This window comes from Anaerocolumna xylanovorans DSM 12503 (genome assembly GCF_900143645.1).
Taxonomy (GTDB): domain Bacteria; phylum Bacillota; class Clostridia; order Lachnospirales; family Lachnospiraceae; genus Anaerocolumna; species Anaerocolumna xylanovorans.
The window spans coordinates 288,357-346,027 of record NZ_FRFD01000005.1; the positions used below are offsets into that span (position 1 = coordinate 288,357).

Genomic DNA, 57,671 nt, shown 5'->3' on the forward strand with positions numbered 1-57,671 from the left:
TGATACATTTTCCTATATTCCTGAGGAGATATATTGGTAGTTCTTTTAAATGCCTGAGAAAAGTAACTGGGAGAAGAAAAGCCCACAATCTGAGATATCGAGGATAAAGAATAATTGGTATTTGCAAGCAGATGCTTACTTTCATCAATCCGCCTCTTGATTAAATAATTGATTGGTGAAGTTCCGAACTGCTTGGCAAAATTATGTGCAAAATAGTATTTATTTAAGTGCACAAGAGAACTTAAGGTTTCAATAGTTATATTCTCACTATAGTGATCTTCGATATATTTTTTCGCGATACTGCATTCTCTTGTCAGGCGCGGTCCGGTGAGGATGGAGACCTTAAAGGCATCATTTCGGAGAATGATGGTAAAGATGATATTTAATAAGTTCTGGCATACAAAGTCACGGTATGGCTGGTCGCGCTTCATCTCATGTGCAAGGGTATTAAAGTAAAGATGCAAATCAGATTTATGAGCAGAACTGTTTAAGAGGATACAGCCCCGGTTTTCTGTCTGAAACTGAATTCCTTCCACTCCCAGCACGATATATTCCATTGGCTTTGAAGGATTTGAAATTTCGGTATGTACAATGGTGGGATTTAAGATGATGAGATCATTGGATTTCACATCAAAAGTTTCTGATTCCACAGAGAATTTCCCGGTTCCATTGGTGATGTAAAAGAACTCTGTGAAGTTATGGGAATGGGGAAGGCTTATCCAGTCATTTCCGTATTTTGCCAGTGCCACATAGAGCAAAGTAACATGAATTGCCTGATTCCCCTGCTTGCCGTCAGGGTTAAAAGTATAGGTAAGAGTGGAGTCCTCCTGATGTATCATGGACGCTTCGCATTCATTCTCTGTCTTAAAATTATAACGGCTGTTGCTCATAACTTTCCCCTTCCTGTCATGTAAATATTGTACAAAAATATTAAAAATATAATTGCAAATTGTTTATTATGTCTATTATACAGCAATATTTATAAAGAAGAAAGCAAAAATTCCATTGTTTATAAAATTAAAAATGGTATTGTACAAGTATAACATGAAAGGAAGGATAATCTCAATGAAATGTAGGAAGCTCAAGTTATTCGTATCAATTTTGTTAGTGGTAACATTAATACCGTCCCAGATAAATGTGATTCCGGCAAAAGCATCTGATACAGCACCAACGGTATCGGTAAATGCAGGCAGTCCCGAAATAATATCTGTGGACAATGCACTACAGCAGGATACATGGCAATTAATTGATAGCCATGGTTCTTTTGAAACAATGAAGGAAAATCAAACTCCATCGATTCGTTTGGTATCGGGTCCCCAAAACAATAACGGTAATAACCCGGCGTTATTGGGGAATGATAGCCTAAAGGCAGTATCCGGCGGAGCAATCGAATTTACCGTTGTACCAAACAGCAGTAAAGCAGATTCCAGATTTGGTATCTTTCTCAACTATAAAGACACAAACAACTGTATCTTTATAGGCTACGATTCCTCCAGCAACTGGTTCTATGAATATAAAATAAATGGCGCCGGAGATTGGCCTTCGTTAAATCAAACAGCACCTAATGCGGGGGAAGAAGTAAAAGTAAAAATTGAATTTGGCACCAACAATGAAATGAAGGTTACCTTAAACGGTGCTGAAAAAGTAATTGATACCTCTCCCTTTTCCAGCCTGTCCGAAGGCGAAATCTTATTTAAAGCCGGTACCTATGGTACAGCCGTAACGGATGTGACCCTAAAAGACATCAAGTTCAATGGTATAGCAGCCGGTGTGAATGATTGGAAATTAAAATCCAGCGCAAGCGGCGAAACGGCAGCCGTAACTGCGAACGATAAGGTAAGCGGAATTAGATTAACCGCCAATGCCGGTGATGATAATACTTATGAATCCAGTGCAAAATTAATGGATATCACTGCCGGAGATTTTAAGAACGGATCTTTTGAAGCGGTCCTTACTCCGGGCGCAGCCTATGGTGGAGCAACTACCGGTATGTATTTAAGATATATTGATCCGACACATTTTGTATTCGTTGGCTTTGATGAAGTATCCGGCTGGTTCTGGGAATATAAGGACGGCGGAGCAAATGATAGTTACGGATATTTTAGTGATGCGGCCGGTGCACTTCCACAGGTAGGTCAGGACATTAAATTAAAAATAACTGCATCCGATGAAAAACTATATCTTTGGATCAATGATGGAACGAACATTGACTTAAGTGCCGAAGCCGGATTTGATCAGACTGTATTCAAAAACCTGCCTGCCGGAAAGATCGGATTTAAAGCAGGAAAATATGGTGATGAGCAGGTCGATGTAACCATCAAATCCGTTAGTTATATCAAGATGCTGGAAACGGAAGAAGAAACCCCTTCTGAACCCTATTCCTATAGCAATGATTTTGAAACCGGTCATGAAGATATCTCTGCTTTTGCCAATATCGGTACCGGCAGCGCATCTTTTGAACGCGTCACATACGGTGACGGTCATGCATTGCAGGTAACCGTACCAAGTACCGGCAGTAACGGAGCGATTATTGCAGATACTACAACGAAAAAGATTACCAATGGTTATATTGAAGCAGATATTGTTCCTGCCAACGGTACATCTAAAACAAAATTGAGCGATATCCGTTTTGGTGTGGCACTTAGAGCCAATACAAGTGTGGCAGCAAGGGACTTGATATATGTTGGAACCGGCGATTCAGACGGACTATGGTTTTATGAGCATTGGAATCCCGATAATTCTACCAATGCCTGGTCCAGCATGTATGACGGAAGTCCCTTAAGCCCGGGAGAAAAAACGCATATAAAGGCAAAAGTGCTGGATGGAGATATTACTCTCTGGGTAAATGGCGTTAAGGTAATATCCGGAGCCCTTGGAAATGGTGCCCAAAGAGATGCAGGCTATTTTGGTTTTATTAAATCCCGTAACAGCAATAGCTACCTTATTGATAATATTAAGATACAGGAAGTATTACCTGCAAAGGCACCGAATACCCCTGCGGTAATCGATACTATCGCATCGGATAAGCTAAGTGTTAAGATTGATAAGGTATTTCCAAGAATTATTGATTATACCTGGATCAATGAGGATTCCTGTAAAGGTGAAATATTCAAAGGTCAGGAAAAGAGTATTTATGCATTGAAGTTAAACGGTGTTGTTGTATATCCGCAGGTATCCTGTGTTATTAATGACAAAAAGGATACGGCAGAATATACTTTGACAGCAATTGATGAAGATAATCAGATTAATGCCGAGATTACGGCACAGATTCACGTTGAAGGCAATCAGGCGGGACTTACCCTTACTTCAATTAAAAATCATAGTACGGAGAATTTAAAATCGATTGAAATACCTGATTTTAATATGATAACAATTACGAGCGATCAGCAAAATGCACAATTTAAAGGTGCCGTACTTTCAGGCAATACTACTGTAACAGGAGATACAACCGTAGCTTTGGATAAAAATTATACGGTGGATGCTCCGAGCGGGTATGCTTATGGTGTTCTTTCTTCCAATAAATTAAGTGCAGGTATATGGAGCAATTCAGAAGCCAACAGTGATTTAAGAATTACCAGAAATTCCGGCAGCGGTTATAATGACAAATTGGAAGAATACAAATCAATCTCATTAACCAGTTCACCATGGATTTATGAATATTATCCTGTAACGGAACAGACAGAAGCAAACGTTACCAAATCAACACCAATGGCTAAAATTATTATTACACCTGATGTTAACGGTGATAGCATTACAGACTGGCAGGACGGAGCCATTGCCTACAGAGAGATTATGAATAATCCGGCAGGCTGGGAGGAGGTTGCAGATGTAGTAGCATACCGTATTCCTATGAACTTTGCAAGCCAGGCTACCAATCCATTCTTAAAGACACTCGACAACGTAAAAAAAGTATTCCTTGCAACAGACGGATTAGGGCAAGCTGTCTTATTAAAAGGATATGCCAATGAAGGCCATGACTCCGGGCATCCTGATTATGGTGCTGTTGGAGAACGAATGGGCGGTGAGGCGGATATTAATACCCTTCTTACTTCCGGACATAATTACAATGCAACCTTTGGCGTACATATTAATGCACAGGAGACCTATCCGGAGGCAAAAGCATTTAAAGAAGAATTTATTAATGGCAATCCCGATGGCTGGGACTGGTTGGACCCTTCTTATACCATCAACCGTAATTATGATTTAGTATCCGGTGAAAGAAAAATAAGATTAAATGAACTAAATGAGGCAACAAAGGGCAATCTCGATTTCATTTATCTTGATGTATGGTACGGAGATTCCTGGGAGAGCAGAAGAATAGCGGAGCAGATTAATTCCCTGGGCTGGCGTTTTAGCACCGAATTTGGTACCGCAGTAGAATATGATTCTACCTGGCAGCATTGGGCAACAGATGCAACCTATGGCGGATCTACTTCCAAGGGAATCAACAGCGAATTAATCCGCTTTATCCGCAATCACCAGAAAGACTCCTGGGTTCTTAATTATCCCTCTTATAAAGGTACCGCAGACAATCCGTTGCTGGGTGGATTGGATTTGGAAGGTTTTGAAGGCTGGCAGGGTGAATATGACTTTGATAAATATATTGATGTTACCTTTAATACCAACCTTCCCACAAAATTTCTGCAGCATTATGTAGTTACAAACTGGAAAGACCAGGCAGGCGATATGTCAGAGACTAATCTGGAGAAAGAGATTACACTAAAGAGTGACGCATATGCTGAAAATGCGGATAAAGTAGTGGTAACCAGAAAAGACGACGGATCCAGAGAACGTATTATAACCTTTAACGGCACGAAAGTGTTAGATGGTGAAACCTATCTGCTGCCTTGGAATTTTGGCGCTTTGACTGAAAGCTCCCAGACTTTACCGGAGGCTGCAGAAGATAAACTATATCATTGGAATAAAGACGGCGGGACTACAACCTGGCAGCTGATCGACAGCTGGAAAGACTGTACCAATATCAAAGTATATGAATTATCTGACCAGGGAAGATTAGACGGAACCACAGTTGAAGTTAAAGACGGCTCCATTACGCTGGAAGCAAAGCCGGGGACTGCTTATGTAATATATAAGGGTGCCAGAGAAAAAAATACCGGCGTTAACTGGGGAGAAGCATCCAATATTGAAGACCCGGGCTTTAACAGCAATGATTTGAAGGCATGGGATATAAAAGGCGATACATCTGCTGCATCTGTAATTAAAATTGATGGCAATGAAACACTGAAAATAGCAGATACGAAAGAAGATACTTCTTTGTCACAAACAATTACAGGTTTGGAGGCAGGTAAGAATTATGTTGCTTTAGTGTCTGTTGATAACCGGAGTACAAGTGCCGGTACTTTAGAAGTAAAAAGCGGCACACAAGTTGTAAGCAGCTATGCGAATGCTTCCTTTGTTCATAACTATATCTCAGCAGATGGACATAACAATTACACCAATCAGAAAAATAATGGCAGCGGCAGCTACATGCAGACGATGCAGGTAAGCTTCACGGCAGCTTCCTCTGTTGCAACATTAACGCTAAAGCGTGGGAAAGGCACCGGAATCACTTACTTTGATGATATTCGCATTGTGAAGAAAACTTTAAATAATTATGTAAATAAGAATATCTTTCAGCAGGATTTCGAAAGTGTAGTATCCGGATTGTATCCTTTTGTGTTAGGCCCTGCACAAGGTGTCACCGATCCAAGAACTCATCTGTCAGAGCTGCATGCCCCCTATACTCAAAAAGGGTGGAGCGGAAGAGTATTAGATGATGTAATATCCGGCAATTGGTCCTTAAAGCATCATTCTATTGAGGAAGGAATGATATATCAGACAATACCCCAGAACTTCAGATTTGAAGCCGGAAGAAAATACAGGGTTGAATTTGATTATGAAACAGTGCTGAATGGAGGATATGCCTTTGCTCTGGGCGTAGGAAATAAAACTACAGATACCGGTACGATTTTCGAAGTATCCGATGTTCCGAAACATTTTACAACAACAGTTACCGGTGATGCTTCCGGACAGACATGGTTTGGTCTGTATGGAACAGGAGTTTCTGCCGATGGGTCTGTCGGACAGAGAGATTTTATACTGGATAATTTAAAAATTACAGATATTACAGACGGAGAACCGGTAGAAAAAAGTTACCGTATCCAGTTCAATGCAGAACCAGGTTCGGCAAAGATTACTGTAATGAAAGACAATACAGTCATTGAACCGGAGGCGGATGGAAGCTATCATCTTCCGGAAGGAAATTATACTTATACAATAAATGCTCCGGGGTATGTGTCAAAGGAGAATATAGTATTTACTGTAACGAAGGATGAAACAATCAGTATTAAATTAGAACCGGTCAATGTCCAGCCAACGGGACCTGCAGAGCCAACGGAACCTGCAAAGCCGACAGAGCCTGCAAAGCCCACAGAACCGGCGAAGCCGACACAACCGGTAACACCAACACCCGGTAATCCCGGCGATGTTAAGATCACTACTTCAAAAACCACAGATACTAAAGGAAATACTGTTATAACAGCTGTTCTATCAAAATCTTTAGATGACATACAGGCCAAAGATATTGATATTTCCGGTATTAAGATTACCAAGGCTACAATAACTGCATCCAAAAAGAACGGTACTGATGTTAAAGTGGCAGTAAAAGATGCTGATGGTAAGGAATTATATAGTTGGACCTTTACAGGGGATTCCATAAAACATTCCGCTTCCAAGCCAGCTGATATTAATGTCGGATTCACAATGGCTCCTGCGAATAAAGAAGATAAGCTAAAGGGTATTATAAAGGTAAGTAAGGAGGTAGCGGATGGTATTCTCCTGAAATTTGAACAGAAAGGGACATTTCCGGCAAGTGCTGCCATTAAGCTTTATGTAGGCAATCAAACGGGAATAAAGCCTGCTGATACCGTATATTTATATTCCTTCAATGAAAAGACGAAGAAATTGGAAGAGCTGCCTTCCAGTAAGTATATCGTAGATAAAAACGGGTATATTACTATGAACTTAGTACACGGTGAAAATTATGTTCTCCTTGGAGATAAGCCTGATTCCCAAGTAATAACTCCTATCCTTGGTCAGATTAAAGTAAAAGCATCAAGTACTACCCTCCAGAAAGGCAAGAAAACTGCTTTAAATGTAGCATTGCCTGTTACTCTTGAAAAAGTCAATTCTTTCAAAAAGGATAAGGTATCCCAGAAAGGCGTGAGGGCAGTCTCAATTACATATAAAACAAGTAACAGTAAGATTGCAGCTGTTTCAAGTACCGGAACGGTAACGGGTAAAAAGGCCGGAAAGGTTGCAATTACAGTGACTGCTAAATTAAGTGACGGGACACAAAAAACATTTAAAACCACAATTACAGTAAAATAATAATTAATCTGGTATTATGTGGATATTGTACAAAAAAATCTTAAAGACATGATTGCTAATTGTTTCTTATATATATTGTGCAGCAATATATATAAAGAAGAAAGCAAAATTTCTATTGTTTATAAAATTAAATACTGTATACTACATACATAGTCGTAAAGGAGGATAAATATATGAAAAAGTTTGTTAGTATTTTCTTGGTACTTGCATTGATGATTAGTTCCTTCGCTGGTTGTGCGAAAAAAGATGAGACTAATACAGGTGCTAATGCAACACCTGCCGCAACTTCAGAACCTGCCAAAGAGGAAGCCACCGAGACACCAAAGCCAGATGTTACAATTAAGGTAGCAGCTATTGAAACAGCTTACGGTGCTGACATGTGGACGAAGGTTTGCGCAGCATTTACAGCAAAAACAGGAATTAAAGTAGAGCTTACAACTGACAAATCCTTAGAGGATGTCATTGGTGCAGGAATGAAAGCGGGAGATTATCCGGATGTTGTTCATTTAGCTACAGGCCGTCCGGCAGCTTTGACAGAGACTTTAATAAAAGAAAATGGCTTAGAAGATATCACAGATGTTTTAAGCATGACAGTTCCGGGAGAAGACAAGAAAGTCAGCGATAAAATCGCCGGCGGATTTACAGAATCTTCTTTGACAAATCCTTATAATGACGGAAAAACATACATGGCACCTATGTTCTACAGCCCATGCGGTTTGTTCTTCAACAAAGGCTTATTTGCAGAAAAAGGCTGGACAGTTCCGACAACCTGGGATGAGATGTGGGAATTAGGAGATAAGGCAAAAGCAGATGGTATTGCATTATTTGCATATCCGACAGCAGGATACTTTGACGCATTCTTCTACGCTCTTCTTTATGAAGTAGGCGGTGCAGATTTCTTCCAAAAAGCTACTACTTACGCAGACGGTATCTGGGATACTGCAGAAGCAAACAAAGCATTTGACATTGTTGAAAAATTAGCTTCTTATACAGAAAAATCAGTTCCGTCCAATGCAAACAATGATAACTACCTTAAAAACCAGCAGTTAATCTTAGATAACAAGGCGTTATTTATGCCAAATGGTACCTGGGTTGTTGGTGAAATGAAGGATGCTCCCCGTGCTGATGGTTTTGAGTGGGGCTTCACGGCACTTCCCGCAATCGCTAAGGGCGGAGATGCTTATTCCTATACATGGTTTGAGCAGTTATGGGTTCCGGCAGCAGCTGAAAACAAAGACGCAGCAAAGCAATTCGTAGCATATATGTATTCTGATGAAGCAGCACAGATCTTCGCAGAGTCCGGTGCTATTCAGCCAATCGTTGGATTTGCTGACAAATTAGAAGGCGACAACAAGATGTTCTACAGCATTTATGATAATGGCGCTAAAGCTGCTTTAGGCAGTTTTGCAGCAACAGATCCTGTAGAAGGTGTAAACTTTGCTGATACTGTATTTGGAACAGTTAACTCCTTAGTAAGTGGAGATAAAACCAAGGCTCAGTGGATCGAATTAGTTAAAAAAGACAGCGATCTGCTCCGTGCCGCATTAAAACAATAAAACATAAAAAGCATACTTTACAGTACCAGGTAGGCGAATATAAACGGTGAGTAGCAACCTAACTCACCGTTTTTTTAACAGGAGATAGTCATGAAAAATAGAGGAAAATCAGTATTTATATTCTTATGTGTAGCGCCGGCAGTAATTTTGTTTACAATCTTTATGATTATACCAACGATTAATATATTTAAAATGTCACTTTACAAATGGGGCGGATATTCGCCGAATAAAACCTTTGTAGGATTTGATAACTTTGAAAAACTTGCACAGGATATGAAGTTTTTACAAGCCTTTGAGAATACAGTGCTATTAATTGTTATTGTCAGTGTTATAACCATAGCGGTTGCCCTTGTTTTTGCGGCAATCTTAACCAGAGAAAAGATTGTAGGACAGAACTTCTTCCGCATTGTTTTCTATATACCAAACATTTTATCCATTGTAATTATCAGCGCTATTTTTAGTGCGATTCTGGATTCGAAAAATGGATTACTCAATAGTATTCTGGCTCTCTTTCGGGATAAGGGAAGCGAACCGGTCTATTGGCTGGGAGATCAGAAAATTGTTATATTTTCAATTGCGATGGCCATGATATGGCAAGCCATTGGCTATTACATGGTCATGTATATGGCCAGTATGGCAAGTGTTCCGGAGAGTGTATACGAAAGCGCCGATATTGAAGGCGCCAGCCGTATCCGTCAGTTCTTTAGTCTGACAATCCCATTAATTTGGACTAATATCAGAACGACCTTAACGTTCTTTATCATAAGCAGTATTAATCTTAGCTTTATGCTCGTAAAGGCAATGACGAGCGGAGGACCGGACGGCAGTACAGAGGTGTTCCTAAGCTATATGTATAAACAGGCCTACACAAATTCCAGCTACGGATATGGTATGGCGATTGGTGTTGTAGTATTCTTGTTCTCATTTGCTTTAAGCGGAATTGTGAACCTGATTACCAAACGCGAACCAATAGAATTGTAGGAGGCTGAACACATGCATAAACTTCCATTAAAGAAAATTATAATTTATCTTATATTAGGATTGTTAGCAATATCAATTATTGTACCCGTAGGCTGGGTATTTATAGCTTCAATTAAGAAGAATAATGAATTTTACGGCAGTCCCTGGAGGCTTCCGGAATCCTTCTATTTCCAGAATTTTATGGATGCCTGGGGCAGCGCGCACATGGGCGAATATATGCTAAACAGTGTGATTGTTACAGTAGTAGCCCTTGTTATCCTTTTAGTTGTTGCCTTGCCGGCAGCCTATTGCCTTAGCAGATTTAAGTTCAGACTGCGTAAAATCTTAAATATTCTTTTTATGGCCGGTCTGTTTATCAATGTAAACTACATTGTAGTTCCAATCTTTCTGATGTTTATTGATGCGGATAAGGTGTTGAAAAGCTGGGGTCTCTCTCCGTTTTTCTTAAATAATATTTATGTTCTGGCACTTGTTTATGCTGCAACCGCACTTCCCTTTACCATTTACCTATTGTCCGGTTACTTTGTAACGATACCAAGGACTTACGAAGAGGCAGCCTATATTGACGGAAGCGGATATTTAAGGACGATGGTAAAAGTAATATTACCAATGGCCAGGCCAAGTATTATTACAGTAATCCTGTTCAACTTCTTGTCCTTCTGGAATGAGTACATCATAGCAATTACGGTGTTAACGGATCCAAAAGGTGCAAAGACACTTCCGGTCGGTCTGATGAACCTGATGAAAGCGCAGAATGCCGCAGCTCAATATGGCCGTATGTATGCAGGCCTTGTTCTGGTTATGCTGCCGACTCTGATACTGTATATTATAGTGCAAAAGAAACTGACACAGGGTATGACTCTTGGCGGTTTGAAAGAATAGGTGCACGGATATCCAAATTTGTGCCTGCGGCCCAAAGTTTGCAGGTACAGGAAAGGGCATGGCTATTTATATGGAAAATACGATGAAAATGCTGGCAGTCATTCTAAAATGTATATGCCTTGTTGTTTGTGTGGGCTTGGTTATTATCGGGCAGAAGAGCGTAGGTTATCAGGGGTTATACACCATGATTGCAGGCTTATGCGGAATACTGTTATTGCTGTATCTTTATAATAGAAAATACAGGTAAAGAAATACACATATTTAATAATACTAGTTTGATTAAAGGGCGTTAAGGCGCCGGAATGGCGGTAGAGATGAAAACGAATACAATGTTAACCGGAAGGGTTACAATACCAACAGACATTGATGTTGTTCCGGAAACAATTGAGTTATTGAATAAATGGGGAGCAGATGCTATCCGTGATTGTGACGGTACTGATTATCCGGAGGAGTTAAAAGCCGTTCAAGCGAAAGTGTACAGCACTTATTACACAACCCGTAAGGATAATGAATGGGCAAAGGCACATCCCGAAGAAGTACAGCAATGCTATATTATGACTTCCTTTTACACAGCGGCAGAAAAAAATCTGCGTATTCCATTGCTAAAGGGAATAGCAGCCGACCTCATGAAGGTGAACGATTATGATGATAAAACACGCTGGTGGGAAGTCATTGACCGTAGTACAGGCTTGATAGTTCCGGCAGAGGACTGGAGCTATGAGAAAGAAGCAGGAGAAGTCATAATTACAAACTGCAGTCCGTTTCACAACTACACAGTCAGCTTTCTTGCATACCTTATCTGGGACCCGGTACATATGTATAATGCAGTAACCAATGAGTGGAAGGATGTGGAACATCAGATTACCTTTGATGTAAGGCAGCCAAAGACAAGAGCCTATTCCATGCTTCGCCTTCGTAAGTTTATGGAAGAGCATCCCTATGTTGATGTTATCCGGTACACAACATTTTTCCACCAGTTTACCTTAATCTTTGATGAGATGATGCGTGAAAAGTATGTTGACTGGTATGGATATTCAGCCTCAGTATCTCCCTATATCTTAGAACAGTTTGAGAAAGAAGCGGGTTATAAATTCCGTCCGGAGTTTATCATTGATCAGGGATATTATAATAACCAGTACCGTATCCCAAGCAAAGAGTTCAAAGATTTCCAGGCGTTTCAGAGACGTGAAGTGGCAAAGTTAGCAAAGGAAATGGTAGATATCACCCATGAATATGGCAAGGAAGCCATGATGTTTCTGGGGGACCACTGGATAGGAACAGAACCATTTATGGAAGAGTTTAAAACAATCGGTCTGGATGCAGTCGTTGGAAGTGTAGGAAATGGCAGCACCCTTCGGCTGATCAGTGATATTTCAGATGTAAAATATACCGAAGGAAGGTTTCTTCCTTATTTCTTCCCTGATACTTTTTATGAAGGAGGGGATCCTGTTAAGGAAGCTAAAGTAAATTGGGTTACCGCAAGACGTGCTATCTTAAGAAAGCCCATTGATAGGATCGGATATGGCGGTTATTTAAAACTTGCCTGTCAGTTCCCGGAGTTTATTGACTATGTGGAATCTGTCTGCAATGAATTCCGTGAGCTGTATGAAAACATTAAGGGTACAACACCTTACTGTATCAAACGGGTGGCAGTGTTAAACAGCTGGGGTAAGATGCGTGCCTGGGGTGCCCATATGGTACATCATGCACTTTACCAGAAACAAAATTATAGTTATGCAGGGGTGATAGAAGCTTTAAGCGGCACACCATTTGAAGTATCCTTTATTAACTTTGACGATATCAGAAATGACAGTAACCTCTTAAAGAATATTGATGTCATCATTAATGTAGGGGATGGTGATACGGCACATACCGGCGGAGAAGCCTGGGAAGATGCGGCGGTCTCAAGTGCAATCCGTCAGTTTGTTTATGAAGGCGGCGGCTTAATTGGAATTGGTGAACCTACAGGGCACCAGTATCAGGGACGTTATATCCAGCTGGCAAATGTCTTCGGAATAGAAAAGGAAACCGGATTTACTTTAAATTACGATAAATACAACTGGGATGCTGCCAGCAGACACTTTATCACCGAAGATTGCAGGTCAGAAGTTGATTTCGGTGAGGGTAAGAAAAATATGTATGCTTTAGACGGTGCCACCGTTCTTGTTCAGAAAGAGAAAGAAGTTCAAATGGCAGTCAATGAATTTGGCAAGGGAAGAAGTGTTTATCTAAGTGGTCTGCCATATAGTTTTGAAAATAGCAGAGTTTTGTATCGAAGCATTCTTTGGAGTACTCACGATGAAGAAAACTTAAATAAATGGTTCTCCAGCAACTTTAACGTAGAAGTACATGCTTATGTGAAGAATAACAAGTATTGTGTTGTAAATAACACCTATGAGCCGCAAAATACAACGATTTACCGAGGTGATTCCAGCAGCTTTGAATTAGAGTTAGAGGCGAATGAAATTATTTGGTATGAGATATAGAGTTTCCTGGATGTGATAAGAATTATTGCATTTGTGAACACACTTTTTTCTAAAAAAGTATGAGGTAGAAGAGATCATCCCGGCAGTGTATCCTGTAATCAAAGGAGGGATGCTTGTATGACTACGCCATTTCATTTTGCATAGCAAAGGCTATTGCAAATAATTTAACAGGAATAGCCTTTGCAAATCCATTTGTTTCATAAAGGAGATGCAAAATGAGCTATTATTTGATACAACCCAAGGAATCCTACAGGATTCTTAAAAATTGCCCTAAATGCAAGGGTAAGTCATATTATAAAAATTCAAACAACTTCAGGGTAAATGCAAATGGCAAGCAGATAGATGTTTGGCTGATATACCAGTGTGAGACCTGTAATAACACCTACAATCTTAGCGTATATGAGCGTGTCCGGGCATCCGCCCTGCAGCAGAGGGAATATGAAGCATTTCTTAGGAATGACAAAGACCTGGCTTTTTACTATGGTACAAAAAAATCCATTTTCGTAGAAAACAGGGTAGAAATAGATATTTCAGATATTCCTTATGATATTGTAAGACTTGAGGAAATAGGGCGGGAGGAAAAGGAAGAGTTTGTAATAAAAAATCCTTATGGTATTAAGGTACGGACGGACAGGGTAATGGCAGAAATAATGAAGATAAGCAGAAGTGCTGTAAAAGAGCTTTTCCAAAAAGGTATCTTAAGCAGTACGCAGAATTATCTTTTAGAAAGTACCGTTGTTACAGTAAGGAAGAAAGCAATAGATACAAGAAAACAGTTGCCGGAGGAAGAATTTTATGCTATGGTAGAAATATCTTCTGAAAGCAGAGGTTGAAATAGGATTATGTTAATTCACCTACTTTTTAACAACAGCAGACTGCGCTGATTTTTATCAGGATAACAGCTCTTTTTAAAGAGCGTTATTTTGATACGGTTTGCTGGGATTACTTTATGCGGATAGCATCCGTTTTATGGTAGTCTGATAAAAGGTGGGTATTTTTATGCCTGTCAATGGGTTATAGAAGGAGGTATCACATATTATGTGGATTCGTTTACGTTTAAGGTTAGAGTCAGTATAGGCCTGGCAAAAGACGTCATCACCCGGGCCTGTCCTGACGAGGGATAACAGTCAGGAAAGGAATGAACAATATGTCGCAAATTATAATAACTGATATGAGTTTTAGCTATAAGACTTTTTATGAACCAATATTTGAAAAAATCACACTCAATCTGGATACCGACTGGAGGCTTGGACTGATTGGAAGGAACGGAAGGGGAAAGACTACCTTTTTAAAGCTTCTTCACAGGGAGCTCTTGCCGGATAACGGGAAAATTAGTATGGAAACGGACACAGAACTGTTTCCTTATGAAAATAAAGTAAAATATCCTCTTACCATGGATGTCATAAAAGAAAATATCGGAGGCTTAAGAACCTTAGAGGACAATCTGGAAGACATGGAGGCCCTTGGACGGTACCTGGAGCTTGATGGCTTCTCTATGGAGAGCCGCATTAAGAAAGAGATGTACCGTATGAAACTGGCAGAGGAGCTCCTGCTTCGGGACTTTTCCCTTCTGTCGGAAGGAGAGAAAACCAAAGTGCTTCTAATAGCGCTGTTTCTGCGGAAAGACACCTATCTTTTACTGGATGAGCCCACCAATCATCTGGACATTCGCGGAAAAAAGGATGTGGCGGAGTATTTAAGACGGAAAAAGGGCTTTTTGGTAGTATCCCATGACAGGGGATTTTTAGATGAAGTGGCAGACCATATCCTGGCAATTAATAAATCGGATATCACCCTTGAGCAGGGAAACTTTACTACCTGGAAGCAGAATAAGGACTTAAAGGATGAGTTTGAAGCAAGAGCAGGGGATAGATTAAGCAGAGAGGTAAAGCAGCTGGAGCGGCATTCCAAGGAAAGCCGGGCCTGGGCGGGAACAGCCAATGCCCAGAAATATGCTTTTGCCAGCCATGCAAGGACCAATGGTGTAAAAGCCTATATGGGGCAGGCGAAACGTTCGGAGCAGCAGATAAAGGATAAGATAGAGGAAAAGAAATCTCTGCTTCTTAATTTTGAGACAACGAAAAATCTTGAATTTGAACAGTTGGAAACAGAGGGTGCCTGGCTTGTGAAAGGGAAGGATATTATGTATTCCTATGAAGGCAGGGAACTGTTCTTTGGACTATCCTTTGTGGTAAAGCAAGGAGACCGTATCTGGGTAAAGGGTGAGAACGGAGCCGGTAAGACCACCCTGTTAAAACTGATTATGGGCAGGCTTTCCACCAGAGGAATTACACGGGCAGAGGGGCTTAGGATTACGGAGACCCTGCAGGAGCCTCTGTGGAAGGAAGGATATCTAAAAGAAATTATAACCGAAGCGGGTATAAATGCTGACAATTTTGAAAACCTGTGCCGCCTTTTTGATCTTCCGGACTCACTTTTTGACCGTCCGTTAGAGACCTTTAGCAAAGGTGAGCTAAAAAAAATTGAAATAGCAAGAGCACTTTCCATGGAAAATCATCTGATTCTTTTGGATGAACCGCTCAATTACATGGATATTTATTTCAGAGAACAATTAGAAAGGGCAATCCTTGCCATAAATCCGACCCTTATATTTGTTGAACACGACGAATGGTTTGGGGAGAGAGTAGCCACCAGGATAATTCCTGTCGGAGAGTAAAAAAGAATAGCCAGGCTATATTTGACTTTAAAGTGGGATTTTGCTAGACTTAAAAAGGATAGTACCAAGGCAGAGGAGAAAGGTGGAAACGGTTATGAAGAACCTTACCAAACCAGTAAATTTCAGGGATTTGGGCGGACTGAAAGGCAAAGACGGCAGAAGAATCCGTCCCTTTAGTATTCTTCGCTCGGGAGAACTGGTAAAGCTTTCTGTGAAAGACAGGGAGATACTCGCAAAAGAATATCAACTGAAAACAATTGTTGACCTGCGGGGAGAAAAGGAATACAGTGTGAATCCGGATGATGATATCCTGGGAACGGTTTATCATAATATTGATATCCTAAAGAAAATCCATGAAACCGGTGCAGACTTGGGAAGCCTGGAATCTGTTCGGGATGTCCACGGGGCAAATTTCCATATGAACAGCCTTTATGAACAGATGGTTTCAAATGAAGGAGCGCAGAGAGGTTTTAGAGAGTTTCTCGAGTTACTGCTAAAGCAGCGGGAGGGAGCATTTCTTTTCCATTGCTTTGCAGGCAAAGACAGGACAGGATTGGCTGCCGCTATTATCTTAACAATTCTTGACGTAAGTAAGGATGATATCTTTACAGATTATTTAAAGACTAATGAATTAAGAAGAGAAGAAAACTTAAGGCTGCTGGGAAAACTAAAGAATCAGGGCCTTTCAGATGAACAGTGCAGTATTGTTGAGATTGCTCTGACAGTAAACGAAGAATATCTTAAAACAGCCTATCAGGCAGCAGAAAAACAGTATGGCTCCTTTTCAGGGTATATAACCAGGGCTTTAAAGGTAACAAAAGAGGAAGAAGAGGAATTGCAAAGAAGGTATCTTATAGAAAGATAAATACAGGATTACCCTGTAAAAAGAGGAGGGGCCGGCAGAAATTCTGCCGGCCATTTATGAAAAAAAGTTTATGTCAACAAGGTTGGGGAGCCTTGATTTACGCTAAGATTTTATTGCTTTTTAATTTGTGTTTGTTTCTTTCTTTATCTTATGAATTCATTATAACGTTCACATGTGTATAGAGTTTGAAGGAATATTGAAGATATTGTGAACATTTAAGAAAAAGAATATAAATTTTGGGAACTAAAAATAAACCGGACATATAAGAGCACTTTTGGATAGGACCTGGCAGAGTGTTTTTGATAAGATAGGTACGTAAGGCGATGGCAAAAGGCATGGAGGTTAGTATGGATTGGATTCAAACCCTGGAAAAGGCAATTGATTACATGGAGGAAAATCTTCTTAGCAATCTGGAATGTGAAGAAATAGCAGAGCAGGTATACGTGTCAAATCATCATTTTCAGAGAACATTTACCCTTCTTACGGGACTGACGGTAGGAGAATATATCAGAAACAGGCGCCTGTCTCTGGCCGGGCAGGAACTTCTTAAGAAGGAGAGCAAAGTAATTGATGCGGCATTAAAATATGGTTATGATTCCCCCGAAAGTTTTGCGAAAGCCTTTAAAAGGTTCCATGGGATAACTCCCGTACAGGCTAAAAAGCAGGGGACCAGTCTAAAATCCTTTAACCGCCTTATAATCAAAATTATAATGGAAGGTGGAAGCAGTATGGATTACAGAATTGAGAAAAAAGAAGCATTTGAGGTTGTTCTTATGACGAGGACATTCAATTACCAAAACAATGCGACGGATATTCCAAAGTTCTGGGAGGAATATTACAGAGAAGGACTTGATAAAAAAGTATGCGGAAAACTGGGAATCTGCCTGCCCTCTGAAAAAGGGAGCAAGGAATACCAATATGGTATAGGGGATAGAAAAGAAGATGCCAAAGAAATTACAGGAGATTTTAAGGAATACAGCATACCGGCACATACATGGGCAGTATTTCGCTGCATAGGCCCGATGCCGGAGGCTATCCAGAATATGTGGAAAAGGGTATACAGTGAGTGGCTTCCCCAGGCAAATTATGAGCTGGTATTGGATTATGATTTTGAATACTACACAGACGGTGATAGTTCCAGTAAGGATTATGTCAGTGAAATCTGGATACCGGTGAAAGAAAAGTAAAAAAATTTTCGTTGACAAGTATTCCGGTATATGATAAATTAATGACTAATAAATATACAGTCCAAATGCAGTGACAAGGAGGAGTACATACTCACCCGGATTTCAGAGAGAAGATGGTTGGTGGAAGTCTTCATTTAGGAAGTATGGAAGTAGCCTTTGAGCAGTGGACCGAAAGAGAAGACAAGTGATTCTTTAGTAGGCTTCAACGGAAGTTTCCGCCGTTACACGGAAAACGGTATCGATATCTTTGCATAATTATGCCAAAGGCTCCGTATCGGAATGAGTGCAGAGATTTCTCTCTGAATTTAGGTGGTAACACGGATAATTATTCGCCCTAAGCTAAAACTTTAGCTTAGGGCTTTTTTTCACCCATTTCACAAGAGGCTGGGAAGGCTAGGATGTATCCCATGCAGTTAAGAAGGAGGAAGACCATGGAAATAAGAGGAACAGAGCTTTTTGTAAAGGCATTAAAGGAAGAAGGAGTTGATACCCTCTTTGCCTATCCGGGAGGGCAGGTAATTGATTTATTTGATGCACTCTATGACACCGAGGGAATCGAAGTCATTCTGCCAAGGCATGAACAGGGATTGATACATGCGGCGGACGGTTATGCCCGTTCCACGGGAAAGGTCGGAGTCTGTCTGGTTACCAGCGGTCCCGGTGCCACCAACTTAGTAACGGGTATTGCTACCGCCAATTATGACAGTGTCCCTTTGGTGTGCTTTACCGGGCAGGTGCCTACCCACCTTATCGGAAATGATGCCTTCCAGGAGGTAGATATCGTGGGAATCACCAGAAATATCTGCAAGCATGCTATAACGGTAAGGGATAGAAAGGACCTTGCCAGAATTATAAAGGAAGCTTTTTTTATTGCCAAGTCCGGTAAACCAGGCCCTGTCGTAGTGGATCTGCCAAAGGATATCCAGCAGGCAATGGGAAGTGATGAATACCCTTTAGAGGTTTCCATCCGGGGTTACAAGCCCAGTACCGGAGTGCATGTAGGCCAGGTAAGAAGAGCAATGAGTGTCTTAAGCCAGGCTAAGCAGCCGGTACTCTTAGTAGGAGGGGGAGTTAACATATCCGGTGCCGGTAAAGAACTTACCAGACTGGCAGAGCTTACCGGAATGCCCGTTATTACCACTATCATGGGAAAAGGAGCCATTCCTACAAATCATCCCCTTTATGTTGGCAATATCGGCATTCATGGAAATTATGCCGCTAACCGCGCTATCAGCGAATGTGATGTGCTGTTTTCCATCGGTACCAGATTCAACGACCGTATCACCGGCAAGATAACCGAATTTGCCAAACTGGCAGCCATTATCCATATTGATATCGATGCCGCGTCCATATCAAGAAATATTCAGGTGGACATTCCTATTGTAGCAGATGCCAAGACCGCTATTTTAAAAATACTGGAGGAAGCAAAGCCTCTTCCCATATCCGAATGGACAGATGAAATTATGAGCTGGAAAGAGGAGCATCCTCTTGAGATGAAAAAATATGAGGGCATGACCCCTGAAATTATCATAAATAAAATCAATGAGAAATTTAAGGACCTTATCGTAGTAACGGATGTAGGCCAGAACCAGATGTGGACCACCCAGTATCTTGAGATGGACCATAGCAGGAAGCTTCTTACCTCTGGAGGGCTTGGCACCATGGGATATGGTCTTCCGGCAGCTATTGGAGCCAAGCTTGGAAATCCGGATACGCCAGTTCTTTGCATATCCGGTGACGGGGGCATGCAGATGAATATCCAGGAGATGGCAACGGCAGTATGTCTGGAGCTTCCGCTGATACTCTGTGTATTTAATAATGCTTATCTTGGGAATGTGCGCCAGTGGCAGGAGATGTTTTACGGCGGCCGTTATTCCTATACCTGCTTGGCAGCGCGGAGAAGCTGCATGAGAGATTGTAAGAATCCTGAAAAATGCTGTCCGAAATATACCCCTGACTTTGTGAAGCTTGCAGAAAGCTATGATGCAATCGGAATCCGTGTTGAAAGGGAGGAAGAAATAGAAGAAGCCCTGGAAACAGCCATAAAGAGTAAGAACACTCCTACCCTTATTGAGTTCATCATAGAACCGGAAGCAAATGTGTATCCGATTGTACCAACGGGAAAGCCGCTTAACGAAATGGTGATAGATTAATCCTGTAAGAGGAAAACAGAAAGGACAAAAACATGGGAAAAGCAATTGAAAATATAATCAAGAAGAGATGGATTTCCCTTTATGTGGAGAATGAAATCGGTGTACTGGCAAAAATATCAGGTCTTTTTTCCGGAAAATCCTACAATATGGACAGTCTTACCGTGGGAGAAACAGAGGATGAAACCATCTCCCGTATGACCATTAGCGTTACCAGTGACGAGAGTACCTTTGAACAGATAAAAAAGCAGTTAAACCGCTGTGTGGAAGTAATCAAGGTAGTGGATTTTACCGACATCCCCATCCATATGAAGGAAATATTATTTGTAAAGATAAACAGCTTGAATGCAGCAGAGAAAGAGGAAGCCTTCCGGATTTCCAAGGTTTACGCTATATCTATCATTGACTGTGACAGAAGCAGCCTGCTTTTGGAATGTGTTCAGACGGAGAGCAAAAACAATGCTATCATAAAGCTTCTGCAAAGTTCTTTCCCTAACCGTATCGAAGTGGTAAAGGGAGGAAGTGTTGCCATTGAAGCTATCAGTGTGGCGGACAGGTAAGGCAGTACATTGGAATCTCTTGAAGATATCTTTGGAGCAGCAAAAAGAAAAATAATAAAGAAGTAAGGGTATTGACATTTTCCGGAATAAGCATATAATATCAAAAAAGCATCTAATAATGGTAACTGCGGTAACCGTAAGCTTGCGATATTCACGAAAGCAGTAAATCATCTGCAAGCAGATGATCTATGCAATGGGAGTTAATATGAAAAATGTATCTTTAAGCACAATGGAATCGTCCTATACCATGAGCTGGGGTTATGAATATAACGCCGGATACTTTTTTATGCCATCAAAGCTTGAAATATCATATACGGATACCGGGCCAGATCATTAGTGGAAGCTATATTATTTGGCAGAACTACTTCTATTATTTATAAACCGGTATTTGTATAAGCTGTATACAAATACCGGTTTTTTATTTTCTGTTCGAATAAGCTTAAATGAAGGGAGAGAAGCATATGGATACAATGGATTATTTAGAAGCGTATTACAATAACTACGACGAGGAGGGCAGGCTTCTAAGAAGACATGGGCAGGTGGAGTATGTAACGACTATGACCTACATTCATAAATTCTTGCCGGAGGAAGACAAGGGAAATTGCAGGATTCTGGAAGTTGGAGCAGGAACAGGGCGTTATTCCATCGCTCTGGCACAGGCGGGATATTCGGTAGACTCTATTGAGCTGGTAGAACATAATCTGAATATATTAAAGTCAAAAGTTAAGGAAGGTTACCGAATCACGGCAAGGCAGGGAAATGCACTGGATTTGTCAGGCTATGGGGATGAAACCTTTGACATGACCCTTGTTCTTGGACCAATGTACCACCTTTATACGGAGGAAGATAAGAAAAAAGCCTTGCAGGAGGCAATTCGGGTAACAAAGGCAAAAGGGTATATTCTTGTAGCTTATTGCATGAATGAGGCCACTATACTGCAGTATTGCTTTGGGAAAAATCAATTGCGGGAATGTATAAGTAAGAATATGTTAACAGAGGATTTTCACTGTATTTCCAGGCCGGAAGATCTGTTTGAAATTGTACGTACGGAAGATATTAAAAGGCTTACCGAAGGAATGGGAGTAACAAGAATCCATTTGATTGCCGCAGATGGGGCAGCCAATTATATGCAGGATGTCATAGACGGCATGGATGATGAATTATATGAACTATACATAAGATATCACCTGTCTGTGTGCGAAAGGCAGGATTTGATAGGAGCGACAAACCATAGTCTGGATATATTAAGGAAGGAGCAGATGAATGAGAACACCGGTACTTGAAACAGAAAGGCTTATCCTGCGGCCTTTAAAAGCTGCGGATGCAAGGGAAGTATATGAGAATTGGGGAAGTGATCCGGAGGTGGCAAGGTTTATGAGCTGGAGCACCCATGCAAATGCAGAAGTCACCAGGGAATGGCTGGAAAAGACAGAGGAGAATATAGATACAGAAGGTATTTATGAATGGGGCTTTGAAAGAAAGTCAGACCATAGACTAATAGGAAGCGGAGGAATCTACTACAGGGAAATCAGAGGGATGTATGACCTGGGCTATAATATTATGAAAGAATGCTGGCATCAGGGATACACCACGGAAGCAGCAGCCAGAATACTGGAGTTTGCCGTTACAGAACTAAAGCAAAAACATCTCTATGCCTATCATGCAAAAGAAAATCTGTACTCCGGCAAAGTAATGGAGAAGGTGGGATTTCATTATATTGGTGACAGAGAATATGACAGCATGGATGGGACGAAGCATTTCGAGGCAAGGGAATATTTATTCTCGAAGTAAGATGAGAAAGAGTCTGGCTTGCCAGACTCTGGTGCTGATGCGCCGTCACGCAGTGACAACTCCCCTCTCTAAATCCACGCTCCGTCCAGGGCAATCACCTGTCCGTTTAAATATTCATTTCCGCCGGCCAATTGCCAGGCAAGTTCGGCTACTTCTTCCGCTTTCCCTAAACGGTTAGCGGGAATTTCTTCTGTCAGGGCTTCCTTATCTGCATTGGATAAGAAGGAATTCATAGAAGTATCAATTGCACCGCAGGCAATGGCATTAACCTGTATGTTGCTTGGAGCAAGTTCCTTTGCCAGAGCTTTTGTAAAGGCATTTATTCCGCCTTTGGAAGCAGAATAGGCTACCTCACAGGAGGCTCCGCAGACACCCCACACGGAGGAAATGTTGACGATTTTGCCTGCTTTTATCCTTACCATATCCGGTACAGCCTGGCTGCAGCAGTTGTAAACAGAGGTGAGGTTGGAATTTATGACAGTATTCCAGGCAGTTATATCTGTTTCGGTAAACAGTCCTACATGAGAAATCCCGGCATTATTAACAAGTACATGAACCGGTCCAAGTGTTTTATTAATCAATTTGAAGAGTTCTTCCACGGCAGGGTAGCTTCCCATGTCTCCTACATAGGCAAGACAAGGCGAACCAATACTTTCAATCTCTGCTTTTGTACGAAGAAGTTCATTTTTACTATTTTTGCAGGTAATGGCAATGCGAAAACCTTCTCTGGCAAAACGCAGGGCAATAGCTTTTCCGATACCTCTGGAAGCGCCGGTTATCAATACGGTTTTGGAATTCATATAACCTCCTGAAATATTTCTTATCACTGCAGATTTGTATATAACACTTCTTTTCATTATATCGAAAAAACCTGTGGAATGCAAATTCTATGAAAGTCTTAAACATCAGAGCTTATCATATGTTTAAAGAAAGAGGGTATCAGACCAGAGGAATTTTTATGAAAGAAGTATTGACGGGCAGCAAAAGAAATTTAATGTTTCTGGTTCCGTTTCTTATTGTGCTGTTTTTCTTATTATTTCTTTTTGGCATGAAAAATTACCACCAAGGCAAAGATGTTCCCGCAATGGTAATGGGCGGAAGATATTATGCCGCTGCTGACTCGTATAACAGCGGCATAAGAACCCAAAGTGAAGATACAGAAACCTACTTTAGACCATCAAAGCTGCCGGTTCTAAATACCCGCTTTGACTTTCAATTTTTTAGAGATTACATGGATAAAAAGACATCGGAAATAGTACTGCCTTCCTCCCTTTTTAGCACACCAGAGGATACAATACTAAACTATTTCAGTATTCTGCGGGAAGCTGCTAACCTGGTAAAGGGAAAGGGGGCAGGCTGTGGGACTCTTGGTGATAGCGTCATACCCTATCCGGCAGCCTATAACTTCCTTACCAAATCTTATCAGGAGCGGCTGACCTATGAGCAGTACCTAAAAACCTTTGAAAATATCCTGCATATCAGTTTACTGAAATACCACAATGTACCTCTGTATGAGAACCGGGATAATATCCTGCGCTATTTTATAGAACTGGAAACCATAGAGGGTAACGAAAGGAACCAGGGGAGCTTCGCATATTATTATGGTTTTGCAGACCTGCAAAAAGAAAACGGGGAATATAAAATATCCAACCTGGAATTTCACGGAGAAGATTACCTGTGTGCACCTTACCATGGCTGGGCATATGATGCTGAAATGTCTGTGCAGGTACGGTATGGAGGCTGGTGTGATATGATTGAAAAAATGTACCCTACAAAGCAGGAAGGATATATAAAGAATATTTCGTTTAGGGGAAAGGATGGGAAAGATTATCTGATTGTGTTTTATCAGCTGACCAATGACACGGACATTGAGATTGCACAGTACCGAAGAGGGGAAACAGGAGAATGGGAGCTGATAAAGTTCAACCCGGAGGATTGCATAAAGGAGGAAAATTATATGAACTTTTATGAGGAAAAGATTTGGCTATGTGTGGATTAGCCTGTGCATTATGCGGTAATAAGGAATGTTCCGGCTGCAAGGAAGGGATGTTTACACATTAATCCCTTGCTTCTGCTGCAAAGCTGTGTTACAATACCACCAATACAAAAAAGGCTATGACAGGGAATAGTAGCTGTTACTTTGATTTCAGAGAGAAGATGGCTGGTGCGAATCTTTAGGAAAAGTACAGGGAAGGCGCCCTCAAGCTGTGGCTTGAACGGAATTCAAGTAGAGACCAACGGAAAATCCACCGTTATCAGGGGAAGCGGCATAAAGTGTATACTCGTGCCGTAACAAGAGTGCAGGTTATCCTGAATTTAGGTAGTACCACGGACAGATATTGTTCGCCCTAAGCAATTATAGATTGCTTAGGGCTTTTTTTGTGGGGAAGTTATGCGTCATAGCTTTTAGTTTTATAAAATGAAAAGTATTTTTCGCACACAAATTTGTCTCTGCGGCCCAAAGTTCGCAGGTACAGGAAAGGCATGGGTATTACAATGAAAGAATTTACTATGGAGGACTTAATGGCTTACTGCAGTCAGTACGGGTTTATATTCAGGGGAAGTGAGATATATGGAGGACTTGCGAATACCTGGGATTACGGCCCCTTGGGTACAAGACTTAAGAACAATATCAAGGATGCCTGGCGGTATTACTTTATACAGACCAGGGATAACAGCTATGAGCTGGATTCGGATATTTTGATGAATCCTACGGTGTGGGAAGCCAGCGGACATCTGGCAGGATTTTCAGACCCTCTTATTGACTGCAAAAGCTGCAAGACCAGGCACCGGGCGGATAATCTCATAAATGACTATACCGATGAGGCAAATGCTGACACCATGACCCAGGAGAAAATGCTTCGCTATATTAGAGAAAAGGAAATCCCATGCCCTAAGTGCGGTAAATCTGATTTTACAGATATCAGGCAGTTTAATCTGATGTTTGCCACCCGGAGGGGAGTGACAGAAGAAAGCGCATCCACCATTTATCTAAGGCCGGAAAACGCCCAGGGAGAGTATGTGAATTTCTTAAATGTTATGCGGAGCATGCGTACAAAGCTGCCCTTTGGTATCGGACAGATAGGAAAGGCTTTCCGGAATGAAATTACACCGGGTAATTTTACCTTCCGTACCATTGAGTTCGAGCAGATGGAATATCAGACTTTTTGCAAAAAGGGAGAAGATGAAGCCTTGTATGATTATTTTAAAAATTATGGAATTCAATTCTTTGAATTCTTAGGAATTAAGAGAGAGAATTTAAGACACCATGACCATGAGAAGCTTGCGCATTATGCCAAGGCGGCCTGCGATATCGAATATCTTTTTCCCTTTGGCTGGGGAGAGATAAACGGAACCCACAACAGGACGGATTTTGATCTTACAAGGCATCAGGAGTATTCCGGTAAGAGCCTTGAATACTTTGAGGAAGAGACGAAGGAAAAATATATTCCCTATATTATAGAGTCCACTTATGGTCTGGACAGAATCGTGCTTGCTTTGCTCTTTGAAACACTTATGGAAGAAGTAAAAGAAGGGGAGACCAGACAGGTATTGCGGCTGCCGGCTTTTCTGGCGCCAATCAAGATTAATGTACTCCCGCTTATAAAGAAGCGCCACACAGAAAAAGCCCTTGAAATTTATAACCACTTAAAAAGGAAATACATGGTTTCCTATGATGATGCCGGTAATATCGGAAAACGCTACCGGAGAGGGGATGTAATAGGAACACCTTATGCAATTACCATAGATGATGATACCCTGGAAAAGGAAACGGTAACAATAAGACAGAGGGATACCATGGAACAGATAAGACTGCCCTATGAAGAGCTGGAAAGTTATTTTAAAGAAAAATTTAATTTTGCAGCTGGCACTGTGCCGCTTTAGCAGACTGCCTTGTCTTTGAGGCGGGATTCTGATATACTATATTTTGGCTATTACGGATGTATTATCCATAGAGGCATATGGAATGTTTGGAAGATATCGTATAAAGAACAGGCAAAGGGCCAAAATAAAAGAAATAGAGTTCAGACAATAAACCCGTAGAAAAGGTGGATGTATCATGGAAGCACATCTTTATAAAAATAAATTTACTCATTATGTCCTTATTATAGTAGGAACTTTCTTAATGGCGGTATCGGTCAATGTAGTATATGAGCCGCTGCAAATGGTAACGGGAGGATTGTCCGGACTTGCTATTGTAATAAAGAAGGTGACAGGTGTGTTTGTCGAAGGCGGAATACCGCTCTGGCTGACAAATCTGATGTTAAATATACCATTGTTTATTACCGCCATTATCGTCCGCGGAAAGACCTTTGTAAAACATGCGCTGTTCGCGGAAGTAAGCTTTACCATTGCACTTGCGCTGGTACCTACAAGCTTTAATTTTATAGGACAGGATTATCTTCTGGCAGCAGTTTTTGGCGGAGTTATCGGCGGAGTAGGAATCGGCCTTGTGTTTGCTGCTAATGCATCTACGGGAGGTACGGATTTACTGGCAATGATAATCCATAAATTCAAGCCCTATTATTCCGTACCGAGGATTTTGACAGTGGTAGACGGCATCGTGGTAATGGTAGGTATTATCAGCTTTGGTATCACGAAGGCTCTTTACGCTATAATAGCCGTATATATTACCACGAAAATATCCGACAGTATTCTGGAAGGACTTAAATTTGCCAAGATGGCGTACATCATATCGGATGAATATGAACGGATAGCAGAGAAGATTATGGCGGAACTTGACAGGGGTGTAACAGGCATCTCAGCAACGGGTATGTATTCCAATCGGGATAAAAAAATGCTTTTTTGCGTGGTATCAAAAAAGGAAATCGTTGAAATAAAAGAATTGGTGGCAGAAGTTGATCCCAAAGCCTTCATTATTGTAAGTGATGCCAGAGAAGTTATGGGAGAAGGTTTTAGAGAATATAGACAGTAAATTTATCAGCCAATCAGTGAAAAATCGGTAAAAATACTTATTTTCGTGACGAATATACAAAGTATACAAAACCCTAAAAATTAATTTGTGGAATTGGGATATGGTGTTAGCTGTGCTAATAGTGTATAGTTAGACATATAGTAATAGTACAAGACAGAGCACATGATGACATAAAATTTTAGGGAGGAATTTATAAAATGGCAAGCTTATCTTTAAAAAACATTAACAAAACATATCCTAATGGTTTTGTAGCTGTTAAAGATTTTAATCTGGAAATTGCTGATAGGGAATTCATCATCTTCGTAGGACCTTCAGGTTGCGGTAAATCTACAACATTACGTATGATCGCCGGTTTGGAAGAAATTACTGGCGGTGAATTATGGATCAATGATAAAATAGTGAATGATGTTGAACCCAAGGACAGAGATATTGCGATGGTTTTCCAGAACTATGCTTTGTATCCTCACATGTCTGTTTATGACAATATGGCATTTGGTCTTAAGTTAAGAAAGACTCCGAAGGATCAGATTGATAAATTAGTTCGTGAGGCTGCCAGAACTCTTGATATTGAACATTTATTAGACCGTAAGCCGAAGGCTTTATCCGGTGGACAGAGACAGCGTGTTGCTATGGGTCGTGCTATCGTTCGTAATCCTAAGGTATTCCTTATGGATGAGCCTTTATCCAACCTGGATGCCAAGCTAAGAGTACAGATGCGTATTGAGATTTCTAAATTACATCAGAGATTGCAGACAACCATTATCTATGTAACACATGACCAGACAGAAGCTATGACACTGGGAACAAGAATCGTAGTTATGAAAGATGGTATCATTCAGCAGGTGGATTCTCCTCAGAATCTGTATAACATGCCGAATAACTTATTCGTAGCAACTTTCATTGGTTCTCCTCAGATGAACGTTATTGAATCTACCGTTGTAAAGAGTGGAAACACCGTTGCTTTACAGTTCGGTACACATTCTATTAAATTACCGGAAGCAAAGGGTAAGAAAATCCTTGATGGCGGATATGAGAATAAGACAGTTATGTTAGGTATTCGTCCTGAAGATGTAAAAGATGAAGAAATGTTCATCAGCAGTTCACCTGACAGCGTTGTAAATGCAACGGTAAGAGTATATGAATTATTAGGTGCTGAAGTTTACCTGTATTTCTCAGTAGACCAGTTTGATGTAACTGCAAGAGTAAATCCTCGTACAACTGCAAGACCTGGCGATACAATTAAAGTGGCATTTGATTTAACAAAGGTTCATGTATTTGATAAGGAAACAGAGCAGGTTATTACACACTAATTTAAATAAAAAATTATATGTGATTATAATAAACAGAGAGCGCAGGGAGCGGCTCTCTGTTTTTTGTGGGATTGGCACAAAGCCAGTGTGAAAAATGAAAATCATTTTTCAAATTTCTTATTAGGGCAGTATCGCAGGCGGGCCTGTGATATGCATGGGAATTAGTGCGAAAAATAAAAAGCATTTTTCACTTTCTATTTAGGCAGTTTCGCAAGTAAACTTGCGAAATGCATGGGAATTAGTGTGAAATAAAAAACATTTCACACCCTGATTTGAGGCAATAAATCATCTGCAAGCAGATGGTTTATACCATGGGAGCTAGCATGAAATTACATAAATCAAACAAAAATGATAATATGTTACAGAACATATTGATTATCCTGGAAAAATTATGTATCATATATTAATGTATGAGAACTAATCTAAAAAAGTTTGTCATAAAAGAGCGGCAAAAGAGATTATATGGTATTAGTTTTGATGCAAAATATAATAGGGTAAAAGGAGTACTTGAATGTATTGTGAACAGTGCGGAACAAAAAATGCAGACGGAGCAAAATTCTGCGAAGCCTGCGGAGCAAAGATGGAAATGCCATTACCAAAGCAGGGCCCGGTAGAAGTAAAACCAGTAGAAGTTAAACCGGCAGAAGTAAAACCAGTAGAAGTTAAAACTATACAAGCTCCTGCTAAGCCACCCATGAAGACATGGAAAAAAGTAATGATTGCTGCTGTAGTAGGAATAGCTATTCTGCTTTTTGCCGGTTTTAAGATGGGGCAATCTTACTATAGTCCGGAAAAAGTAACTGAACGTTATATGAAGAGTATTCAGAAAGAGGATTGGAAACAGGCATTTTCTTATCTGGACCTTGAAAAAACTAATTTTATCAATGCGGAAAGCTTCAAAGAAGCCATGGACAATGAATTGGACTATAGCAAAATTAAGAATTTTACAGTAGCGCAAAATGCGATGAATATTGGTGGAGCGGATAGAAAAATCAATGGTCTTGCAAAGGCTATGACAGTTTATTATATTGCAGACGGCTCCTCAGGGCAGCAGGAGATGACAATTAACCTGATAAAGGTTGGTAAAAAGGAATTTTATATTTTTGATAAATGGGAAGTATCGCCGGAAACATTACTGGTTTCGGATTACTCCATTGAAGTACCAAGCGGTATGAAAGTATCAGTAGATGGTCAGAAGGTATCTGCGGACAGCCTGGAATCAACAGAAGATGGGATTGACCGTTACAATGTTAAGAGTATTTTAAGAGGAAAGCATACGATAGAGGTAACTTCTCCTTATACAGAAGATGTGAAAGAAGAAATATATCCTGAAAATGATACTACTTATGATTATATGCTTTCAGAGATTACCTTAAAACAGGATGTCATAGACGGTCTGGTAAAGCAGGCTGAAGATGATTATATTGCAATTTACAAGGCAGCATTAGAAGGCAAAGGATTTGATGAAGTAAAAGGATTATTCTCTTCCGACCAAGATGTACAAAGTGAGTATCAGGGAGCATATGAGAGTCTGGTTGAGATGATGAAGAACGACGATGGAACGGGCATTACCAATCTAACACTTCGTGATTTCAGCGGGGGCGCGGAATATATTTCAGGTTACAGTATCTCACCCCAGACTATCAGCATGAATGTAACCTTTGATTACGAGTATACCAGTAAGGATTGGTGGACGGGAGACCTTGAGGAACGCAGTGATTCTACGGGAGACAGCTATGATGTTACCTATCAGCTGGAAGGGGATAAATGGGTAATCTCTTATATTTATCTTAATTCAATCTACTATTATTAGAAGGAGAATACATAACATGGGAAAATTTTGCGTAAATTGCGGTAAGGAATTAGAAGACGGTGAAGTATGTAATTGTCAGGGGGAGCAAACGGTAGAAGTGCAAAGCAGTACAGAAGCAGAGAAACCGCCTGTTGCAGCAGCACAAGAAACATTTCAGGAAGTAAAAAATGCCGGAGCAGCTGCTGGAGCAGCATCCAGTGTTTACTTGAAGAAACTTTTTGATACGATTCTTAAAATAATAAAGAAACCTGATGCTGAGTTAAGCAGCTTTATGGCAGAAGGGAATGTAAACATAGCATTAGGAATAATTGCTCTTGAAGGCATATTGTATGGATTGTATCTCTTAGTACTGTTTCAAAAAGTCAATAAAGTAATCAGTACTCTGATGGGCGGAATAATGGGATCCATTGGAAGTATCTTTGGAGGAAGTGACCTGTCTATAGGATATAAATTTCCTCTTGGTAAGATCTTTGTTGTATCCCTCATATTGGGAGTCGCACTTAATGCCATATTAGCCGGAATAGTATTGCTTTTGCACAACCTACTGTTAAAACAGCAGGTTACATATAAGAATATGCTGTGTACAGTATCCGGAAAAAGTGTTGCTATGATTGTAGTAACTGTGGTGGCTATTGTTGTAGGATTTATAAGTCCGACATATGGTTTGGTATGTTATGCGGCAGGAGCCATTTTAAGCTATTTGTATTTTTATATAGCTGTAAAAGCCTCTGTATCCAATGCCGATAAGCGTGTTTACATAGTTTTTCTTTCACTGGTCCTTATGATAGTTGTAAGTCTGATTATGTATAAGCTATGCTATAAACTCTATCTTCCGGAGGGAATTACATCTTCTCTTGGCGGATTAGGCGGTTTATATTAAGTAAAAAATTTATTCGGGCAGTATTTTAACAACTTTTTGTTGATTAAGATACTGCCCGAATTTTATGAATGGGTATTTGCTGTCCCTTATCTATGAATCCGGAAATATAATTCGATTAATAAACTATATATAAAACAGTGGGAATTAATATTATTGTACTAAAAATATTATTAAATTTGTGTAAATTTAGTTTACTTTCTACGAAATCAATGCTAAAATAGTGGGTATAAAATTTGAATTTTGAGAACAAAATGAAAAAGGAGTGACAATATGATATCAAATCAGATCCTGCAAAGTACCATAGAAGGCCTAAAGGGCATTACCAGGATTGACCTTTGTGTAATGGACACAGAAGGAAAGACATTAGCGACTACTATTAATAATGCAGATGATTATGAAAATGCAGTGCTCAATTTTGTGGATTCCCCCGCTGACAGTCAGGTGCTTCAAGGCTATCAATTTTTTAAGGTGTTTGACGAACATCAGTTAGAATATGTAATATTAGCAAAGGGTGACAGTGATGATGTATACATGGTAGGAAAGATTGCTTCCTTCCAGATACAAAATCTTTTAGTGGCTTATAAGGAAAGATATGATAAGGATAACTTTATCAAGAATCTTTTACTTGATAACCTGTTACTGGTTGACATTTATAACAGAGCTAAAAAACTGCATATTGAGACAGATGTCAGAAGAGTTGTTTTTATTATTGAGACAAAGAACGAGAAGGATATTAATGCCCTTGAAACTGTAAGAAGTCTTTTCTCGGGTAAGACCAAGGATTTCATCACTGCCGTAGATGAAAAGAATATTATTCTTGTAAAAGAGCTAAAGCCTACTGAAAACTATGACGATATGAATAAGACGGCAAAAATCATACTGGACATGCTCAATACAGAAGCTATGACCAAGGTGCATGTGGCATTTGGTACCATAATAAATGAGATTAAAGATGTTTCAAGATCCTATAAGGAAGCTAAGATGGCATTGGATGTCGGCAAGATTTTCTATAGCGACAGAAATGTAATGGCATACAGCAATCTTGGTATCGGACGTTTGATTTATCAGCTGCCCATGCCTTTGTGCAAAATGTTCATTAAAGAAATCTTTGACGGGAAATCTCCGGATGAATTTGATGAAGAGACATTAACCACTATCAATAAGTTTTTTGAGAACAATCTTAACGTTTCGGAGACCTCCAGACAGCTGTATATTCACAGAAATACACTGGTTTACCGTCTGGATAAACTTCAAAAGAGCACCAATCTGGACTTAAGAGTTTTTGAAGATGCTATTACTTTTAAGATTGCCCTGATGGTTGTGAAATATATGAAATATATGGAGACACTGGAATACTAGGGAAAAGCTTAAGATATCATATTGTTGTGATAAGAGGGTCCGGGCTTTCTCTTGTTAGCCCGCCCTCTTTTGTTTTATAATTTATAGGAAACTTCTTGAATTTTCTATAAATTATAAAGAGCAGGTCAGAAAGGTATAAGGCAGAATGAATTACAACAGAAACAAAGAAATAGAAGAGGCGGATGCACCGGTTATTGTCTTTGAACGGGTGTCAAAAACGTACCAGAAGGGAACACCTGCCATAAATAATATCAGCTTTCAGATTCGAAAAGGTGAATTTGTATTTATTGTCGGCAGCAGTGGTTCGGGAAAGTCAACTCTGATTAAGCTTATTTTAAAAGAAATTGAACCCACAAACGGAAAGATTTATGTGAATTTCAAGGACCTGACAAGGATGAGGCACAGACAGGTTGCCAAGTACAGAAGGGGAATCGGTGTTGTATTCCAGAATTTCCGCTTGTTAAAGGACCGAAATGTATATGAGAATGTGGCATTTGCCCAAAGAGTAATTGAGGTACCGGGAAGTACTATCAGAAGGCAGGTTCCATTTATGCTTTCTCTTATGGGATTACTGGATAAACAGAAATCCCTTCCTACAGAACTGTCAGGAGGAGAACAGCAAAGGGTGGCTTTGGCAAGGGCATTGGTGAATAATCCGGTCATTTTACTGGCAGATGAGCCTACCGGCAATCTGGACCCGAAGAATTCCTGGGAAATTATGAAGCTGTTAGAGGATATCAACAAACGGGGAACTACTGTCGTTGTGGTAACACATAACAAGGAAATCGTTGATAAAATGCAAAAGAGGGTGATTACCATGAATAAAGGTATATTAATCAGTGATGAGCAAAGAGGTGGATATTCCCATGCGTATTAGTACAATAGGTTACAGCATGAAACAGGGTTTTAAGAATATCCGCAGAAACAGAATGTTTTCTGCTGCTTCCATAGGAACCATTGCTGCTTGTTTGTTTCTCTTCGGTATTTTTTATTTCGTAGTAGCAAATTTTCAGTATATGGTTAAGACAGCCGAAACTTCTGTGGGAGTAACGGTTTTTTTTGACAAAGGAATCGGCCAGGAACAGATTGATAAAATCGGGGAGGAGATTAAGACCAGAGCCGAAGTTGCTTCTGTTACATTCGTTTCCGCTGAACAAACCTGGGAAAACTATAAAGAGAAATATCTAAACAAAGAACTTGCTGAAAGTTTTGGAGATGATAACCCTTTAAAGGATTCAGCTTCCTATTCTGTCAGGTTAAATGATGTTTCCATGCAAAAATCCCTGGTAACTTACATAGAAAGGCTCGATGGTGTAAGGCAGGTAAACCATTCCGATACCATTGCCAATACCTTTAAGAGCTTTAACGCCCTCGTAGGGTATATTTCGGGAGCAATTATCATTATTCTTTTTGCCGTAGCGATATTCCTGATTAATACCACAGTCACTATGGGTATTGCTGTAAGGAAAGAAGAAATAGCGATTATGAAATTAATCGGAGCAAAGGATTCTTTTATCCGTGCGCCGTTTATAGTAGAAGGAGTGATAATCGGCATTTTAGGCTCGGTTATTCCTCTCGGACTTTTGTACTTTATGTACAACAGATTGATAGATTATATTTCAGGAAAATATAATAATATTTTCCGAAGTTTTCGTTTCATTGAACTTAATGGTATATTTAAGACACTGGTTCCGATGTGCCTGATTTTGGGAGTTGGAATTGGCTTCTTTGGCAGTTATCTGACAGTGAGAAGGCAGCTTAAGTTAAAAGAAGGCAAATAGGAACAGGATTTGTGAGGTAAGGGAAGAGGTGCGGATGAAAAAGAAGCAAAGTACAATGGTTCAGAACCATCCTTTCAGTATGAAGGAATTTTTATGTAAAAAAGGTAAGTTATTTGCAGTGTTTTTTCTGATTCTGGTTTTTGCTACTCAGAGTATTTTAAGTTATGCAGGAGAAATCGAGAAGGCAAAAGAAGGTAAGACAACACTGGAGAAAAAAAAGGAAGAAACAGAATCGAAAATTAAGGAATTAGAAAAAGGAAAAAATGATATACTTAACTATATCGAAAAGCTGGATATGGAGTTAAATGATCTGACAACAGAAGTAGAAAAACTTGAGGGTAAGATAAAAAAAGCGAATAGTAATTTAAAGGTGACAAAGGAAGAATTACAAACAGCAAAGGAAAAAGAAAAAGATCAGTATTCCATTATGAAAAGCCGGATTAAGTATATGTATGAAAATGGGGATACAGGGGTATTGGAGATACTTTTACAGTCCGATAATTTTTCCGATATGCTTAACCAAATGGAATATATGGAGAAAATCACGGAATATGACAACGGACTTCTGGAGGAATATAAACACCTGAAAGAGGAAGTAACAAAGAAAGAAAAGGAGCAAAAGGCACAGCTTGAGGAACTTAACAGCCTTAAGGATGAGAAAACCTACGAGCAGGGTACGATACAAAACCTGGTAAAACAGAAAGGTGCAGAAGTTGTCAAATATACAAGCAGTATAAAAGAAAGCCAGGCATTATCAGAACAGTACAGCCAGAAGATTGAAGACCAGGAGGCTGCGATTGAACAGCTCTTAGAAGCGGAAAGAAAGAGAATAGAGGCAGAGGAAAAAAGAAAAAGAGAAGAAGAGGAACGAAGGAGAAAAGAAGAGGAAGAAAAGAGAAAGCAGGAAGAATCACAGAATTCAGGTACAGAAGAAACTCCCGAAGAGAATAATTCTTCCGGAGTTTCCGCAGAGGGCTTTATCTGGCCGGTTCCTGCAAGCAGCAGAATAACCTCCGGTTTTGGGTACCGCAGCCAGCCTACGGAAGGAGCGAGTACATACCATAAGGGAATAGATATCGGAGCACCCAGCGGTACGAAAATTGTAGCTGCAGCTGGAGGTACAGTGGCAGTTGCTGCTTATAGTGTTTCCTGCGGAAATTATATTATGATTTATCATGGCAATAGTACGTATACCACCTATATGCACTGTTCCAAGCTTCTGGTGTCAAAGGGAGATGAGGTAAGCCAGGGACAGGAGATTGGTTTGGTAGGTTCTACAGGAATCTCTACAGGACCGCATCTGCATTTTGCCGTTACAGTTAACGATGAATATAAGAATCCGCTGAATTATGTCAGCTATTAGTGTGCTAATAGCACAAGGCAGCGGCGCAGCCGCATAATGGCCAGATAATAGATTAGGGGCAGCCTGGTACTGACTGACCCGGAAAAGAGGTTAAAAACGATGAAGAATAAGTTTCTGAACGGATTTTTATCCGGATTAGCGGCAACATTTGTTATCGTAGCAATTGTTGTTGCAGTCTTTGTGAATAATGTGAATAATGTGAATGAAAACCTCACAAGAGAAAACTCAAATGTAAAAACAGAAAATGCCAGTGCTGCAAAAACGGAAGCTACAGACCAGGAAATCATGAATAAGCTTAATAAGCTGGAAGGTCTGATAGATAAGTACTACATGGAAGATGTGGATAAAAACACAATGGCAGAAGGAATATATAAAGGGCTGCTGGAAAGTCTGAAGGACCCATATTCCGTATACTACACAAAGGATGAGTATGCTGCTTTAATGGAATCTTCCAGCGGTGTTTATTATGGCATTGGTGCAACGGTATCATCTAATGTAAAGACAGGGGTCCTTTCCATCGTGAAGCCATTTGTGGGCGGTCCTGCCTACGAAGCAGGTATTTTGCCCGGAGATGTTTTGTATAAGGTAAATGGAGAAGAAGTAACCGGTAAGGATATTTCAGAGGTGGTAGGTAAGATTAAAGGGAAAGAGGGAACAACGGTAAAGGTTACCATTATCCGTGAAGGAAAATCAAAACCCATTGATTTTACTATAACAAGAAAGAAAGTTGAAGTTCCCACCATTGAATATGAGATGTTAGAGGGTAAGATCGGTTATATTGCTGTTTCTGAATTTGATGAAATAACTGCCGAGCAGTTCCGTGCTGCTGTTAATGACCTTGAAAAACAGGGAGAAAAGGGGCTTGTTATTGATATCAGAAATAATCCCGGCGGACTTCTTGATACCGTCGTAGATATGTTAAAACGCATGCTTCCTAAGGGAATGATAGTTTATACCGAAGACAAATACGGCAACCGTGATGAATACAAATGCGACGGTAAGGAAGAGTTTACGAAACCTCTGGCTGTTCTTATCAACGGGAACAGTGCCAGCGCTTCCGAGATCTTTGCCGGTGCCATTCAGGACTATAAGATCGGAACAATTGTAGGTACCACAAGCTTTGGAAAGGGCATTGTACAATCCATCCTGCCATTAAGTGACGGAACTGCCATCAAGGTAACTGTTTCCAAATATTATACACCAAAGGGAAGAAATATCCATAAGATAGGAATTGCACCGGATGTAACCGTTGAACTAAAAGAGTCACTCCGCCAGAAGGTAGTAATTGAGAAGAGTGAAGATAATCAGCTTCAAAAGGCCCTTGAAATTTTGAATAAGAAGATAAAAGCAGCTAAGTAAGTTATGAGGCAGACAGCAGGTATCGAAAAGTTACTGTAAAAAGTGACAAGAAAACCGATATCAGCTGTCTGCTTTTCTATATACAGGAACAGAACAGACATTCGAAAAATATTGCATTCAAAATTCAGATATGATATAATGACTTGAAATTATTTGATAGATGGAATAACCTATGTCATTATGGAATTCCCGGTGATAAAGGCGGGTTATATAGCCCATAATGATTAAAGTATAGAAGGATAAAGTATGACAGACCAGTCAGAAAGGATAGGAACATGAGTGATTTTAAGCTAGTATCGGAATTTGCGCCCACAGGGGACCAGCCGGAAGCAATAGAACAGCTTGTAAAAGGTTTTAAAGAAGGTAACCAGTTTGAAACCCTGCTCGGCGTAACCGGGTCCGGTAAGACTTTTACTATGGCAAATGTAATTCAGGCCTTGAACCGTCCTACTCTGATAATTGCCCATAATAAGACTCTGGCAGCACAGCTTTATGGTGAATTCAAGGAGTTTTTCCCGGAGAATTCCGTTGAATATTTTGTAAGCTACTACGATTATTACCAGCCGGAGGCATATGTCCCCTCTACGGATACTTATATCGAAAAGGATTCTGCCATTAATGATGAGATTGATAAGCTAAGGCACTCTGCTACGGCAGCGCTCTCAGAGAGAAGAGATGTTATTATTGTAGCCAGCGTCTCCTGTATTTACGGTTTGGGAGACCCCATTGATTATCAGGAAATGGTTATTTCCCTGCGCCCCGGCATGGTAAGGGAACGGGATGAAATATTAAGAAAGCTGGTGGACTTACAGTACACCAGAAACAACATGGATTTTAAGCGCGGAACCTTCCGTGTAAATGGGGATGTAGTAGAGATATTCCCGGTTACATCCGATGACAGGGCAATTCGTGTGGAGTTCTTTGGAGATGAGATAGACCGCATTTCAGAGATCGATGTCCTTACCGGAGAAATAAAATGTACGTTGGAACATATTGCAATCTTTCCTGCCTCTCACTATGTGGTATCCCAGGAGAAGTTAGAGGCAGCTATTAAGACCATAGAGGAAGAGGCGGAAGAAAGAGTACGCTATTTTAAGAGCGAGGACAAGCTTTTAGAGGCGCAGAGAATTGCAGAAAGAACAAACTTTGACATTGAGATGCTAAGAGAGACCGGTTTTTGCTCCGGTATTGAGAATTATTCCAGGCATCTTTCAGGACAGGCACCCGGCAGTACTCCCCATACACTGATGGACTATTTTCCGGAGGATTATTTAATTATTGTCGATGAGTCCCATATTACCATACCGCAGGTACGGGGTATGTATGCGGGCGATCAGGCAAGAAAAAGCACTTTGGTAGACTTTGGCTTCCGCCTGCCTTCTGCCAAGGATAACAGACCTTTAAATTTCGGGGAATTTGAGAATAAGATTAACCAGATGCTCTTTGTTTCCGCCACCCCATCTGTTTACGAGCATGAGCACGAGCTTTTGCGTGCAGAACAGATTATAAGGCCCACCGGTTTATTGGACCCGGAGGTTATGGTGCGGCCCGTTAACGGACAAATTGATGACCTGATCGGAGAGGTAAATAAAGAGACAGCCAATAAGAACAAGATACTGGTAACGACGCTGACCAAGCGGATGGCAGAGGATTTGACCGATTATATGCGGGAAGTAGGCATCCGGGTAAAATATCTCCATTCGGATATTGATACCCTGGAGCGTTCGGAGATAATCCGTGACATGCGTATGGATGTTTTTGATGTCTTGGTGGGAATCAACCTGTTAAGAGAGGGACTTGATATACCGGAGATTACCCTGGTCGCCATACTGGATGCAGATAAGGAAGGATTCCTGCGTTCGGAGACATCCCTGATTCAGACCATCGGGCGTGCAGCCCGTAACTCGGAAGGACGGGTAATCATGTATGCGGATAACATAACGGAATCCATGCATAGGGCAATATCAGAAACCAACCGAAGAAGAGTAATCCAGCAGAGCTATAATGAAGAGCATGGGATCACCCCCACGACTATCCAGAAGAAGATAAGGGAGTTGATCCGAATCTCCAAGAAGGCGGATAAGGACTTCTATAAGATGGATAAGGATCCGGAATCCATGTCCAGAAAAGAGCTGGAGACTGTAGTAAAGAAGGTTTCAAAGGATATGCGGACCGCTGCTGCAGAGCTTAATTTTGAATTGGCAGCTCAGCTTAGGGATCATTTGCTGGAATTAAAGAAACAGCTAAATGAAATGGAAGCGGATTAAAAAAGAGGCCGAAGACAAAGCACAGAAGGACATTAAAGAGTAAATATCCAGAAGAGAGGTAATAATGGCTAATAAGAAACATTATATTAAAATCAGGGGAGCCAAGGAACATAACTTAAAAAATATCAGTGTTAACATTCCCAGAGATGAATTTGTCGTACTGACGGGACTTAGCGGCTCCGGCAAATCCTCTCTGGCCTTTGATACCATATATGCAGAAGGGCAGAGACGGTACATGGAATCTCTCTCCTCCTATGCAAGGCAATTCTTAGGACAGATGGAAAAGCCAAATGTAGAGAGCATTGAAGGGCTTTCACCTGCCATTTCCATAGACCAGAAATCCACTAACCGGAATCCACGTTCTACCGTGGGAACAGTAACGGAGATTTATGATTATTTCCGGTTATTATATGCCAGAGTGGGAATCCCCCATTGCCCGAAGTGCGGGAAGGAAATCAAAAAGCAGACCGTAGACCAGATGGTGGATGAAATCATGCGCCTGAAGGAAGGAAGCAGAATACAGCTTCTGGCACCGGTAATAAGAGGAAGAAAGGGAGAACATGTAAAGCTTCTGGAACAGGCGAAAAAGAGCGGTTATATCCGTGTAATGGTGGACGGGCATCTTTATGAACTGACGGAAGAAATCAAGCTGGATAAGAATATTAAGCATAACATTGAAATAATTGTAGACCGTCTGATCGTTAAGAAGGGAATTGAAAAAAGGCTTTCCGATTCTATCGAGAGCGTACTTAAGCTTTCCGAGGGACTTTTAATAGTAGATGTGGGAGAGGAAGAAACTCTAAGCTTCAGCCAGAATTTTGCCTGCCCTGATTGTAATATCAGCATTGAAGAAATCGAGCCAAGAAGCTTTTCTTTTAACAATCCCTTTGGAGCCTGCCCGGAATGCCATGGTCTTGGGAACAAGATGGAATTCGCAGAGGAGCTTCTCCTTCCCGACGGTTCCTTAAGCCTTGCAGAAGGAGCTATTGCAGCACCTGGATGGCAGTCGGCAACGGATAAGTCAAGCTACACAAGGTGTACGCTGGAGGCTCTGGCAAAGGAATACAAATTTAGTTTGAACACTCCCTACGATGACTTGCCGGATGATATCAAGCATGTGATGATGCACGGAACCGGCGGCAGAGTCGTTAAGGTTAGATATAAAGGGCAAAGGGGCGAGGGAATTTATGACGTCGCCTTTGAAGGTTTAATTAGGAATGTGGAAAGACGCTACCGGGAAACAGGCTCTGAGAGTACCAGGCAGGAGTATGAAACCTATATGAAAACCACTCCCTGCAAAGAGTGTGGCGGCAAGAGGCTTAAAAAAGGAGCCCTGGCAGTTACCATCGGAGATAAGAATATTTCAGAGGTCACCGATTATTCTATCAGAGACCTAAGTGCTTTCATGAATAATCTGGAATTGACACCGACACAGCTTAAAATCGGTGAACTGGTGTTAAAGGAAATTAAAGCAAGAGTAGGCTTCTTAATTAATGTGGGATTAGATTATCTGTCTTTATCCAGAGCTACCGGAACCTTATCCGGAGGAGAAGCACAGAGAATCCGCCTTGCTACCCAGATTGGCTCCGGCCTGGTGGGAGTTGCCTATATATTGGATGAACCCAGCATCGGCCTTCATCAGAGGGACAATGATAAACTGCTAAAGACCTTAAAGAATCTGAAAGACTTAGGCAATACACTGATAGTAGTCGAACATGATGAAGATACCATGTTTGCTGCGGATTATATTATAGATATCGGACCCGGAGCAGGAGAACACGGAGGAGAAGTTATTGCCGAAGGAACAGCCGAGGAGATTATGAGGGTGGAGGAATCCATAACAGGAGCATATCTTAGCGGCAGAATTAAGATTCCGGTACCGCAGGAAAGAAGAAAGCCTACCGGCTTTCTGACAATCAAGGGTGCCAGGGAGAATAACCTTAAGAATGTCACAGTAGATATTCCTCTTGGTGTAATGACTTGTGTAACCGGTGTATCCGGTTCCGGTAAAAGCTCACTGATTACTGAGATTCTTCATAAGAGGCTTGCCAGAGACTTAAACAGGGCCCGCTGTATTCCAGGAAAACATGAAGCAATGCTTGGGATAGAGAAATTGGATAAGGTTATTAACATAGACCAGTCTCCCATTGGAAGGACACCAAGATCCAACCCTGCCACTTATACCGGTGTATTTGACCAGATAAGAGATTTATTTGCGGCCACTGCCGATGCGAAAATGAAAGGCTACTCAAAGGGACGGTTCAGTTTCAATGTGAAGGGCGGACGCTGTGAAGCCTGCTCTGGAGATGGTATCATCAAAATTGAGATGAATTTCCTGCCGGATGTTTACGTACCCTGCGAAGTATGCGGCGGTAAGCGTTACAACCGTGAAACCCTTGAAGTACGTTATAAGGGTAAGAATATTTATGATGTTCTTGACATGACGGTAGAGGAAGCCATGAAGTACTTTGAGAACATGCCTTCCATTCGGAGGAAGATAGAAACCCTTTATGATGTAGGACTTTCTTATATCCGTCTCGGACAGCCTTCCACCACGTTATCCGGCGGCGAGGCACAAAGAATCAAGCTGGCAACAGAGCTTAGCAAACGCAGTACCGGAAAGACCATCTATATCCTGGATGAGCCTACCACAGGACTTCATTTTGCTGATGTTCATAAGCTTATTGAGATACTAAGAAGACTGTCGGAGGGTGGAAACTCTGTGGTTGTTATTGAGCATAATCTGGATGTTATTAAGACAGCCGATTACATCATTGACATGGGACCGGAAGGAGGAGACAAGGGAGGTACTGTTATTGCCAAGGGAACTCCGGAAGAGGTGGCTGAGATGACTAATTCCTATACCGGTTATTATATCAAGAAAATGCTGGAAGAGCATAAAGAGGCGGTGGTATAAATGGAAAGTAATTTCTATGCCATGTTATCCAGAATGAAATATATCGAACGCTGGTCATTGATGCGTAATTCCAGACCTGAGAATGTTTCAGAGCATACCCTTGAGGTAAGTATCCTTGCCCACGCTCTGGCTGTAATAGGGAACAAAAGGCTGAAAAAGAACTTAAACGGAGAGAAAGCTGCTTTGATAGCACTTTTTCATGATTCTACTGAGATTATCACAGGCGATATGCCAACGCCTATTAAGTACTATAACGGGAACATACAGGGAGCTTTTAAGGAAATTGAGGAAGAGGCGGCAAAAAGGCTCCTTCATATGCTGCCGGGAGATTTAAAAGAGGAGTATGAACCGCTCTTTTTCCCGAAGGAAGAAGAGAAGTATCTTTGGAAGTTAGTAAAGGCTGCCGATAAGCTTTCCGCCCTGATAAAATGTATTCAGGAGGAAAAGGCCGGTAACACGGAATTTGCCAATGCAAAGGACAGCCTTACAGGAGCCATAACGGAGCTTCACATAGAAGAAGCAGATATCTTTATGGAGGAGTTCCTGCCTTCTTACTACAAGAATCTGGATGAGCTGACAAAGATTAAACAGACAGTTATAGGAAGGGTAGCAACGGATATGTAATGTTGTATATTCGGTGCGGCATCCAATCAATAGTGGATGGTTTGAAAAATGCCATGCATTTTTCAAATTCTTATTTGAACAGTATCGCAGCTTGCCAGAAATCTGCTGGCAAGCTTGCGATACGCATGGAGATTAGTGACTTCGGATAAATGAATGGGGTGGGACTTAGCAGGTCCTGCCCTATATCTATATATAGAAGTTTTTGTGTTTAGAGATTTATTATATTTATTAATTTTCTATTGAAGGATTCCTTATGACACTGAAATGGCAGAGGCATTCTTTCAGGAGTTTGCCGTGACGGTAAATGATTATGGGATTGCCAGCGCTTAGAAAGTCTGTTATAATTATAAAATATTTTGGGATGGCGTGTATGCAAGGAATACAGCCGGTTAATAATAGTCACTATTGTGAAGAATGAATGGAGAAACAGCATTAGGAGGAAAAGCCAGTGGATAAGGAAATGGTAATAGTCCTTGATTTTGGGGGACAGTATAACCAGCTCATTGCAAGAAGAGTAAGGGAGTGTAATGTTTACTGTGAAGTATTACCCTATAATACAAGCATTGAAAAGATTAAGGAAATAGCACCCAAAGGTATCATATTTACAGGAGGTCCTGCCAGTGTTTATGCAGAAGAGGCACCTCACTGTGAGAAGGAAATCTTTGAACTTGGGATACCGGTACTTGGCATCTGCTATGGCTGTCAGCTTATGACGCATCTGTTAGGCGGCAAGGTAACCAGTGCTACAGTAAGAGAGTATGGAAAGACGGAAGTAACAGTCAATGCAAAATCCCTGCTATTTAAAGATGTTGCCGAAACCTCAGTTTGCTGGATGAGCCATACCGACTATGTGGAGAAGCTTCCGGAAGGCTTTGAAATCACAGCAACTTCAGCTTCCTGTCCGGCAGCGGGCCTGGAAATGCCTGCAAAGAAGCTTTATGGAGTACAATTCCACCCGGAAGTAGTCCATACTCAGGAAGGTACGAAGATGCTTCACAATTTCCTCTATGAAGTCTGCGGATGTTCGGGAGATTGGAAGATGGACTCCTTTGCCGAACAATCCATTAAGAAGCTGAAAGAAAAAATCGGTGATAAGAAAGTCCTCTGCGCTTTATCCGGCGGTGTAGATTCCTCTGTGGCTGCAGTAATGATAAGCAAGGCAGTAGGAAGACAGTTGACCTGTATCTTCGTAGACCACGGCTTACTCCGTAAGAACGAGGGCGATGAAGTAGAGAAGATATTCACCGAGCAATTTGATGTTAATTTTGTAAGAGTAAATGCTCAGCAGAGATTCTATGATAAGTTAGCCGGAGTGGCTGAACCGGAAGCAAAGAGAAAGATTATCGGCGAAGAATTCATTCGTGTATTCGAAGAAGAAGCCAAAAAAATCGGAACCGTGGATTATCTGGTACAGGGAACCATTTACCCTGATGTTATTGAAAGCGGTTTAGGAAAATCGGCTGTAATTAAGAGCCACCATAATGTAGGCGGACTTCCCGATTATGTTGATTTTAAAGAAATCATTGAACCTTTAAGAGACTTATTCAAGGATGAAGTACGTAAAGCCGGCCTTGAACTTGGAATCCCTGAAAAGCTTGTATTCAGACAGCCTTTCCCCGGCCCCGGTCTTGCTATCCGCATCATCGGTGACATAACCGAAGAAAAGGTTAAGATAATTCAGGAGGCAGACGCTATCTACCGTGAGGAAATTGCCAATGCCGGGATTGACAGAAGCATCGGACAGTACTTTGCAGCTTTAACTAATATGCGTTCCGTTGGTGTTATGGGGGATGAAAGAACCTATGACTATGCGGTAGCATTAAGAGCCGTAACCACTACGGACTTCATGACTGCGGAAGCAGCAGAATTACCGTGGGAAGTACTTGGTAAGGTGTCTTCAAGAATTGTGAATGAAGTAAAACATGTAAATAGAGTACTCTATGATTGCACTGGGAAACCACCGGCTACGATAGAGTTTGAGTGATAGGAGAAACGCTACAATCCAGTAAAATCAAGGGTTGTAGCGTTATTTTTTGACTGTGATTCTGGTTTGATTCTATTATTAATTAAATGGTAATTCGAAATCATATGAACTTTCAGTATAATTGTCAAAAATCCTTTAAGAAAGAGGCTTCTTGTGACATCATTAGAAGTTGTATAGAAGTCTAATATTGATTTGAAAAGTTCTTTGTTTATCATGTGTTTTATTTCTTCTATTTTGGGCAGGCAAGAAGGCATAAACTGAATTCTGACCCCGTGATTAATCAAATCTCTGAATTCATCAAAAGAGAAACTTTGAGTTGTAGAAATCGTTGATGAAGCGGTAACAAAATCTTGCAACGAAAGTGCATCTTTAAAACGTTGTTCAGAATCTTGGTTTAAACATATTTTGATGGCTTCTATAAGTTTTGTGTCACAATCAGCTTGTTCAATATCTTTGTAAGCAGCATCGTAATTACTATCTTCCTTATTTCATGCAAATCCAAAGTCTAATATTTTTATTTCGTTATTGGAATTAACCATAACATTAGAATAACTAATATCTCTATGCATATCTGTTTTTGAATGAACATATGCCATACCAGAAATATATTCACGACATAATTTCTCTTTAAGTGCTTTGGGCAAAGGATCATTTTGTAAGACAAACTCAGACAGGCGATGCCCTGAAATAAACGCCATTTTAATATAGGCACTTTCATTGCCTAGAAAACCATAGTCAAAAGTTTTACAACATTTGCATGAGAGTAGTTTAATAACTTTTTGCCTTCGCGTAGGAAACGTTTTTTCATTATTGCAGGTTCACTGTCCTGAAATATGTTAGGATCATATATCTTATATGCAAAAACATCTTCTTTTTGTTCATCATAATATTTATATACTTTACCAAAACCACCTTTTCCTATTTGGTTATTCATTCTATCGATAGAGATATCAGTAAGTATTATGATAACTTCATCGGTCAAAATTGAAGAAGATGAAAGAGAGCTTTTTGCCATTATTTCTAAAGAGACTATAATAAAATTATCTTGAGTTCCATGAACTTTATAACACAAGCTGTATAAAGGATTTTTATATTTTTCAAGCTCTTGTTTGTAGTCTGAACTACAAACAAGAACTAAATCTCTTTGATAGGTGTTTCATTGAATTCTGGTATAAGAGCTATTTGAAAAGGATAAGCAAATTGAGGGACTACAGGACAAGCGGATGATCTTGAACGAGTGAAACGTCATGCTGGAACAGAACAGGTTGACAAGATTATTGAAATTGAGCGACAATGTAATGGATTTTACTGGTCTAATAGAAACCAAGAAGATAAGCACAGATAAGAAAGGGGAATTGTTATGGATGATATGAGAAATATTATTGGTTGTGAGTTTAACGATGATAATGGATGCGTGGAGGTTGCCTATAAAGATGGTAACTTCCTAAAAATAAAATGTGAAGAAGTGGAAGCGAAGCTACGCACAACGGAGCAGGCACTGACAAAGCTGCATAGATTACTAGAACATAATCCATTTGAATATGTTGCAATGGCATTGTTTGGAGAGAGGCAGGCATATTGTGATATTGAAGCTGAAATAGTAAAAGATATGTTTGGGAATATTGTTCAGGGGTATTTGAAGAAGGGATATAATCTGGCAACAGCGAAGATGATGGCGAGGGAGTTTTTTCGGTATGAGAGTTAGTAAAATAAAATGAAAAAAGTAGTAGCATTACCAATTCTTGTACGGTATAATTATGTACAAGTGATGAAAAGTTTAAATGTATGAATTTTGAAAGTGCAAACTAGCACAAAGTGAGGAAAAATATGAGCGAAAAAGGTTATATTCCACCATATACAATATCAGATAAAACAGTAAATTTAATTTCTGCTATTACTGAAATAATAACCAAAATCACTATAAACGATAATATGAGTAATAATCCAAGGCTTAGAAGAGATAACCGTATCCGTACGATTCATGCATCCCTAGCGATAGAAAATAATTCGTTATCCCTAGATCAGGTTACTGATATCATTAATGGAAAGCGGATTCTTGGAGCGCCAGATGAAATATGCGAAGTAAAGAATGCATTTGAAGCATATAACAAACTTTTGGAGCTGAATCCATATTCAATTAAAGATATGTTATTAGCCCATATAGTATTGATGAATGAGCTTACAAAGGAAGCTGGAACGTTTCGAAGTGGTGGCGTAGGAGTTTTTGCAGGGAAGCAGTTGGTTCATATGGCACCTCCCGCAAACCAGGTACCACATTTAATTAAAGACTTGGTGGATTGGGCCAAAAAAGCAGAGGTTCATCCATTGATAAAAAGCTGTGTGTTTCATTATGAATTTGAATTTATCCATCCATTTGCCGATGGTAATGGTAGGATGGGACGCATGTGGCAGACACTATTGCTGTATAAATGGAAGTCGTTGTTTGGATGGCTGCCCATTGAAACATTAATTAGGGAACGTCAGGAAGAATATTATAAAGTGTTGGGAGAATGTGACCATAGTGCAGATTCGGGTAAATTTGTGGAGTTTTTACTAACTACAGTTTATGATGCATTATGCGAAATTGCAGATACCGAACAAGTCACCGAACGAGTCTCTGAACAAGTCGAGAAGTTACTAGAGGTTATGGGTGATAAGGAATATTCAACCAAGGAAATGATGGAGTTGTTAGGATTAAAGCACAGACCATCATTTAGGGATAATTATTTATTACCAGCATCAGAACTGGGATATATTGAAATGACAATACCGGATAAGCCAAATAGTAGTAAGCAGAAATATAGAAAAGTGGAACATACAATTAAGTAAACTTAGATTTTTAACAAGTATGGATTCTAATGTATGTAAATTTATTGAAATTACAAATAAAGGGAGAATATAGACAACATGGGATAATGATCCCGGTGTAAATATGAGACAGAGATTTTGAATATATGCCCAAAAAATGTTTGAAATAAGCGTAATCAAAGGGGAAAATAATAATGTACGAGATTAGACCTGAATCAATAAAGACATTTATCACAGATAGAAATGTTAAGCTTCCACGTTTTCAGAGAAAACAAACTTGGGAAGAAAAGAAAAATTTTCAATTGTGTATAAGTCTGTTTAAGGAATATCCTGTTGGTGTATGTATATTAAGTGTTGACGAAAGTAAAGGGAAAATTGTTCGATGGCTTTTAGATGGTAGGCAGAGAAAAAATGCATTAGTAATGATGTATGATGATCCCGAAAACATATATAATTGGGCAAAACGATTTATTGGTTTTAAGAATTCTGATCAACCAAGTGAAATTGAAGAAAAATTTAATTTTAAGATTAGTGAATATATAGAGGCAGAGTTGGATGATGATTTTGAAATGACACAATTAGATCCAGGAGAAGATGTTTCAGAAGCAGTAAATGATGAAAAAGATGATAATATTGATGCAAATGCATATGGGTTGGAACTATTGCTTGAAATTATTAAAGTGATTCACAATAAGCAAAAAAAGAATACAGGTTTTACAAAACCATTTGATTTTACTAAATATGTAAATAGACTACCATACTTGGAAGTTGATCTAACTGGAACAAAATTATCATCACGTCGAGTGAAGACATTTATTGATGAGTACCGTAAGTACTGTGACGATGAATATATAAATTATGATGATGAGAAGTCTTTCTATAAATTTTTAAGTGTTAGATGTGATATTCAGGATGAGAAAAAAACTCAAGCATTAGTTCATGAAAAATGGAAAGAAATAAAGGAAAGAATCCTTATTGTTGAAAAAATAGATACGCTTCTTACTAATTGCAAAATAGGTATGATAGAAGTGAAAAATCTTTCACCATCAGATTCGCAGAAGATCTTCAATATTATCAATTCAGAAGGTGAAAAATTAACAGCAGTAGAGATATTATCAGCTAAACCGCATTGGAATATCGCGGTTGATAATCCGTCACAAGCTGCAGTTGATGCGACAAAGGAATTATATAAAAGGATTGGAACTGTACAAACGAATGTAGTTAGGTGGGATTTACCAGCAACATTTTTAAATAGAATCGGGAAGAATTTTATTTTAAAGAAATTCACAGATACAAAAACAGATTTCGAAAAGGAATTAACATATGGTTTTAAGATTCTCTCAAGTATATATGTTGGTGGGGTAAAAAAAGAGGATATTGAGGGATTGAGTAAGGCAAGTAATCTGAATTGGAGTTCAGATATTGAAAGTTTGGTTAATGATTTTCAAAATATGTTCAAATTGATTTCGTCATTTGATTATTTTAAATATTTCAAATCTTGGAATACTTCAATTATGGAGTTGACTAGTGACGCAATAGCCTTGGATTTTATTGTAATTGCATATAAGGATTGGTGCAGAAAGGGAAAACCGTTAGGTGATTCAAAGGCTAAACAGTTCCAAAAAAATTGCTTCATTTTGTGGGATAAGCTTATTTTTGAATATATAAATAAGCAGTGGAGAGGCTCCAGTGACTCGAAAATTGCAAACAATATCTTGGCACTTGATAATGAACCGGATCTTTTTGTGTCAGTAAAAGAAGATAAATGGAGAACAATACTCGAAGATCAAATTTTTGCGTATAGTGCTATTGAATCAGCAGATATTTCCATGGCAATTATGAAACCTTTACTCTATCATTTTTATTGCTTAAAAAGTATACAAGGACCAGACACAAGTTATGAAATTGAAATGGATCATATTATTCCGCAAACTTTATTTAATGAATCAACTATTGAAAGAAAAGGTGTTATACAAGACAATCTTCTAAATCTTGGCTTGCTTCCAAAAGATGAAAATGTTGCAAAAAGTAATAAAAGATTGATTTTAATCACTAGCCAATGGCTTAAAGATCAAATAGTAAAATATGAGCTTATTTCAGAGACGAAATTTCATGAATATTCTGATGTTAATAATTATCAGAAATTGTTTGATGAAAGAGCTACAATTTTCATTGAAGCATATACAAGTAAGCGTAATAATATTTTGAACAATTAGTTGAAGAAAAACTGTTATAAAAATTGTTGTTTGGAAAGGAAAACGAGTTGAATTTGTTATGAAGATGCTGTATGAGGTAATATATCAAGATTCAAAGGAAGATAAATAATGATTTTAGATACACTGTCCGAAAGGCATAAAAGAAACTGCAAAGAGATAAAACTTCCATGCTATGTGTGCTTCATAATCTATTAGAAGAAAAAAGCTAAAGAGTATATGTTTCTTTCGTATAATTATGAGGAGTAAAATATCATGTTTGACAAAATATTACGAGAAAAATTATTGCCATCGGAACTGATTATTAAGGATTTTGTAAAGGGTGAACCAGAGTGTAATTATGAAAACTATTTACTTGAAATTGTGAATAAATCATCTTTCTTTCGTGAAAAATCAGAAGAGGAGAATTTTGTAAGTCCACAAATTGAATCAAACGGTGAATGTGATTGCAATTCTAAAAATATAAAATGGATTTTAAACATATAGCGAGCAAAACGGCATTACAAGCAAGGAGTATTTTATCAGCACAAAAAGTGTCATTGCGAAGGGCGTTTTATCACAATTTTACCACAAAAAGAAAATAGTTCAATGAATGGTACACGTTTAAACACTGCTATAAGAGGATTGGATTCTGCACAATTATGTGAATTGAGGAACAATGCACCAAAGCAACAAGGGATAGAAAATGATATATGTGATTTTTTGAAAACATTAGCAACAAAGAAAAATTTATTGTTATTCAGGCCGTATAGATTAAGATTTGATTTTGACATTGGTAATAAACAAATCCAAGAGGCTATAAGCGATGATTTTAAATATATTATGCAGTATTGTCATGCGCTATTACCACTATTTGATATGTATAGGGCTTACATATTTGATGAATATATTGTGCTTATGAAAGAAAAAGATAGTAGATTTACTATTGTTAATACTACAAAGTTGAATGAAAGTCCAACATATATGAAATTAAGGGACTACATATCAGTTTATTAACTTGTGATTGTTGTACTTTATTTTAACATAATGTGCAATAACTACTCTGACAAGTTTCCAGGAGGTGATTATTTGGAAAAGCAACAACTTAAATATTTATCAGTAACACGTAAGTGGGGAGGTACTGAAGTTAGAAAAGAGTTTGATGCTAAAATTGATCAATGGATTATGCAGTTTGATGAAATGGAAAGAGATATAATTTTGGAGTTGTTAAAACATTTTCAATATTATACTTCTAGAAAATTAAAAGATAGTATCATGCAGTTATATAAGAAATTTGTTGATGAGTTTAAAGAGATCCCTGATGATGTGACGTTTATTCCAGTTTATAAAGAATATGGAGTTGGATTTTCAGATGAATTTTACAATAAGTTTTGGCTGATCAACAATATCTATGACTCATCAACAAAGAATATTTATGGATTATTGCAACAAGGTAAAATCCCCAAGAAAATTGCGATATTAGATGATTATAGCGGTAGTGGAAAAACTGTTAAAAATACAATTGAACACTGCATTGAAGAAAACGAAAATTGTAAAAATACGTTGTTTTACATTCTTACGATTCAGATGTCAAAGATTGCTTTAGAAAACTTATTACAATATGCAAAAGAACAATGTATAGAGGTTAGAATATTAAGTTTAGTTTATGAAAACAAAGTATTCGAAAATGAAAAGATTTTTATTAAAGATGTTGCTACAAAAAAGCAAGATGAATATTGTAAAGTATGTTTAAATCATAATGTTAAGCAGAACTATTATTTAGGATATGAAAACACACAAGCATTATTGTCGTTTGAATATAATTCACCTAATAACACACTTGGTCTATTTTGGCATGAAGGAGAAGATTTCTTTGCCATTTTCAGGAGATATAAAAAGAAAAATACGATATTGTCGCAAATGCAAAGAGAGGCAAAACAACGTAAGCAAGAACGAAGTAAAAAAATAATAAAGAGTCATGAAGAAGACGAACGATATATTTTTTTAATGATATATTTGGTAAATCAAGATTTGAAGTTTAATTATCAAGATGCATGTAGTAAGTTTGGAATGTCTGAAGAACAAATGGATGGAGCTATAGGGTATTTATTGAGTAATAAATATATATCTATGGCAGAAGGTAGAATCAAATCTACTAATAAATTAAAGCAAATGATATCAATAACAAAAATATCAGATGTCAAAGAGATGAATTTGAAAGAAAAAAAAGTCGAATTTTCTGCTCCACAGACTTATGTACCCAAAAACTTCGAAAAGACTTTTGGGGGATATAAATATTAAAATAGGTTAATACATACTGGCACTTAGAAAATGAAAAGCAAGTAGCTTTTCTATAGATAAGATTACTTATAAAGTGCTATATTTATGGCGGTCAGCGCAGCCTAAAGGCTTGTTGCTGAACCTTACCATATATATAGCCCAGGCTTCGCCTAGTGCGATTACCAATAGATTCAATTATTCGCAACACTGGATTGCGCTACAATCTCCGATTTCCGCGCGGTTGCTCATAATTTCATAATAACAGTTAGGTAAGTGCCAGTATTTATTATAGATAAAATGGAAGTGAAAACATGTATGAAGATGCAAAAGAAAAAAGTATTATAAGTCAAGATGCATATCAATTAATCAAAATATACATAGGTAGATTAGAGGATAACGATATTCCTGTAATATTTAATCTTAGACATCTTAGAAAAATTTTGAAAATTCCTAAGCAAAAGCAAAGTGCATATTTTGGAGTGAATCGAAATGAAATGTATCGAAAATTTATGATCCCTAAAAAATCAGGGGGATACAGAAAAATTGAGGCTCCGAGTGAAGAATTAAAACTGAGACAATTATGGATTAAGGAAAACATTATTGATAAATTTAAGATATCCGATTCTGCGCAAGGGTTTAGAAAGAATCATTCCATTTATGGCAATGCTTTGCCTCACGTTGGAAAGGAATTAGTTATCAATATTGATATTAAAGATTTTTTTCCCAGTATTACATATCAAAAGGTTTTTAAATTTTTCCGTTATATAGGTTACACCAATCAAGTTTCACACTTATTGACAAAGATGTGTACAAATGTGGATAACGTATTACCACAAGGATCCCCAGCCAGTCCAAGCTTATCAAATATAGTTTTACTAAAAATGGACAAGAGATTATCTAAATTGGCAGGTGCTGTTGAATGTGATTACACAAGATATGCAGATGATATTACTTTCTCTGGCAAGAAAGTAATAAAATCACTTGTGCCAATAATTTGTAAAATTATTGAAGAAGAAGGATACGATGTTAATAAAGGAAAATTGAGATTACAGTATTCAAATCAGCGTCAAGAAGTGACTGGACTTACTGTAAACAAGAAAGTATCATTATCTAAAAGAACGATTAAGGAAATTGAAAATGCAATATACTATTGTAAAAAGTATGGTGTACAAGAGCATATGACAAGAATTAAGTGCGATAAGTCATTTTATAAAGAGCATTTATATGGAATTGCTTATTTTATTAAGATGATTGACAAAGAAAAAGGTAAAAAGTATTTAGAAGAGCTAAACAGGATTGAGTGGTTGTATTAACAAGAAGGTTAATCAAATTTTTTTGCAGTCTCAATCGAGTGATTCTATTTTGATTCTAAAATTCTTCCACGCCACAAAAAAAACAAAATAATACATAAAATTCAACAATTTAAAAACAGATGGTGTCAAGATTTTTTCGCAAATTGTATTTCAACCGTCCAGTAACCGGTAGTCAGTCGGCTATGATATCAGACTGGTTCTGGAGATCCAATTCTTTTAGATGCTCCATAATCATGTAGCGCTTTGTACCCCATTGGGTTCCAGCTACATGACGCAGTCTGGCACATACAAGCATCAAAGCACTTTGCCCATCAGGGAAAGCGCCAATTGCACGGGTTCTGCGTTTGATTTCACGATTCAGTCTTTCAATGGTATTGTTGGTGCGGATTCTCGTCCAGTGTTGGCTGGGAAAATCCATGTATGTTAGGGTCTCGTCGATTCCATCTTCGACTTTTTTAGCTGCCGAAGTTAATTTCATCTCACGAAGTTTATCCGCTACCTGTTTAGCCTTTTCCTTTGCAGATGTTTTACACTCTTGAGCATGGATAGCCTTAAGCAGCATAGAGACTTCTTTCATCTTATTACGAGGAGTAGCTGAAAATATATTCCGGTAGAAATGAACAGTACATCTTTGATACTTTGCATCTGGAAATACTTCTGGAATGGATTCGAGCATCCCAAGACATTTATCACCGATAATTAGGCGCACTCCGGCCAGACCACGTTCTTTTAGCCATACAAAGAATGTTCTCCAGCTTTCGCGGTCTTCCTTCATACCTTCTGCCGCCCCAATGATTTCACGACATCCATCCTCGTTGACTCCAATGGCAACAAGGATAGAGACGTTTTGTATTTCACCGCCCCAACTGCGTTTTAAGTAAACACCATCTACATAAATATAGGGATAAGAACCGCTAAGTTTGCGGCTTCTCCATGTCTCAATGTGCTCATAAGCTTTTTTATTTAGATTGCTTATTGTGCCAGGTGAAACTTTGGTTCCCCATAATGCCTCGGTAATATCCTCAACACGACGAACAGAAACACCTGCGAGATACATTTCAATGAGAGCTTCTTCTACAGAGCATTCTCTGTGGCGATATCGCTCAATAATGGCAGTTTCAAACGGAACGCCCTTTAACTTTGGCATTTTCAATTTGACCTCACCAGCCGTGGTTTGAAAGTTTCTGCTGTAATGTTCAGAACGATATCCTTTACGTTCACCGGAACGTTCATATTTATCGGCATTAACGAGTTCATCTGCTTCATGATCCAGCAAGGCATTAAGGGTTTCCTCAACGCTGTTACGTACTAAATCTTTCAATTCGTTATGGATAAGTTCCTGATTTAATTGTATAATGTTATCGGACATGTTCCATAGCCTCCTTTGTGAGATTTGGTTGTGGTGACTTTATTTTACCAAACGGCTATAGACCATGTCTATTTTTTATGAAATTAAATTTGTGAAATTAATTATACGTCATCAATCTAAAACAGGAAGTATGCAATAGACAGATGTGTCTATTGAAAAAAAATTACTATATATTATTATATTTTCAAAGGTGTTAAAACACGGCAAGTTATTGTTATAAAGGAAAAAAATGGGATGCATTTTTGAAGACAAGTTTGATACTGAGAAAAGTGCATTAGAAGATTTCGATGCTGAATGAAAAAATTGATGAGTTAATAAAATAAATGGAGAATATTATGAAAAGAAAGTGCAACTGTAGGCTATGGCAAGTGATTTCTATTATCGCAATAATTATTATAGCGGTGTGCATAGGACTCATTTGGATAATCAGGTTAAACGAGAAAAAGCATTCATTAGATGAAACAATGCAAGCCTGGGAATCAGGAATTCGTATGGATAGAATAGATACTGACACTGACTACCTGGAGGAATTGGAATCATATAGTAGGGGATTAAAAAAAGAATATATGGATTATGTGGAATATCAAAAAGAAGATTCGGTTTTACTTCCGGCAGACCAGATTTTGAGCTACCGGATCAACTACAAGAGTGGAAATGAAACAATCGACGGTTATGTTGCCGCACCTAAAGATTACATGGTGAAATCCTATCCTGTACTGATTTTCAATCGTGGTGGAAACCGAGATTATGGAGAATTGGATCCAACGACAATTGAGTTCTTTGCAAGATATGGGTTTATTACCATGGGAACACAGTATCGCGGCGGCGGAGAAAGTTCCGGAGAAGACGAATTTGGCGGTGCTGATGTCATGGATGTAATTAAGTTGATTGATTATGCGAAAAAACTTGATTGCACAAACGGGAAATTATATTTGTTTGGATGGTCCCGCGGTGCAATGGAAACCTATATTGTTTTAAGCTGTGATAAGCGTATAGATGCGGCAGTTGCAGGTGCAGGAATTACAGATTTGAAAAAGTATTATGTGGAAATGAATCAGATTGGAAATACAGAAATGACCGGGATTTTACGAGAATTGGTTGGAAATCCAAAGTCGGATAGCGAGGAATATGAGAAACGTTCGGCAATCAAATGGCCGGATAAGATAGATACACCGCTATACATAGTCCAGGGAATGGCGGACGAAAGAGTAGCATATCACCATTCGGAAGATTTATATGAAGCAATGGATTTGCTGGGAAAGGATGTTAAGCTGACGCTGTATCCTGGAATGAATCATTTAGATACACCTTGGACATTTCTTGATGATTATTTTTATTGGCTAAAGCAATATTAATAAGAGACAGAACGAGAGGTTGTGATGTCAAAAAGGATTGAGGAAGAAGATAGAAAGAATAATCCTGATGGAAAAGAAGATATTACTTATATTCTGTAATATGACTAAGATATACTTAAATGTGACATTAAACTTTACAATTGAATAGGGATGTTTATTTAAAGTATCTGATTGTTTGAGAGATTTCTATCAAGCCGCGCTAGGAGCGATTCTCGCCTTGAAAATAGGTGCATATCCTATAATAAGACTACAAGGTTGAAGTCGCGTTCAGGGGCAAAGTCCGTTATCCTTGAGGAGAAAAAAGGATTATCCCAAAAACAGAACAAAATAGAACAGATAAGAAAGACTTTGAAATGGGGCATTTTTGTTTTGAAAATTTTATTTAAAATTATCATCTTTTAAGGTAATTAGTTTATTTTCATGGCATTCTACAAGGATACTGGAGTCAATAGAAAAGCCGAGTTGCTCAACATATTTATCTTGTAAAATAATTTGAGGTACTGGCAAGGAATTATTTGAAGAGGAAGAATAAACTTTTAGTTTATGGGTGTAGATATTATAGGAGAGAGATTCTTCGGCTACCGTATTAAGATTCAGTGAGTGAGTTTCAAAGACTTTGAATGTTCTTGTAGACATGGTATTTTGCCTCAAACTACAGGAACTATGATTGTATCGTCTATTTCATTTTAAAAATCTGTTTGGAGATAGCAGAGCAGAAGTCAGTGTTTATACCTATATTAATTTGAGTGACGTATTTTTAAAGAATTATGGGATGATAATAAGACGACTCATGTTTACAGTAAGGATACCCATTTTATGGACAGGATTATCATGATTATATCAAAAGGGAGGAAAAACAAAGCTATATCGCAGATTTAAGATCAAGCATGATAACTAGTATCCATATGGCCGAAAGAAGTGTATTTACGGATAAAGAAGAAACAAAACTAATAAATATTTTTATAAATAGTTTTATCTCTTCTTATTATTCGTTTTGAAAATTCTTTAAAGAGAAAATAGCTATATTTATATAAAAAGTTAATTGTGAAATTAAGACATTTTACAAATTCAGGTAAAATGAACTGGAAATCTTTAAAACTTATTATGATTCAAATTCTTTTAGTGAGATACCTTTTGTGGTTTTCCACGCAATACGACCATTAATACTATATCCTACGACAATTGCAGCAGCAATCGAAGGGCTGCTAAATAAAAAGTCTTGTGTAAATGTAAGATT

At 39.1% G+C, this 57,671-nt stretch carries 45 protein-coding genes and 2 other annotated features (2 of these 47 cut by a window edge); of the genes, 38 read left to right on the forward strand and 7 right to left on the reverse strand.

All coding sequences use genetic code 11. The features are described 5' to 3' along the window. Nucleotides 1-890, reverse strand: the 5' portion of a protein-coding gene (locus tag BUF11_RS09700; RefSeq protein WP_084558576.1) for an AraC family transcriptional regulator. It extends 25 nt beyond the left edge of the window; 890 of the gene's 915 nt are visible here — the first part of the coding sequence; its start codon is at nucleotides 888-890; the stop codon falls past the left edge of the window. 175 nt (nucleotides 891-1,065) lie between these two features. Between BUF11_RS09700 and BUF11_RS09705 the strand changes: the two genes are divergently transcribed. The 15 genes from BUF11_RS09705 to BUF11_RS09770 all read left to right on the forward strand — a co-directional run bounded on the left by BUF11_RS09705 (nucleotide 1,066) and on the right by BUF11_RS09770 (nucleotide 22,524). Then, entirely contained in the window at nucleotides 1,066-7,389 is a 6,324-nt protein-coding gene (locus BUF11_RS09705) for an endo-alpha-N-acetylgalactosaminidase family protein (protein ID WP_073588637.1), read from the forward strand. A gap of 173 nt (nucleotides 7,390-7,562) precedes the next feature. After that, the gene (locus tag BUF11_RS09710; RefSeq protein WP_073588638.1) at nucleotides 7,563-8,945 is read left to right on the forward strand and encodes a carbohydrate ABC transporter substrate-binding protein; all 1,383 of its coding nucleotides are present in this window, start codon (nucleotides 7,563-7,565) and stop codon (nucleotides 8,943-8,945) included. A gap of 90 nt (nucleotides 8,946-9,035) precedes the next feature. Beyond that, the gene (locus tag BUF11_RS09715) at nucleotides 9,036-9,926 is read left to right on the forward strand and encodes a carbohydrate ABC transporter permease (RefSeq protein ID WP_073588639.1); all 891 of its coding nucleotides are present in this window, start codon (nucleotides 9,036-9,038) and stop codon (nucleotides 9,924-9,926) included. Nucleotides 9,927-9,938: 12 nt separating this feature from the next. Next, complete coding sequence (locus tag BUF11_RS09720) at nucleotides 9,939-10,808, forward strand: carbohydrate ABC transporter permease (RefSeq protein ID WP_073588640.1); 870 nt, start codon at nucleotides 9,939-9,941, stop codon at nucleotides 10,806-10,808. Between the two features lie 58 nt (nucleotides 10,809-10,866). Further along, a complete protein-coding gene (locus BUF11_RS24330) occupies nucleotides 10,867-11,055 on the forward strand; it encodes a DUF6903 family protein (RefSeq protein ID WP_073588641.1) in 189 nt (62 codons plus the stop codon). A 67-nt stretch (nucleotides 11,056-11,122) separates the two neighbouring features. Beyond that, nucleotides 11,123-13,294: a 1,3-beta-galactosyl-N-acetylhexosamine phosphorylase gene (gnpA, locus tag BUF11_RS09730; RefSeq protein ID WP_073588821.1), complete on the forward strand. Its 2,172-nt coding sequence runs from the start codon at nucleotides 11,123-11,125 to the stop codon at nucleotides 13,292-13,294. Nucleotides 13,295-13,509: 215 nt separating this feature from the next. Continuing rightward, nucleotides 13,510-14,127: a DUF1062 domain-containing protein gene (locus tag BUF11_RS09735; RefSeq protein ID WP_073588642.1), complete on the forward strand. Its 618-nt coding sequence runs from the start codon at nucleotides 13,510-13,512 to the stop codon at nucleotides 14,125-14,127. A gap of 314 nt (nucleotides 14,128-14,441) precedes the next feature. Continuing rightward, nucleotides 14,442-15,971: a ribosomal protection-like ABC-F family protein gene (gene abc-f, locus BUF11_RS09740; protein ID WP_073588643.1), complete on the forward strand. Its 1,530-nt coding sequence runs from the start codon at nucleotides 14,442-14,444 to the stop codon at nucleotides 15,969-15,971. Nucleotides 15,972-16,065: 94 nt separating this feature from the next. After that, nucleotides 16,066-16,836 (forward strand): tyrosine-protein phosphatase, encoded by a 771-nt coding sequence (locus tag BUF11_RS09745; RefSeq protein ID WP_073588822.1) that lies wholly within the window; start codon nucleotides 16,066-16,068, stop codon nucleotides 16,834-16,836. A gap of 347 nt (nucleotides 16,837-17,183) precedes the next feature. Continuing rightward, a complete protein-coding gene (locus BUF11_RS09750) occupies nucleotides 17,184-18,023 on the forward strand; it encodes an AraC family transcriptional regulator (protein ID WP_073588644.1) in 840 nt (279 codons plus the stop codon). Nucleotides 18,024-18,084: 61 nt separating this feature from the next. Next, nucleotides 18,085-18,363: a binding site (T-box leader), on the forward strand. Between the two features lie 91 nt (nucleotides 18,364-18,454). Continuing rightward, entirely contained in the window at nucleotides 18,455-20,176 is a 1,722-nt protein-coding gene (ilvB, locus tag BUF11_RS09755) for a biosynthetic-type acetolactate synthase large subunit (protein ID WP_073588645.1), read from the forward strand. Nucleotides 20,177-20,208: 32 nt separating this feature from the next. After that, a complete protein-coding gene (gene ilvN / locus BUF11_RS09760) occupies nucleotides 20,209-20,733 on the forward strand; it encodes an acetolactate synthase small subunit (RefSeq protein ID WP_330393872.1) in 525 nt (174 codons plus the stop codon). Between the two features lie 205 nt (nucleotides 20,734-20,938). Then, nucleotides 20,939-21,070, forward strand: coding sequence for a hypothetical protein (locus BUF11_RS24925; RefSeq protein WP_278277137.1), 132 nt, complete (start codon nucleotides 20,939-20,941; stop codon nucleotides 21,068-21,070). Nucleotides 21,071-21,194: 124 nt separating this feature from the next. Beyond that, a complete protein-coding gene (locus BUF11_RS09765; RefSeq protein WP_139243369.1) occupies nucleotides 21,195-22,016 on the forward strand; it encodes a class I SAM-dependent methyltransferase in 822 nt (273 codons plus the stop codon). Next, complete coding sequence (locus tag BUF11_RS09770) at nucleotides 21,997-22,524, forward strand: GNAT family N-acetyltransferase (RefSeq protein WP_073588647.1); 528 nt, start codon at nucleotides 21,997-21,999, stop codon at nucleotides 22,522-22,524. Before BUF11_RS09765 ends, BUF11_RS09770 begins: the two co-directional genes overlap by 20 nt. 68 nt (nucleotides 22,525-22,592) lie before the next feature. Here BUF11_RS09770 and ymfI read toward each other — a convergent pair whose 3' ends face one another. Beyond that, the gene (gene ymfI, locus BUF11_RS09775) at nucleotides 22,593-23,324 is read right to left on the reverse strand and encodes an elongation factor P 5-aminopentanone reductase (RefSeq protein ID WP_073588648.1); all 732 of its coding nucleotides are present in this window, start codon (nucleotides 23,322-23,324) and stop codon (nucleotides 22,593-22,595) included. A gap of 89 nt (nucleotides 23,325-23,413) precedes the next feature. Between ymfI and BUF11_RS09780 the strand changes: the two genes are divergently transcribed. The 15 genes from BUF11_RS09780 (at nucleotide 23,414) to guaA (ending at nucleotide 45,117) form a co-directional block, all read left to right on the forward strand. After that, entirely contained in the window at nucleotides 23,414-24,523 is a 1,110-nt protein-coding gene (locus BUF11_RS09780) for a hypothetical protein (protein WP_084558579.1), read from the forward strand. 107 nt (nucleotides 24,524-24,630) lie between these two features. Next, nucleotides 24,631-24,878, forward strand: a binding site (T-box leader). 142 nt (nucleotides 24,879-25,020) lie between these two features. After that, nucleotides 25,021-26,409: a glycine--tRNA ligase gene (locus BUF11_RS09785; RefSeq protein ID WP_073588825.1), complete on the forward strand. Its 1,389-nt coding sequence runs from the start codon at nucleotides 25,021-25,023 to the stop codon at nucleotides 26,407-26,409. Nucleotides 26,410-26,584: 175 nt separating this feature from the next. Continuing rightward, complete coding sequence (locus BUF11_RS09790) at nucleotides 26,585-27,460, forward strand: YitT family protein (RefSeq protein ID WP_073588649.1); 876 nt, start codon at nucleotides 26,585-26,587, stop codon at nucleotides 27,458-27,460. Nucleotides 27,461-27,657: 197 nt separating this feature from the next. Continuing rightward, nucleotides 27,658-28,770 (forward strand): ABC transporter ATP-binding protein, encoded by a 1,113-nt coding sequence (locus BUF11_RS09795; protein ID WP_073588650.1) that lies wholly within the window; start codon nucleotides 27,658-27,660, stop codon nucleotides 28,768-28,770. Nucleotides 28,771-29,281: 511 nt separating this feature from the next. After that, nucleotides 29,282-30,583, forward strand: a complete 1,302-nt coding sequence (locus BUF11_RS09800; protein ID WP_073588651.1) for a zinc-ribbon domain-containing protein — start codon at nucleotides 29,282-29,284, stop codon at nucleotides 30,581-30,583. A 16-nt stretch (nucleotides 30,584-30,599) separates the two neighbouring features. After that, entirely contained in the window at nucleotides 30,600-31,463 is an 864-nt protein-coding gene (locus tag BUF11_RS09805) for a hypothetical protein (RefSeq protein ID WP_073588652.1), read from the forward strand. A 270-nt stretch (nucleotides 31,464-31,733) separates the two neighbouring features. Continuing rightward, a complete protein-coding gene (locus BUF11_RS09810) occupies nucleotides 31,734-32,822 on the forward strand; it encodes a PucR family transcriptional regulator (protein ID WP_073588653.1) in 1,089 nt (362 codons plus the stop codon). 145 nt (nucleotides 32,823-32,967) lie between these two features. Then, nucleotides 32,968-33,699, forward strand: a complete 732-nt coding sequence (gene ftsE / locus BUF11_RS09815; RefSeq protein ID WP_073588654.1) for a cell division ATP-binding protein FtsE — start codon at nucleotides 32,968-32,970, stop codon at nucleotides 33,697-33,699. Further along, the gene (ftsX, locus tag BUF11_RS09820) at nucleotides 33,689-34,603 is read left to right on the forward strand and encodes a permease-like cell division protein FtsX (protein WP_073588655.1); all 915 of its coding nucleotides are present in this window, start codon (nucleotides 33,689-33,691) and stop codon (nucleotides 34,601-34,603) included. The genes ftsE and ftsX overlap by 11 nt, the downstream gene beginning before the upstream one ends. Before the next feature lie 34 nt (nucleotides 34,604-34,637). Continuing rightward, a complete protein-coding gene (locus tag BUF11_RS09825; RefSeq protein ID WP_084558580.1) occupies nucleotides 34,638-35,966 on the forward strand; it encodes a murein hydrolase activator EnvC family protein in 1,329 nt (442 codons plus the stop codon). Nucleotides 35,967-36,065: 99 nt separating this feature from the next. Next, on the forward strand, nucleotides 36,066-37,325 hold the full coding sequence (locus BUF11_RS09830) for a S41 family peptidase (protein ID WP_073588656.1): 1,260 nt from the start codon (nucleotides 36,066-36,068) through the stop codon (nucleotides 37,323-37,325). A gap of 275 nt (nucleotides 37,326-37,600) precedes the next feature. Continuing rightward, nucleotides 37,601-39,592, forward strand: coding sequence for an excinuclease ABC subunit UvrB (gene uvrB, locus BUF11_RS09835; RefSeq protein ID WP_073588657.1), 1,992 nt, complete (start codon nucleotides 37,601-37,603; stop codon nucleotides 39,590-39,592). A 64-nt stretch (nucleotides 39,593-39,656) separates the two neighbouring features. Beyond that, the gene (gene uvrA / locus BUF11_RS09840; RefSeq protein WP_175562030.1) at nucleotides 39,657-42,509 is read left to right on the forward strand and encodes an excinuclease ABC subunit UvrA; all 2,853 of its coding nucleotides are present in this window, start codon (nucleotides 39,657-39,659) and stop codon (nucleotides 42,507-42,509) included. Further along, nucleotides 42,510-43,133 carry a 5'-deoxynucleotidase gene (gene yfbR / locus BUF11_RS09845; protein WP_073588659.1) on the forward strand — a complete coding sequence of 208 codons (624 nt, stop codon included), beginning with the start codon at nucleotides 42,510-42,512 and terminating at the stop codon, nucleotides 43,131-43,133. It begins immediately after the preceding gene. 448 nt (nucleotides 43,134-43,581) lie between these two features. After that, nucleotides 43,582-45,117 (forward strand): glutamine-hydrolyzing GMP synthase, encoded by a 1,536-nt coding sequence (gene guaA / locus BUF11_RS09850; RefSeq protein WP_073588660.1) that lies wholly within the window; start codon nucleotides 43,582-43,584, stop codon nucleotides 45,115-45,117. Nucleotides 45,118-45,605: 488 nt separating this feature from the next. Here guaA and BUF11_RS09860 read toward each other — a convergent pair whose 3' ends face one another. Both BUF11_RS09860 and BUF11_RS09865 read right to left on the reverse strand, forming a co-directional pair. After that, complete coding sequence (locus BUF11_RS09860) at nucleotides 45,606-45,890, reverse strand: protein kinase domain-containing protein (protein ID WP_278277139.1); 285 nt, start codon at nucleotides 45,888-45,890, stop codon at nucleotides 45,606-45,608. Further along, entirely contained in the window at nucleotides 45,839-46,132 is a 294-nt protein-coding gene (locus BUF11_RS09865; RefSeq protein ID WP_139243373.1) for a protein kinase domain-containing protein, read from the reverse strand. The genes BUF11_RS09860 and BUF11_RS09865 overlap by 52 nt, the downstream gene beginning before the upstream one ends. Nucleotides 46,133-46,477: 345 nt before the next feature. On the opposite strand from BUF11_RS09865, the gene BUF11_RS09870 reads away from it, so the two are divergent. From BUF11_RS09870 to BUF11_RS09900, 7 genes are all read left to right on the forward strand, one after another. Further along, entirely contained in the window at nucleotides 46,478-46,822 is a 345-nt protein-coding gene (locus BUF11_RS09870; protein WP_073588664.1) for a DUF6061 family protein, read from the forward strand. Between the two features lie 122 nt (nucleotides 46,823-46,944). Further along, nucleotides 46,945-47,946, forward strand: a complete 1,002-nt coding sequence (locus BUF11_RS09875; protein WP_073588665.1) for a Fic family protein — start codon at nucleotides 46,945-46,947, stop codon at nucleotides 47,944-47,946. A 173-nt stretch (nucleotides 47,947-48,119) separates the two neighbouring features. Further along, nucleotides 48,120-50,141: a DUF262 domain-containing protein gene (locus BUF11_RS09880; protein WP_073588666.1), complete on the forward strand. Its 2,022-nt coding sequence runs from the start codon at nucleotides 48,120-48,122 to the stop codon at nucleotides 50,139-50,141. A gap of 252 nt (nucleotides 50,142-50,393) precedes the next feature. Continuing rightward, nucleotides 50,394-50,624 (forward strand): hypothetical protein, encoded by a 231-nt coding sequence (locus BUF11_RS09885; protein WP_073588667.1) that lies wholly within the window; start codon nucleotides 50,394-50,396, stop codon nucleotides 50,622-50,624. 102 nt (nucleotides 50,625-50,726) lie between these two features. Then, nucleotides 50,727-51,134, forward strand: a complete 408-nt coding sequence (locus tag BUF11_RS09890) for a hypothetical protein (RefSeq protein ID WP_073588668.1) — start codon at nucleotides 50,727-50,729, stop codon at nucleotides 51,132-51,134. Between the two features lie 72 nt (nucleotides 51,135-51,206). Then, entirely contained in the window at nucleotides 51,207-52,418 is a 1,212-nt protein-coding gene (locus tag BUF11_RS09895) for a phosphoribosyltransferase-like protein (RefSeq protein ID WP_073588669.1), read from the forward strand. Nucleotides 52,419-52,708: 290 nt separating this feature from the next. Then, nucleotides 52,709-53,710, forward strand: coding sequence for a reverse transcriptase family protein (locus tag BUF11_RS09900; RefSeq protein WP_073588670.1), 1,002 nt, complete (start codon nucleotides 52,709-52,711; stop codon nucleotides 53,708-53,710). 172 nt (nucleotides 53,711-53,882) lie between these two features. Here the strand turns inward: BUF11_RS09900 and BUF11_RS09905 are convergent, their stop codons facing one another. Further along, a complete protein-coding gene (locus BUF11_RS09905) occupies nucleotides 53,883-55,079 on the reverse strand; it encodes an IS256 family transposase (protein WP_073588671.1) in 1,197 nt (398 codons plus the stop codon). A gap of 491 nt (nucleotides 55,080-55,570) precedes the next feature. On the opposite strand from BUF11_RS09905, the gene BUF11_RS09910 reads away from it, so the two are divergent. Further along, nucleotides 55,571-56,434: an alpha/beta hydrolase family protein gene (locus tag BUF11_RS09910; RefSeq protein ID WP_175562031.1), complete on the forward strand. Its 864-nt coding sequence runs from the start codon at nucleotides 55,571-55,573 to the stop codon at nucleotides 56,432-56,434. Between the two features lie 378 nt (nucleotides 56,435-56,812). Here the strand turns inward: BUF11_RS09910 and BUF11_RS09915 are convergent, their stop codons facing one another. Further along, nucleotides 56,813-57,070 (reverse strand): SymE family type I addiction module toxin, encoded by a 258-nt coding sequence (locus BUF11_RS09915; protein WP_073588673.1) that lies wholly within the window; start codon nucleotides 57,068-57,070, stop codon nucleotides 56,813-56,815. 466 nt (nucleotides 57,071-57,536) lie between these two features. Next, nucleotides 57,537-57,671 carry the final stretch of a GIY-YIG nuclease family protein gene (locus BUF11_RS09920; protein WP_073588674.1) on the reverse strand. 702 nt of this gene lie beyond the right edge of the window, so the window shows 135 of its 837 coding nt (coding positions 703-837); the start codon falls outside the window, past its right edge — the gene reads right to left on this strand; its stop codon occupies nucleotides 57,537-57,539.

Bases quoted from the DNA above. Each gene is read 5' to 3' on its own strand.
- BUF11_RS09710 (WP_073588638.1), top strand. From the start codon at position 7,563: ATGAAAAAGTTTGTTAGTATTTTCTTGGTACTTGCATTGATGATTAGT.
- BUF11_RS09720 (WP_073588640.1), top strand. From the start codon at position 9,939: ATGCATAAACTTCCATTAAAGAAAATTATAATTTATCTTATATTAGGA.
- gnpA (WP_073588821.1), top strand. From the start codon at position 11,123: ATGAAAACGAATACAATGTTAACCGGAAGGGTTACAATACCAACAGAC.
- BUF11_RS09890 (WP_073588668.1), top strand. From the start codon at position 50,727: ATGAATGGTACACGTTTAAACACTGCTATAAGAGGATTGGATTCTGCA.
- BUF11_RS09750 (WP_073588644.1), top strand. From the start codon at position 17,184: ATGGATTGGATTCAAACCCTGGAAAAGGCAATTGATTACATGGAGGAA.
- BUF11_RS09865 (WP_139243373.1), bottom strand. From the start codon at position 46,132: ATGGCAAAAAGCTCTCTTTCATCTTCTTCAATTTTGACCGATGAAGTT.
- BUF11_RS09770 (WP_073588647.1), top strand. From the start codon at position 21,997: ATGAGAACACCGGTACTTGAAACAGAAAGGCTTATCCTGCGGCCTTTA.
- BUF11_RS09825 (WP_084558580.1), top strand. From the start codon at position 34,638: ATGAAAAAGAAGCAAAGTACAATGGTTCAGAACCATCCTTTCAGTATG.
- ymfI (WP_073588648.1), bottom strand. From the start codon at position 23,324: ATGAATTCCAAAACCGTATTGATAACCGGCGCTTCCAGAGGTATCGGA.
- ftsX (WP_073588655.1), top strand. From the start codon at position 33,689: ATGCGTATTAGTACAATAGGTTACAGCATGAAACAGGGTTTTAAGAAT.
- BUF11_RS24330 (WP_073588641.1), top strand. From the start codon at position 10,867: ATGGCTATTTATATGGAAAATACGATGAAAATGCTGGCAGTCATTCTA.
- BUF11_RS09880 (WP_073588666.1), top strand. From the start codon at position 48,120: ATGTACGAGATTAGACCTGAATCAATAAAGACATTTATCACAGATAGA.
- BUF11_RS09805 (WP_073588652.1), top strand. From the start codon at position 30,600: ATGGGAAAATTTTGCGTAAATTGCGGTAAGGAATTAGAAGACGGTGAA.
- BUF11_RS09910 (WP_175562031.1), top strand. From the start codon at position 55,571: ATGGATAGAATAGATACTGACACTGACTACCTGGAGGAATTGGAATCA.
- BUF11_RS09885 (WP_073588667.1), top strand. From the start codon at position 50,394: ATGTTTGACAAAATATTACGAGAAAAATTATTGCCATCGGAACTGATT.
- BUF11_RS09785 (WP_073588825.1), top strand. From the start codon at position 25,021: ATGAAAGAATTTACTATGGAGGACTTAATGGCTTACTGCAGTCAGTAC.
- BUF11_RS09745 (WP_073588822.1), top strand. From the start codon at position 16,066: ATGAAGAACCTTACCAAACCAGTAAATTTCAGGGATTTGGGCGGACTG.
- BUF11_RS09830 (WP_073588656.1), top strand. From the start codon at position 36,066: ATGAAGAATAAGTTTCTGAACGGATTTTTATCCGGATTAGCGGCAACA.
- BUF11_RS09705 (WP_073588637.1), top strand. From the start codon at position 1,066: ATGAAATGTAGGAAGCTCAAGTTATTCGTATCAATTTTGTTAGTGGTA.
- BUF11_RS09735 (WP_073588642.1), top strand. From the start codon at position 13,510: ATGAGCTATTATTTGATACAACCCAAGGAATCCTACAGGATTCTTAAA.
- BUF11_RS09795 (WP_073588650.1), top strand. From the start codon at position 27,658: ATGGCAAGCTTATCTTTAAAAAACATTAACAAAACATATCCTAATGGT.
- BUF11_RS09875 (WP_073588665.1), top strand. From the start codon at position 46,945: ATGAGCGAAAAAGGTTATATTCCACCATATACAATATCAGATAAAACA.
- BUF11_RS09800 (WP_073588651.1), top strand. From the start codon at position 29,282: ATGTATTGTGAACAGTGCGGAACAAAAAATGCAGACGGAGCAAAATTC.
- BUF11_RS09715 (WP_073588639.1), top strand. From the start codon at position 9,036: ATGAAAAATAGAGGAAAATCAGTATTTATATTCTTATGTGTAGCGCCG.
- abc-f (WP_073588643.1), top strand. From the start codon at position 14,442: ATGTCGCAAATTATAATAACTGATATGAGTTTTAGCTATAAGACTTTT.
- BUF11_RS09780 (WP_084558579.1), top strand. From the start codon at position 23,414: ATGAAAGTCTTAAACATCAGAGCTTATCATATGTTTAAAGAAAGAGGG.
- uvrA (WP_175562030.1), top strand. From the start codon at position 39,657: ATGGCTAATAAGAAACATTATATTAAAATCAGGGGAGCCAAGGAACAT.
- BUF11_RS09810 (WP_073588653.1), top strand. From the start codon at position 31,734: ATGATATCAAATCAGATCCTGCAAAGTACCATAGAAGGCCTAAAGGGC.
- BUF11_RS09790 (WP_073588649.1), top strand. From the start codon at position 26,585: ATGGAAGCACATCTTTATAAAAATAAATTTACTCATTATGTCCTTATT.
- ilvB (WP_073588645.1), top strand. From the start codon at position 18,455: ATGGAAATAAGAGGAACAGAGCTTTTTGTAAAGGCATTAAAGGAAGAA.
- BUF11_RS09765 (WP_139243369.1), top strand. From the start codon at position 21,195: ATGGATACAATGGATTATTTAGAAGCGTATTACAATAACTACGACGAG.
- yfbR (WP_073588659.1), top strand. From the start codon at position 42,510: ATGGAAAGTAATTTCTATGCCATGTTATCCAGAATGAAATATATCGAA.
- BUF11_RS09900 (WP_073588670.1), top strand. From the start codon at position 52,709: ATGTATGAAGATGCAAAAGAAAAAAGTATTATAAGTCAAGATGCATAT.
- BUF11_RS09905 (WP_073588671.1), bottom strand. From the start codon at position 55,079: ATGTCCGATAACATTATACAATTAAATCAGGAACTTATCCATAACGAA.
- ilvN (WP_330393872.1), top strand. From the start codon at position 20,209: ATGGGAAAAGCAATTGAAAATATAATCAAGAAGAGATGGATTTCCCTT.
- BUF11_RS09915 (WP_073588673.1), bottom strand. From the start codon at position 57,070: ATGTCTACAAGAACATTCAAAGTCTTTGAAACTCACTCACTGAATCTT.
- BUF11_RS09870 (WP_073588664.1), top strand. From the start codon at position 46,478: ATGGATGATATGAGAAATATTATTGGTTGTGAGTTTAACGATGATAAT.
- uvrB (WP_073588657.1), top strand. From the start codon at position 37,601: ATGAGTGATTTTAAGCTAGTATCGGAATTTGCGCCCACAGGGGACCAG.
- BUF11_RS24925 (WP_278277137.1), top strand. From the start codon at position 20,939: ATGAAAAATGTATCTTTAAGCACAATGGAATCGTCCTATACCATGAGC.
- ftsE (WP_073588654.1), top strand. From the start codon at position 32,968: ATGAATTACAACAGAAACAAAGAAATAGAAGAGGCGGATGCACCGGTT.